Origin of the sequence: Kitasatospora sp. NPDC101447 (assembly GCF_044767225.1) — a bacterium.
Taxonomy (GTDB): Bacteria; Actinomycetota; Actinomycetes; order Streptomycetales; family Streptomycetaceae; genus Kitasatospora.
Genome location: NZ_JBIWNL010000017.1, coordinates 121,010 through 169,207, shown reverse-complemented (window position 1 = coordinate 169,207; position 48,198 = coordinate 121,010). Strand labels below are relative to the sequence as shown.

Annotated in this window: 36 protein-coding genes and 2 pseudogenes (1 of these 38 running past the window's edge); 10 read left to right on the top strand and 28 right to left on the bottom strand. The window is 73.3% G+C overall.

The annotated features are described in order from the left end of the window. The 6 genes and pseudogenes from kdpB to ACIRST_RS24310 form a co-directional block, all read right to left on the bottom strand. Positions 1–1,598, bottom strand: a 1,598-nt coding sequence (gene kdpB, locus ACIRST_RS24335; protein ID WP_402804290.1) for a potassium-transporting ATPase subunit KdpB, incomplete at its 3' end; no start/stop codon positions are given. Next, a complete protein-coding gene (kdpA, locus tag ACIRST_RS24330) occupies positions 1,598–3,262 on the bottom strand; it encodes a potassium-transporting ATPase subunit KdpA (RefSeq protein ID WP_402804288.1) in 1,665 nt (554 codons plus the stop codon). The genes kdpA and kdpB, both read right to left, overlap by 1 nt. Before the next feature lies 1 nt (position 3,263). Next, entirely contained in the window at positions 3,264–3,353 is a 90-nt protein-coding gene (kdpF, locus tag ACIRST_RS24325) for a K(+)-transporting ATPase subunit F (protein ID WP_402804286.1), read from the bottom strand. Positions 3,354–3,673: 320 nt separating this feature from the next. After that, the gene (locus ACIRST_RS24320; RefSeq protein ID WP_402804284.1) at positions 3,674–3,805 is read right to left on the bottom strand and encodes a hypothetical protein; all 132 of its coding nucleotides are present in this window, start codon (positions 3,803–3,805) and stop codon (positions 3,674–3,676) included. 2 nt (positions 3,806–3,807) lie between these two features. Next, positions 3,808–4,159 (bottom strand): annotated as a pseudogene (locus ACIRST_RS24315) (amino acid permease); the annotation flags it as partial. Positions 4,160–4,497: 338 nt separating this feature from the next. Continuing rightward, positions 4,498–5,319: an SDR family NAD(P)-dependent oxidoreductase gene (locus tag ACIRST_RS24310; RefSeq protein ID WP_402804282.1), complete on the bottom strand. Its 822-nt coding sequence runs from the start codon at positions 5,317–5,319 to the stop codon at positions 4,498–4,500. A gap of 571 nt (positions 5,320–5,890) precedes the next feature. Between ACIRST_RS24310 and ACIRST_RS24305 the strand changes: the two genes are divergently transcribed. Both ACIRST_RS24305 and ACIRST_RS24300 read left to right on the top strand, forming a co-directional pair. After that, on the top strand, positions 5,891–6,397 hold the full coding sequence (locus tag ACIRST_RS24305) for a hypothetical protein (protein WP_402804281.1): 507 nt from the start codon (positions 5,891–5,893) through the stop codon (positions 6,395–6,397). A gap of 328 nt (positions 6,398–6,725) precedes the next feature. Continuing rightward, positions 6,726–7,499 (top strand): GNAT family N-acetyltransferase, encoded by a 774-nt coding sequence (locus ACIRST_RS24300; protein WP_402804279.1) that lies wholly within the window; start codon positions 6,726–6,728, stop codon positions 7,497–7,499. An 86-nt stretch (positions 7,500–7,585) separates the two neighbouring features. On the opposite strand, the gene ACIRST_RS24295 is transcribed toward ACIRST_RS24300, so the two are convergent. The 5 genes from ACIRST_RS24295 to ACIRST_RS24275 all read right to left on the bottom strand — a co-directional run bounded on the left by ACIRST_RS24295 (position 7,586) and on the right by ACIRST_RS24275 (position 14,853). After that, positions 7,586–8,017, bottom strand: a complete 432-nt coding sequence (locus ACIRST_RS24295; protein WP_402804277.1) for a hypothetical protein — start codon at positions 8,015–8,017, stop codon at positions 7,586–7,588. A 154-nt stretch (positions 8,018–8,171) separates the two neighbouring features. Continuing rightward, positions 8,172–10,592, bottom strand: coding sequence for a DUF4118 domain-containing protein (locus tag ACIRST_RS24290; RefSeq protein WP_402804275.1), 2,421 nt, complete (start codon positions 10,590–10,592; stop codon positions 8,172–8,174). Between the two features lie 14 nt (positions 10,593–10,606). Beyond that, a complete protein-coding gene (locus ACIRST_RS24285; protein WP_402804273.1) occupies positions 10,607–12,490 on the bottom strand; it encodes an amino acid transporter in 1,884 nt (627 codons plus the stop codon). A gap of 1,054 nt (positions 12,491–13,544) precedes the next feature. Beyond that, a complete protein-coding gene (locus ACIRST_RS24280) occupies positions 13,545–14,315 on the bottom strand; it encodes a class I SAM-dependent methyltransferase (RefSeq protein ID WP_402804271.1) in 771 nt (256 codons plus the stop codon). A gap of 7 nt (positions 14,316–14,322) precedes the next feature. Further along, complete coding sequence (locus ACIRST_RS24275; RefSeq protein WP_402804269.1) at positions 14,323–14,853, bottom strand: hypothetical protein; 531 nt, start codon at positions 14,851–14,853, stop codon at positions 14,323–14,325. A gap of 80 nt (positions 14,854–14,933) precedes the next feature. Between ACIRST_RS24275 and ACIRST_RS24270 the strand changes: the two genes are divergently transcribed. Next, positions 14,934–15,707 (top strand): class I SAM-dependent methyltransferase, encoded by a 774-nt coding sequence (locus tag ACIRST_RS24270; RefSeq protein ID WP_402804267.1) that lies wholly within the window; start codon positions 14,934–14,936, stop codon positions 15,705–15,707. A gap of 297 nt (positions 15,708–16,004) precedes the next feature. On the opposite strand, the gene ACIRST_RS24265 is transcribed toward ACIRST_RS24270, so the two are convergent. The 3 genes and pseudogenes from ACIRST_RS24265 to ACIRST_RS24255 form a co-directional block, all read right to left on the bottom strand. Next, positions 16,005–17,222 carry a glycosyltransferase gene (locus ACIRST_RS24265; RefSeq protein ID WP_402804265.1) on the bottom strand — a complete coding sequence of 406 codons (1,218 nt, stop codon included), beginning with the start codon at positions 17,220–17,222 and terminating at the stop codon, positions 16,005–16,007. Further along, on the bottom strand, positions 17,219–18,112 hold the full coding sequence (locus tag ACIRST_RS24260; protein WP_402804264.1) for a MerR family transcriptional regulator: 894 nt from the start codon (positions 18,110–18,112) through the stop codon (positions 17,219–17,221). The genes ACIRST_RS24265 and ACIRST_RS24260 overlap by 4 nt, the downstream gene beginning before the upstream one ends. Positions 18,113–18,235: 123 nt before the next feature. After that, positions 18,236–18,457: pseudogene (locus ACIRST_RS24255) on the bottom strand (DUF6745 domain-containing protein); the annotation flags it as partial. A gap of 413 nt (positions 18,458–18,870) precedes the next feature. On the opposite strand from ACIRST_RS24255, the gene ACIRST_RS24250 reads away from it, so the two are divergent. Beyond that, positions 18,871–19,251 carry a VOC family protein gene (locus ACIRST_RS24250; RefSeq protein ID WP_350522699.1) on the top strand — a complete coding sequence of 127 codons (381 nt, stop codon included), beginning with the start codon at positions 18,871–18,873 and terminating at the stop codon, positions 19,249–19,251. Positions 19,252–19,481: 230 nt separating this feature from the next. On the opposite strand, the gene ACIRST_RS24245 is transcribed toward ACIRST_RS24250, so the two are convergent. The 4 genes from ACIRST_RS24245 to ACIRST_RS24230 form a co-directional block, all read right to left on the bottom strand. Next, positions 19,482–22,202, bottom strand: coding sequence for a glycosyl hydrolase (locus ACIRST_RS24245; RefSeq protein ID WP_402804262.1), 2,721 nt, complete (start codon positions 22,200–22,202; stop codon positions 19,482–19,484). A 188-nt stretch (positions 22,203–22,390) separates the two neighbouring features. Further along, positions 22,391–23,101 carry a rhomboid-like protein gene (locus ACIRST_RS24240; protein ID WP_402804261.1) on the bottom strand — a complete coding sequence of 237 codons (711 nt, stop codon included), beginning with the start codon at positions 23,099–23,101 and terminating at the stop codon, positions 22,391–22,393. A gap of 285 nt (positions 23,102–23,386) precedes the next feature. Next, the gene (locus tag ACIRST_RS24235; protein ID WP_402804260.1) at positions 23,387–23,815 is read right to left on the bottom strand and encodes a hypothetical protein; all 429 of its coding nucleotides are present in this window, start codon (positions 23,813–23,815) and stop codon (positions 23,387–23,389) included. 88 nt (positions 23,816–23,903) lie between these two features. After that, positions 23,904–24,917, bottom strand: a complete 1,014-nt coding sequence (locus ACIRST_RS24230; protein ID WP_350522703.1) for a LuxR C-terminal-related transcriptional regulator — start codon at positions 24,915–24,917, stop codon at positions 23,904–23,906. Between the two features lie 159 nt (positions 24,918–25,076). Here ACIRST_RS24230 and ACIRST_RS24225 point away from each other — a divergent pair, with 159 nt between their 5' ends. The 4 genes from ACIRST_RS24225 to ACIRST_RS24210 all read left to right on the top strand — a co-directional run bounded on the left by ACIRST_RS24225 (position 25,077) and on the right by ACIRST_RS24210 (position 27,080). Further along, the gene (locus ACIRST_RS24225) at positions 25,077–25,277 is read left to right on the top strand and encodes a hypothetical protein (protein WP_350522704.1); all 201 of its coding nucleotides are present in this window, start codon (positions 25,077–25,079) and stop codon (positions 25,275–25,277) included. Between the two features lie 5 nt (positions 25,278–25,282). Beyond that, positions 25,283–25,495, top strand: a complete 213-nt coding sequence (locus ACIRST_RS24220; RefSeq protein ID WP_350522705.1) for a helix-turn-helix transcriptional regulator — start codon at positions 25,283–25,285, stop codon at positions 25,493–25,495. Between the two features lie 149 nt (positions 25,496–25,644). Further along, complete coding sequence (locus ACIRST_RS24215) at positions 25,645–26,289, top strand: response regulator transcription factor (protein WP_350522706.1); 645 nt, start codon at positions 25,645–25,647, stop codon at positions 26,287–26,289. Continuing rightward, positions 26,289–27,080 (top strand): thioesterase II family protein, encoded by a 792-nt coding sequence (locus tag ACIRST_RS24210; RefSeq protein ID WP_402804258.1) that lies wholly within the window; start codon positions 26,289–26,291, stop codon positions 27,078–27,080. Before ACIRST_RS24215 ends, ACIRST_RS24210 begins: the two co-directional genes overlap by 1 nt. 100 nt (positions 27,081–27,180) lie before the next feature. On the opposite strand, the gene ACIRST_RS24205 is transcribed toward ACIRST_RS24210, so the two are convergent. The 10 genes from ACIRST_RS24205 to asnB all read right to left on the bottom strand — a co-directional run bounded on the left by ACIRST_RS24205 (position 27,181) and on the right by asnB (position 44,206). Further along, positions 27,181–29,421, bottom strand: a complete 2,241-nt coding sequence (locus tag ACIRST_RS24205; protein WP_402804256.1) for a pyridoxal-phosphate dependent enzyme — start codon at positions 29,419–29,421, stop codon at positions 27,181–27,183. 34 nt (positions 29,422–29,455) lie between these two features. Further along, a complete protein-coding gene (locus ACIRST_RS24200; RefSeq protein ID WP_402804255.1) occupies positions 29,456–30,364 on the bottom strand; it encodes a kinase in 909 nt (302 codons plus the stop codon). After that, the gene (locus ACIRST_RS24195; protein WP_402804254.1) at positions 30,361–31,920 is read right to left on the bottom strand and encodes an argininosuccinate lyase; all 1,560 of its coding nucleotides are present in this window, start codon (positions 31,918–31,920) and stop codon (positions 30,361–30,363) included. Before ACIRST_RS24195 ends, ACIRST_RS24200 begins: the two co-directional genes overlap by 4 nt. Beyond that, positions 31,911–33,584 (bottom strand): condensation domain-containing protein, encoded by a 1,674-nt coding sequence (locus ACIRST_RS24190; RefSeq protein WP_402804252.1) that lies wholly within the window; start codon positions 33,582–33,584, stop codon positions 31,911–31,913. Before ACIRST_RS24190 ends, ACIRST_RS24195 begins: the two co-directional genes overlap by 10 nt. Further along, positions 33,581–34,579 (bottom strand): TauD/TfdA family dioxygenase, encoded by a 999-nt coding sequence (locus ACIRST_RS24185; protein WP_402804251.1) that lies wholly within the window; start codon positions 34,577–34,579, stop codon positions 33,581–33,583. The genes ACIRST_RS24190 and ACIRST_RS24185 overlap by 4 nt, the downstream gene beginning before the upstream one ends. Continuing rightward, positions 34,576–36,780, bottom strand: a complete 2,205-nt coding sequence (locus tag ACIRST_RS24180) for an amino acid adenylation domain-containing protein (protein ID WP_350522713.1) — start codon at positions 36,778–36,780, stop codon at positions 34,576–34,578. The genes ACIRST_RS24185 and ACIRST_RS24180 overlap by 4 nt, the downstream gene beginning before the upstream one ends. 232 nt (positions 36,781–37,012) lie before the next feature. Further along, entirely contained in the window at positions 37,013–39,730 is a 2,718-nt protein-coding gene (locus tag ACIRST_RS24175) for an amino acid adenylation domain-containing protein (protein ID WP_402804249.1), read from the bottom strand. Beyond that, positions 39,727–41,481 (bottom strand): AMP-binding protein, encoded by a 1,755-nt coding sequence (locus tag ACIRST_RS24170; protein WP_402804248.1) that lies wholly within the window; start codon positions 41,479–41,481, stop codon positions 39,727–39,729. Before ACIRST_RS24170 ends, ACIRST_RS24175 begins: the two co-directional genes overlap by 4 nt. Continuing rightward, entirely contained in the window at positions 41,478–42,317 is an 840-nt protein-coding gene (locus ACIRST_RS24165; RefSeq protein WP_402804246.1) for an aspartate/glutamate racemase family protein, read from the bottom strand. Before ACIRST_RS24165 ends, ACIRST_RS24170 begins: the two co-directional genes overlap by 4 nt. Next, on the bottom strand, positions 42,314–44,206 hold the full coding sequence (gene asnB, locus ACIRST_RS24160; protein WP_402804244.1) for an asparagine synthase (glutamine-hydrolyzing): 1,893 nt from the start codon (positions 44,204–44,206) through the stop codon (positions 42,314–42,316). Before asnB ends, ACIRST_RS24165 begins: the two co-directional genes overlap by 4 nt. A gap of 257 nt (positions 44,207–44,463) precedes the next feature. On the opposite strand from asnB, the gene ACIRST_RS24155 reads away from it, so the two are divergent. Continuing rightward, entirely contained in the window at positions 44,464–46,245 is a 1,782-nt protein-coding gene (locus ACIRST_RS24155) for a carbamoyltransferase (protein ID WP_402804242.1), read from the top strand. Continuing rightward, positions 46,235–48,198 carry the 5' portion of a condensation domain-containing protein gene (locus tag ACIRST_RS24150; protein WP_402804241.1) on the top strand. It continues 739 nt past the right edge of the window, so 1,964 of the gene's 2,703 nt are visible here — the first part of the coding sequence; the start codon lies at positions 46,235–46,237; its stop codon lies beyond the right edge, outside the window. The genes ACIRST_RS24155 and ACIRST_RS24150 overlap by 11 nt, the downstream gene beginning before the upstream one ends.

Below are 48,198 nucleotides of genomic sequence, written 5' to 3'. Positions count from 1 at the left end.
TCCTTCTTGATCAGGGCCATCTTGTCCTCGGGCGTGGCCTCGGCGAGGAAGTCGTCCACGCCGGCCTCCTCCGCGATCGCCTTGGCGGTCAGCGGGTTGTCACCCGTGATCATGATGGTCTTGATGCCCATCCGGCGGAGCTCGTCGAAGCGCTCCCGCATGCCCTCCTTGACCACGTCCTTGAGGTGGATGACACCCAAGGCCCTGGGAGCCGCGGTTCCGATCCGCGAGGCGACAACCAGCGGGGTACCACCGGCCGCCGAGATACCGTCGACCAGTTCAGCAATGTCCTTGCCGACCGAACCACCGTTCTCCGTGACCCAGTTGGTCACCGAACCCGCCGCGCCCTTGCGCACGGCGTGCACGCCGTCCGCCTCTTCGAGATCGACACCCGACATGCGGGTCTGGGCGGTGAACGGGACCCAGGTGGCGTGCGTCAACTCGCCCTGGGCGCGGGCCCGCAGACCGTACTCGGTCTTGGCGAGGACCACGATCGAGCGGCCCTCCGGGGTCTCGTCCGCCAGCGAGGACAGCTGCGCGGCGCCGGCCAGTTCGTCGGTGGACACGCCCGGGGCGGGCAGGAACTCGGCGGCCTGGCGGTTGCCCAGGGTGATGGTGCCGGTCTTGTCGAGCAACAGGGTGTTGACGTCGCCGGCGGCCTCGACGGCGCGGCCGGACATCGCCAGCACGTTGCGCTGCACCAGCCGGTCCATGCCGGCGATGCCGATCGCGGAGAGCAGCGCGCCGATGGTGGTCGGGATGAGCGCCACGATCAGGGCGACCAGCACGATCATCGACTGCGGGGCGCCCGCGTAGGTGGCCATCGGCTGCAGGGTCACCACGGCGACCAGGAAGACGATGGTCAGCGAGGCCAGCAGGATGTTGAGCGCGATCTCGTTCGGCGTCTTCTGCCGGGCGGCGCCCTCGACCAGGGCGATCATCCGGTCGATGAAGGACTTGCCGGGCTCCGAGGCGATCTTCACCACGATGCGGTCGGACAGCACCTTGGTGCCGCCGGTCACCGCGGAGCGGTCGCCGCCGGATTCGCGGATGACCGGCGCGGACTCGCCGGTGATCGCCGACTCGTCCACGGACGCGACGCCCTCGACGACGTCGCCGTCACCGGGGATGACCTGCCCGGCCTCCACGACGACGTGGTCGCCGAGCCGGAGTGCGGTGCCGGGCACCTCCTCCTCGGCGTCACTGGCCGGCCAGTTGGTGAGCCGGCGGGCGACGCTCTCGGTCTTGGTCTTGCGCAGGGTGTCGGCCTGGGCCTTCCCTCGGCCCTCGGCGACGGCCTCGGCCAGGTTGGCGAAGACCGTGGTGAGCCACAGCCACACGGTGATTGCCCAGGCGAACACGGACGGGTCCGCGATCGCGGAGATCGTGGTGACCACCGATCCCACCTCGACCACGAACATCACCGGGTTCTTGACCATCACCCGGGGGTCGAGCTTCTTCACCGCGTCCGGCAGGGACGCGACGATCAGCTTCGGGTCGAGCAGACCACTGGAGACTCTGTGGGACGCCGCACCATCGGTCTTGCCTCTCGGGGAGGGCGAAGGCGAGGGAGAAGGAGTAAGCGTTGACGAGGACATCAGGAGGAGAGACCTTCCGCGAGCGGCCCGAGGGCCAGGGCCGGGAAGTAGGTGAGGCCGACGACGATCAGGACGACGCCCGACAGCAGCCCGACGAACAGCGGCTTGTGGGTGGGCAGGGTGCCCGGAGTGGCCGGCACCGGCTGCTGCTGGGCGAGCGAGCCCGCCAGCGCCAGCACGAACACCATCGGCAGGAAGCGGCCGAACACCATGCACAGGCCGAAGGCCGTGTCGTACCAGTCCGTGTTCACCGTGATGCCGCCGAAGGCCGAGCCGTTGTTGTTGGCGGCGGAGGTGAAGGCGTACAGCACCTCCGAGAAGCCGTGGGCGCCCGAGTTGAGCATCCCGGCCCGCTCGCCCGGCAGCGCCATCGCCACACCCGTACCGACCAGCACGATCGCCGGGGTGGTGAGGATGTAGAGGGAGGCGAACTTCATCTCCCGGCCGCCGAGCTTCTTGCCCAGGTACTCGGGGGTGCGGCCGACCATCAGACCCGCCACGAATACAGCCACTATCGCCAGGATCAGCATCCCGTACAGGCCGGAGCCCGTACCACCGGGCGCGATCTCGCCCAGCATCATGTTGAACATCGTCAGCCCGCCACCGAACGGCGTGAACGAGTCGTGGAAGGAGTTCACCGCACCGGTCGACGTCAGCGTCGTCGAGGCGGCGAAGAGACCGGACGCCGCAATGCCGAAGCGCTGCTCCTTGCCCTCCATCGCCGCACCCGCGGCCTGCAGCGCACTGCCCTGGTGCTGCGACTCCGCGAAGGTGATGAGCGCCGTCGACGCGACCCAGAAGATCGCCATGACCGCCGCGATCGCGTAGCCCTGGCGGTTGTCGCCGACCATCCGGCCGAAGGCCCGCGGCAGCGCGAACGGGATCAGCAGGATCAGGAAGATCTCCAGCCAGTTCGTGAACCCGGTCGGGTTCTCGAACGGGTGCGCCGAGTTGGCGTTGAAGAAGCCACCACCGTTGGTGCCCAGCTCCTTGATGACCTCCTGGGAGGCCACCGGGCCGCCCGGGATCTTCTGGACGTCACCCGCGAGGTTGGTCACCTCGTGGAAGCCATGGAAGTTCTGGATCACACCGTTCGCCACCAGGACGAAGGCGAACACGAAGGCGATCGGCAGCAGCAGCCGCAGGTTGATCCGGACCAGGTCCACCCAGAAGTTGCCGACCCGGTCGGTCCTGTTGCGGGTGAAGCCCCGGATCAACGCCGCCACGATGGCGATGCCCACGGCCGCGGAGACGAAGTTCTGCACCGCCAGGCCGGCCATCTGCACCAGGTGGCCCATCGCGGACTCGCCGGCGTACGACTGCCAGTTGGTGTTCGTGACGAACGAGATCGCGGTGTTCCAGGCCTGGTGGCCCTCCATCTGCTGGACACCGAGGTTCAGCAGCAGGTAGCCCTGGAGACGGATCAGGCCGTACAGGAAGAGCACGGAGACGGCCGAGAAGGCCAGCACCGAGCGCAGGTACACCGGCCACCGCTGATCGGCGTCACCGTCGACGCCGATCACCTTGTAGATGCCGCGCTCGACTCTGAGGTGCTTCGAGGTGGTGAGGATGCGGGCGATGTAGTCGCCCAGGGGCCGGTAGCAGAGGACCAGCGCGCCGACGAGGGCGAGCGCCTGCAACCAGCCCGCGAGAGTGGAGCTCATGTCAGAACTTCTCCGGGTAGATCAGCGCGAGGACGAGGTAGCCGACGAGCGCGACGGCCACGATGAGACCTGTGATGTTCTCGGCGCTCACAGCTTCTCCACCCCCCGCGCGATCAGGGCGATGACGGCGAACACGGCGACCGTGACACCGACGTAGATGAGATCGGACATGGGCTCCACCTGAGTGGCTGAGGGGACGTACCCGTGAACAGGCCCTGAGGGCCTCACGGCACCGGTGGAAGACCGGCGGGAGCAGCCAACCAGCCGTCAGGGGCGCGCAGCGCGTCCCTGATGCCGTCCATACGGGTGATCCAGAAACATTGACGCGGCCCTTATATCGGCGTCATTCACTTGAGACCGCGGATTGTCCTGAACGTTTCGAAGAGGCCTGTCGGCACACCCCTCACCTGCCTACATCCGCATCCGCAGTCGGCAGACCACGGCGTCGGTGTGCCGGCGCCGGGCGCGGTCGATCACGGCGCCGCGCCGGTTCTGCAGCGCCCGCTGCCACCAGCGGGCGGGCTCCACCTCGGGGATCAGCACCTCACCGGCGAGGCCGCCGCGGTCAGCGCCGTCCGGCGGCCCAGGTGCGCCCTGGCGACGGCATAGGAGCCGCCGTCCGGGAACGCCGCGATCACCTGCCGGTAGGCAGGCCACCAGCACCGCCAGCAGCACCGCGACCGCGGCGGTGACCGGCAGCGTGAAACCCAATCCGTACCCGCCGGCGGCGGCCAGCACCAGGACGATCGACTCCGGCCCGTACGCGACCGAGGCCATCGCACCCAGCGAGAGCGCCGCCAACCCGCCGAACACACTCAACCGGTGCCGCTCGTCGCCCGCGCCGGTATCCGGAGGCTCGGGATCGGCCGTGACAGTCGGAATCGTGCTCTCTGGCATTCGTGGCTCCTCGATCGTGATGGTCACGATGGTGAAGCGCCCCGGAACACCGGCCGCCGCTTCCTACACACCCTTGATACCGGCGGCACCGCCCTTGATGCGATCTTGACGAGCCGGGCAACAAATCGGCCCCCGAGGCACCGCCCGTCCGCACAGCCGGACGGCGGGCCTCAGGGGCCGAGGGAGTGCACCCGGTGCCGGTGGCACGCGGCACCGGGTGGGTTCGTGAGGCTACTGGCCGGCCTTCCGGCCGTGGTTCGCCTTCTTCGTCCGCCGGGCCTTCTTCTTCCGCGCGCGCTTGGACATCGTGGATCCTCCGGTCTCTCGGGGCGTACGGTTCAGGAGGCCTGGCCGACCAGCTGGTCGGCGAGCTTGGCCAGTCGCTTCAGCGAGCGCTCCTCCTGGACGGCCTGCGCGGTGGGCGCGATGACGCCGCCGTCGAAGTAGGCGCCGTTGGCGACGACCGTTTCCGGCAGGCAGAGCCACACGACGGCCGCCGCGCCCTCCGCCGCAGGCGCGCCGACCCGCCCGTACAGCGGCAGCAGCGCGGTGTCGCACAGGCCGGGGTTCAGGCTGACGGCGGTGATGCCGGAGCCGGCCGGGGCCATGTCGGCGGTCGCCATGGTCAGCGCGAGCTGCGACTGCGCGTACGCGGCGACCCGCGAGTACTTCTTCACCCGGTGGGGGTCCGACCAGTTCATCGAGGCGGTGCGGTGCAGGGAGGAGGACACGTTGACGATCCGGGCATCGCCAGCCGCCGACAGCGGGGCGTGCAGCAGCTTCGCCAGCAGGTGCGCGGCGAGGAAGTTGACCTGCAGCGAGACCTCGTTGCCGTCGTCGGTCAGCGTGCAGCGCTCGGGCGCCATCACGGCGGCGTTGTTTACCAGCAGATCCAGCGCCGGGTAGTGCTTGACGACCGTGCCGGCCAGCACCGCGACCTCGGACAGCTTGGTGAAGTCGGCTGCCAGCTCAACGAGTTGGTCCCGTCGGACACCCGCATCGACCAGCCGGGCGACGGCCGCCTCGGCCTCTGCGGTGGTGCGGGCGTGCACCAGCACGGTCGCGCCGTGCCCAGCGAGCAGCCGGGCGGTCTCCCAGCCGATCCCGGAGGAGGCGCCGGTGACGAGGGCGGTGCGGGCGGACAGAACAGCGTCGGACATGACCCATCCAAGGGTGGAAGGGCACCAGCGGGGTGCGAAGGCGACGCGGCACGAAGCCGCACGCCGACGGGGCCGCGGGTGCGAAGAGGTGTGATGCGATGGAACGCTCGTCCGCCCCCTGCCCTCGGAGCCGGTCAGGGCAAGGGACGGACGGCGGTGTCCGGCACGGGCGCGACGAACGGCACCCGGCCCGTGCACGTCGGCCGGTGGCGAGCGGGAAGGAGCTCGGTCCTACCGGACGGCGATGGCGACCGCGACAGCGACGATCCGCGGCCGGCTATGCGGCGGGCGGTCGTGGTGGCGTGTCGAGCGGTGCATGTCCCTCATCAAAGCCTGCCCCGATGCCGGGGGCAAGCTCGTTCACCCTCCCTGACGAAGCCCTGACGAAGCCCTGACGCGCGGTCGACGCATCGTTGGTGCCCATGCCCCAGGGTCGCGTCCCGCGTCATGGTGGAGCCCCTGTGCACTGACGTTCCAACGGGGCGGGGGGTCTGCGACAGTGCAGGCTTCCGATCCGGTGCAACTGTGATCCAATGAGTCCGTGGGGGATACGCGAAGGACCTATGGGCCGTTGGAACTCGTTGACGGGTACTGGGTGGTGGGAGACTCCCACCGGCCGGACGGCCGCTGGGTGGAGTTCCGAACAGAGGGAATGGTCCGGCACGCCAGCGGCACAGAGGACCCGTTGGTTCCCTGGTCCCGGGTCATGCTGGGGATCGGTATCCAGATAGGACATGGGACGTGGGGATCGGGCTATCAGGGTGAGCTCGGGTTGACGGGCCTGCTCGGCGGCCTCCCTGGCCCCTTCAAGGGGCGCGGGGGTGGCCACCTCAGCATGACCCTCCGCCACCCGTACGAGGAACGGAAGCTGACCTTCGACCGGCACGGGGAGTGGTACAAGCCAACGCACGTCCTGCTCCTGGCCGAGCTGATGACGCAGACGGTCGCTGCCGGCGACGCTCACCGGCTCGGCGACGCCGACTGGCTTGACTGGGCGGTCGGGCGCCTGGAGCTCGTGACGTCCTGGCCGATCGGCCGTCAGCCGGCGGCAGTGGTGCAAGCGGCCCTGAAGGACTGACCAGCTCTCGTCAGGAGGGGCAGGCGAGCCTCGGCCGGGGCGCGGACTCGCGGTGACGCACCCTGGTCTCACCTGGCAATGGCGGTGAACGGTCATGCCGTGGGCGGGAGTTCGTTGTGGGTGCGCTCGGCGGGCAGATCTGGTCCATGCTGCCCTCGGGTTGGTAGCGGCGAGGGAAGGCGATCCATTCGCCGCGCACCTCGAACAGCACGGCGGTGACCAGCCGCACGAGCGAGATCGCCAAGGTTCCGTCAGCAAGAGCCCTGTCGCTGCCAGGCTTTCGTCAACGAGCCGACACCCGTCGGCTGCGGTCTGTCGTACTGGACCCATGTCCGTCACCGTTCCACCCATCACCGACTGGTTCACCCCCGAGCGGCCCGGCGCGAGTGTCCTGCCCGCCCACCTCGAACGGAGTGCCTACGGCGGCTGGTGGGCGGACGACCCCGACACCGTCCGGGCACTACTGGTGCACTGCGGGCCGGAACGGATGTTGCACGGAGACCCCGACCGTCTGGACCCGGACGTCCTCGCCCGCTTCGGACGCGGACAGTTCCACGCCCCGGACCGCTTCCTTCCCCTGTTGGGACGCACGTTCAGCCACATCACGCCGTGGATCCGCGTGCTGCACGTCCACACGGAACGGCCTCGACCGGTATCCCGCAACACCGCGGCCTGGGTACGCCCGCTGCACGCCGCCGACGAAACCCACCTCGACCGGTTCGCCCGCCGCGCCTCCTCCGCAAACCGCCCGGGGCTCCCCCACTGGGTCGCCGAGACCTGGGGCGGTCATCGCGCGCTCGTCGTGAGCGGCTTCGCCTGGGGTGCGTTCCTCGGGCCGTACCTGGCCTCGCTGGCCTGTGGCTACCTCGCCGGACGGAACCACCTGGACATCGCCGTGGCGACCGACCCGACGTTCCAACGGCTCGACCTCGCACTCGCCTGCGTCCGTGCCGCCACCTCCGCCGCCCGCGCCCAGGGCCTCATCCCGACCTGGTCGGCACCGCAGAGCAACCACGCCAGCCGGGCCCTCGCCGCAGCGGCGGGCTTCCGGCCGGTGCGACAGGAGGTGGTGTACTGGGCCGGTCCAGCCGTCACTCACTGACGAACGCATGTCTGGCAGGGCGTCAGTGAGCTGTCGGGGAAGCGGCATCGGCGGCCGCCTCCGGAACGATGCCGGAGGCGACGCCATCAGCCGAGACGGTGCCCGGACCCTCCGCCGACCGGAAGACGATCGACCCGGATCGCCCGGCGCGGCAGGGCGGCAGGCAGCGACAGCACCAGCGCCGCGGCGGTGAAGAGGATGAAGTGCCCGCCCTCAAGCCCCGGCCCGGACCAGCCGAGCTCCGCGTGGCGGTGCTCCGCGAAGGCGTTGCAGCACACCCAGGCGGCCATGCCCACCAACGGCGCGGCCAGCGGCCTGGAGAAAGCGCCGGCCAGCCCGGCCAGCCCGGTGTACGCGATGTACGGGAACCAGCCGGCATGGAGTTCACCCAGCCAGCCGAGGCCGAGCGCGAGCGCGCCACCGGCGACCAACGCCACGGTGCCGGACACCGCAACCGGCAGACGGTCGAGGACCGGGTGGTAGCGACGGCCCCCGGGGCGGGCGGAGTACATGCGCACAGTCAGGCCTGCCCCTTCACCACGAAATCGATCGACGCCAGCCAACCTCCCGCCGGTGTTCCCACCACGCAGCCTTGACGGCATCCTGACGCTGCGGCCCGGAATCTGGACGCGATCTTGACGCCCCGCTCGCCCCCGGCCCGGCAGCGCGGCATCAGGTCACCGCACGCGCCAGGCTGATGACATAGGAGGTGCCACCACCGGGCGTCTCCTCGACGGCCAGTTCGCCGTTCATCGCCTCCACGAAGCCCTGTACCACCGTCGACGCCGTGCCCACGTCGGAGGCGGCCTGTCCACCGTGGATGGTCACCCGAACGTCCACCCGCCCGGCCACCACACCCGCGTCGACCACCACCGGGTCTCCTGCTGCCCCCAGCGCCAGGAGGTCAGCGAACGCCCGCTCCAGGAGCCCGGGATCGGCGAGCACGGGCGGCAGACCCGGCTCCAGGTCGACACGGACGCCTGGCACGCCGTCGGCAGCGGCTCGCACCACCTCGGCCACCGCCGTCGGCCGCAGCACCACCGGCATCACCCCGGCCCGCAGCCGGCTCAGGTCCAGCAGACTGGCGACCAGCCGTTCCATCCGCTCCGCCTCAACGCCGATCCGCTGTCCGGCCGGGCCCGGCACGTGCCCCGCCGCCCGGCGCACCGCAGCCAGAGGCGCCCGCAGGTCCTGCCCGACCGCTTCGAGCAGCGCGGTGTGCAGTGCGTCGGTGTGCGCGAGTACCTCCGCCGCCGACGCCTGCGCCGCCAGCCGCGCCCGTTCACGGGCCAGCTTCAGTTGGGTGACGTACGGCCCGAGCAGCCGGGTGTCCTCCTCGGTGAGCGGTGCGCCGCGCAGGACCAGTACCGCGCCGTCGCCCAGGTCGACGGAGAACGACGCCTCGTCGGGCCCCGACGGTACCTCCGCACCGGCCGAGGCCGCCGGTTCCCAGACCGCCTCACCCGCGCGGACCAGCACGGCGGCGCCGTCCAAGCCGAACACCTGCCGCAGCTCCGCGACCAGATCGGGCAGCACCCGCGGCCCGGATTCCACCGTCTCCCCGGCCAGCCGGGTGAGAACGGCTGCCTCCGCGCGTGCCCGGTCCGCCTGTTGCGAGCGCCGCGTCAGACCGTCGATCAGATGGGAGATCACCCCGGCCACCGCGAGGTACACCAGCAGCGCCGCGACGTCCGCGCCCCGTTCGACCGTCAGGCTGTGCCACGGCGTGGTGAAGAAGTAGTCCGCCGCCAGTGCCCCGGCCGCCGTGCTGCCGGCCGCCGGCAGCAGCCCGCCGAGCCGGGCCGTCCCCGCCACCACCAGCAGCTGGCAGAGCAGCACACCGGACAGGCCGAGCGAGTCGCGCAACGGCGACAGCGCCCAGGTCAGCGCGACCGCCCCGGCCGGCCCGAGCAACCACGCCAGCCGACGCCGCCGGACCGGGACCAGCGCCGGGCGGCGCCTGCGGGGCTCGGACGGCACCGTCAGCAGCCCGGGCTCGGGCGGTGGCAGTACGCGTACGTCGATCGGGCCGGCCAGCCGGATCACCCGGTTGATCACCGAGCCGGAGACCAGCTCGCGCAGCCTGCTGCGGCCGGTGGGGCCGAGCAGGAGCTGGGTGGCGCTCTCCGACCGGGCGAAGTCCACCAGCGTCCGGGCCACGTCGCCGCCGCTCACCTCCACGTAAGTGCCGCGCAGTTCCCGGAGCAGTTCCCGCTGCGGCGCCAGGTCCGGCGGCTCACGCTCGGCCGTGCCGTCGTCCAGGCGCACGTGCACGCCGATCAGGTCCCCGTGCACCCGGGTCGCGGTGCGCGCTCCCCGGCGGATCAGGTGCTCGCCCTGCGGGGCCCCGTTCAACGCGACCATGATCCGTTCCTTGGTCTCCCAGGGCGCCCGAATGCCGTGCCGGGCCCGGTAGTCGGCGAGCTCCTCCTCCACCCGGTCCGCGAGCCAGAGCAGCGCCAGCTCGCGCAACGCGCCGAGGTTGCCGGCCCGGAAGTAGTGGTCCAGGGCGACGTCGATCCGGTCCGGCGCGTAGACCTCCCCCTGCGCCATCCGCGTGCGCAGCGCCTGCGGGCTGAGGTCGACCAGCTCGATCCGGTCGGCGGCCCGGACCACGTCGTCCGGGATCGTCTCGCGCTGGGCGACGCCGGTGATCTGCTCGACGACGTCGTTGAGGCTCTCCAGGTGCTGGATGTTGAGCGTCGTCGCCACGTCGATCCCGGCGTCCAGCAGCTCCCGCACGTCCTGCCAGCGCTTCTCGTTCCGCCCTCCGGGCACGTTGGTGTGGGCGAGCTCGTCCACCAGCGCGAGCGCCGGGCGACGCGCCAGCAAGGCGTCCAGGTCGAGCTCCGTCAACTCCACACCCCGGTACGGCACCGGCCGCCGGGGCAGCACCGGTAGGTCCCTCAACTGCCCCGCCGTCCCGTGCCGCCCGTACGTCTCGACCAGGCCGACCACCACGTCCACCCCCGCGCCGCGCAGCCGCCGGCCCTCTCGGAGCATGGCGTACGTCTTCCCCACCCCCGGCGCCGCTCCCAGGAACACCCGCAGTTTCCCGGCCACCGCCGTCCCGCCGCCTCTCTCCGCTTCCACGTCCATGCTCCGCCCTACCCGACGTGGACGCGCGGGCGCCGGGAGCGGTCCGGCTCGGCCTCGCGCAGCACCTCGCGGGTGACCGGGGCGACCTCGCCCTGCCCGAACAGGAAGAAGCGCAGGAAGTGACCGACCGGACCGCCCTCGGTCCACTCGAAGTAGATGTGCGGGAGCTGCCCGGTACGGTCCCGGACGGTCAGCAACAGGGCCGCCAGCGCATTGGGGACACTGGAGCTCTCCAGCGTCAGCACCCGGTAGCGGTCGTGCAGGACCTCGCCGTGCACGTCCAGCACCGACTCGAACTCGGACGGGTCCCGGACGGTCACCTCGACGAAGACCAGGTCGATGTCCGCCGGGATGTCGTGGTGCGCCCGGACCTCCCGCTTCTTCTCCTGGTACTCCGCCAGGCCGCGGGTGTTCGGCTCGTTGGCGATCAGCCGCATCGTCCGGTGGGTGTAGTCGCGGACGAACCGCTCGGCGGCCTCGTCCAGCACCACGTCGGTGACCCGCAGTTCGAACGCCCGCCGCAGCCTGGACAGGAAGGAGACCAGAATGATCCCGCCGATGAAGCAGGCGCCGATCTTGACGCCGTCCGGGCGTTCGGCGATGTTCACGCCCGTGGTGTAGAGGAACACCGCCGCGATGACCGCGAAGCCGGCGCGCCAACGGCGCTGCCCGGCCTTGTGGGCGGCGATGGTGACGGCGATCGCGGCGGAGCTGATCAGCACCAGCACCCCGGTCGCGTACGCGCCGCCCTGGGCGTCCACGCTCGCGTCGAAGAGCCAGGTCACGAGGAAGGCGATCAGCGTCAGCACGATCACCATCGGACGCACCGCCCGCGCCCAGTCCGGGGCCATGCCGTACCGCGGGAGGTAGCGGGGCAGCAGGTTCAGCATCCCGGCCATCGCCGACGCCCCGGCGAACCAGAGGATCGCGATGGTCGAGATGTCGTAGACGGTGCCGAAGGTGTTCCCGAGGTTCTCGTGCGCGAGGTAGGCGAGTGCCCGGCCGTTGGCCGGCCCGCCTGGCTCGAACGCCGCTTTGGGGATGAGCAGCGTGGTGATGAAGCTCGTCGTGATCAGGAAACAGCTCATGATCAGCGCGGCGGTGGTCAGCAGCTTGCGGGCGCCCCGGATCCGGCCGGTGGGCTTCTCCTCGGTGTCCTCCGGGTCGCCCTCGATGTGCGGCATCACGGCGACGCCGGTCTCGAAGCCGGACAGGCCCAGCGCCAGCTTCGGGAAGACCACCAGCGCGACGCCGATCATCGCGATCACGTTTCCGTGCTCGGCGGTCAGCGCGTCCGTCCAGTCGGTGACCAGGTTCGGCGACTCCAGCACGTGCCAGAGCCCGTTCACCACGACGACCACGTTGAGCGCGAGGTACACCGCGACCAGGAACACCGCCAGGCCGATCGCCTCGCTGAACCCCTTCAGGAAGACGCCGCCGAGCAGGGCGACCAGCAGCAGGGTGATCAGGACCTGCTTGCCGGACAGGGCGCTGGTCAGGTGCGGGTTCTCCACCAGGTGCGCGGTCGCGTCGGCCGCCGACAGGGTGATGGTGATCATGAAGTCCGTCGCCGCGAACCCGAGCAGAGCCAGGACGAACAACTTGCCCTGCCAGAACGACAGCAGCCGCTCCAGCATCGCGATCGAGCCCTCGCCGTGCGGGCTCTCCTTCGCGACCCGCCGGTAGACCGGCAGCGCACCCAGCAGCGTGACGATCACCAGCACGATGGTCGCCACCGGGGACAGCAGCCCGGCGGCGAGCGCCGCGATGCCGGGCTGGTAGCCGAGCGTGGAGAAGTAGTCCAGGCCGGTCAGGCACATCACCCGCCACCACCGCTGGCCCTTGTGCTCGACCGGCGCCTCCGCGTGCGGCCCGGGGTACTGCTTGGCCATGTCGGACAGGCCCTCCAGCAGCCATGCCCGGAACCTCGTCCGCCGCGTCGACGCAGCCGCACCCGACGAACTCACCCTGCGCCCCTGTCCTCGTCCCCGAGCCGGCGCCACCGAGGCGGTAGCAGGGCGAAAGGCTATGCGAGCAGTCGCTCCGGTCCCGGTAACCGGCCACGCGGGTTCGCCCCGTTGGCCCAGCGGCCGGCACATGGCCACCCAGCGCGCGTCCCGTCACCGGGGTCAGCACACCGTCAAGGAACCGAGCACGATGCTCACGGTCGCGGCGCAGGCTTCGACACGGCGCGTCATCCGCACCTCTGACGCGGGGCTGCCCCGGCGGCGCGCTGCAGGGCGGCGCTCAGCCGGAACGGGCGGAGCAGGGTGGATATCGAACGACTTCGTTGACAGTCGATCTTTGTATGATCGCTTCGATGGGGCATCAGCACTGGACCGATTCCGCCAAGGACGGGTGGTCCCCGATGAGCGCCGCGCGGCGCAGGTGCGACCTCGCCGTGGCCGTGCCGCGGAGTCGACGCCTCGCACGATGTAGTCGCCGATGGGGGAAGTCGGACGTGAGTACGCCTGCAGCCAACGGGCAGTTCGGTCACATGCGCGATGGCAGGGGTGAGACTGGCCGGCACGACGGCGGGGCCAGGCCCCCTCGCGGGGTGCGAGGGGCGGTCACTGCCGTCAGGCGCATCATTGTGGCCGCGACATATACCTGATGAGGCATCAGGTGAGGTCAGCAAAAGGTCAGCATAGGTACGAGCAAACCCTGTCGAACGAGCACAGACGTGAGACTCGACCACTCTCGACGCCCCCATGCGAGTAACCCCCGACTGGAGGCCCATGAGGCCCGCCGTGCCGAACGGAGTCGACCGCTCGGCACCTGTCGAAGAGCTCTCGACGCACGACTACACAGGGCATCCGTCCAGTTCAGAGCGATGTCGGGCCGCTCTGGATCAAACGGTGCTCTCAGCAGGGACGGCCAGCCGGACCTTCCGGGCTTTCCTCAACCCTTCCATATCTGTACGATGCGGACACCGGATCGGTCGATCTACTTGCGCGCCTCTATCAGGAAGCGCGCCGAGTGAGCCACGAACGGGCCCTCGGCCCTGATCTGGGCGTCCAGTTCGCGCAGCCGGTCGAGATGGCCGGCCACGGTGAAACCGGGCACCATCCAGATCACCTTGCGCAGGAAGTACACCACCGCACCGATGTCGCGGAACTCCATCCGCAGCCGCTCGGAGCGCAGATCGACCACGTCCAGCCCGGCGGCGCGGGCCTCCTCGCTCTCGGCCTCGGGGCGGCGGCCCTCCCGCGCCTCCGGCTGCGGCCCGAGGAAGTACTCGACCAGCTCGAAGACGGACGCCGGGCCCACGTGCTGGGCGAAGTAGCTGCCGCCGGGCCGCAGCACCCGGGCGATCTCCGTCCACCAGGCCCGTACCGGGTGGCGGCTGGTGACCAGGTCGAAGGCCTCGTCGGCGAAGGGCAGCGGAGGCTCGTCCTGGTCCGCGACCACCACCGCGCCCAGCGGGTGCAGGAGTCGCGTGGCGCGAGCGACGTTCGGCGGCCAGGACTCGGTCGCGGCGAGGACGGGCGGGAGCCAACCCTTCGGCTCGGCGAGCCGCAGGGCACCGGCCAGCACCTCGCCGCCACCGGTCTGGATGTCCAGCGCAGCCGTCACCGCGCCCAGCCGCTCGGACAGCAGCCGCTGGTAGCCCCACGAGGGGCGTTCCTCGGTGGCCCGGCCGTCCAGCCAGGAGAAGTCCCAGCCGTCCACGGACACGGCCTCGGCCTCGGCGATCAGCTCTTCGAAGGTGCGCATGCACGCATCATCCCGGCGTGTGCCCCGGCGGGCCACCGGATTCCGCGCCGGGCGCGTGCCGAAGTACCAGCTCAACCCGCATCTGCAGGCTCCCGGCGGCGATCAGCCCGGTCACCGGCTCCGAGCCTCCGCCGTCCGCCTCGAAGGCCACCAGCACACCCGGGGGCTCGCCGCACTGCCGCTCGACCGCCTGCCGCTCCTCGGGCGTGGGAACGCGGAACACCGGGTCGTGGAAGTCCGCCGGGCAGCGGACGTACAGCGGATCGGCGAAGACCAGTTCCAGGCCGTGGTGGTAGGACAGGTCGTACCCGGCGGCCAGGCGCAGCTCACCCGGGCGCCAGGAGAAGACGTCCCAGTCCCACCAGGAACCCTCGGGCAGTTCGACCGGCTGCTCCTCCGGGGCCGGTGCGGGACACGCTCCCGGTTCGGGTTCCGGGTAGGGTTCCGGGCGGGGTTCCGGTTCGGGTGCTGGTTCGGCTCGTAGCCCGGCTCGCGGCCCGGCTCGCTGCGCGGTCGTCCGCTGCTGCCCCGGATCCATCCGGTCCCCCTTCTCGCCCTGGCCGTGGCGCCGTCGAAAACCGGTGTCCCGCACCGGCTTTCCTCCGCAACGATGGTGGCATGACCAGCTCTCCCATCGGGCGTTTCTACGACGGCTTCGCGGCCGACTACGACCTCCTGTACGCCGACTGGGACGCCTCCGTGGCCCGCCAGGGCGCCGCGCTGGACGCTCTGATCCGGGACCGCCTCGGCGTCCGCGCCACCGAGGTGCTGGACTGCGCCTGCGGCATCGGCACCCAGGCGATCGGGCTCGCCGGGCTCGGGTACCGGGTCACCGGCACGGACCTCAGCCCGGTGGCCGCCGGCCGCGCCGCCGCCGAGGCCGCCCGGCGTGGGCTCGACCTTCCCACCGCGGCCGCCGACATGCGGCAACTCCCCTTCCCGGAGGGCCGCTTCGACGTCGTCGTCTGCGCCGACAACGCGCTGCCCCACCTGCTCACCCCCGAGGACGTCCTGGCGGCGCTCGGCGAGATGCGCCGTGTTCTGCGTCCGGGCGGCCTGCTCCTGCTCACCACCCGACCGTACGACGAACTGCGCCGCAGCCGCCCGTCCTCCACTCCCACGCAGACCGCCGAGCGGGAGGGGCGGAGGTCCGTCGTCTTCCAGCTCTGGCAGTGGCACGAGGACGGCGAGCGGTACGACCTGGAGCTGTTCCAGCTGCTGCGCGACGACACCGCGCAGTGGCGGGTCGACGTCCGCCGCGCCACCTACTGGGCCCTCACCCGGACGCAGTCGAGCGGCTTCGCCACGGAGGCCGGCTTCACCGGGGCCATCTGGAAGGAGCCCGCCGACACCGGGTTCTTCCAGCCCGTCCTCATCGCCCGGAGGCCCTGAGCATTGCCCGGAGGCCTGAGCGTCACCCGGCATCCCCGCCGGGCAACGCCGCTGCCGGCTCACACCGCGGGTCGCGCCCCGCCGGGACGACGAGCCACCAGGTGGTGCCACTCGTGCCCGCACCCCGTGGCGCAGAACCGTTCCCGGCGTTGCGCATCGGCCTGAGCCCGGCCAGCCGGACGGCTTCCAACGCGTCATCTGTGGTGGCACGGGACGCCGCCACCGCTCGGGGCTGAGGCTCACCGTTCCGTTGGCTCCCCCTCTCCCCTTCCCTCGGCGCCGCCGCGGCTCGGGTCGCTACGACCTCCACGTCGCCACCACCTCCCCGACCCGCGCGGAACCGTCCTCCCGCGCCATCGCACGAGCCGCCGCCTCGGCCCGGGTCCGCAGGGTCCGCTCCTCGACGGCCCGGCGTATGGCCTCCGCCAGCCCGTCGGCGGTCAGATCGGCGAATCGGACCGGCGCGGAGGCGGCGCCGACCCGGACGAGCCGCTCGGCCCAGAACGGCTGGTCCGCCATCACCGGGACAGGAACGCTCGGGACCCCGGCGCGGAGGGCCGCGGCTGCGGTACCGGCTCCGGCGTGGTGCACGACGGCGGCCATGCGGGGGAAGAGGTGGGCGTGCGGCATCTCGCCGACGCTCAGCACGTCGTCCCCTTCCCCGGCTGTTCCGGCCCAGCCCGCCTGCAGGACTCCCCGGACTCCCGCCCGCCGCAGCGCGTCCACCGCGAGCGCGCCCAGCCGCTCGCCCTGCCCCGCCGCCATGCTGCCGAACCCGATGAACACCGGCGGCGGACCCGCCCGGAGGAAGTCCTCGACCTCGGGCGGGAGCCGGTAGTCCGCTGCGACGTGCGGCCACCAGTTGCCGACCACCTGCAACCCCTTCCGCCAGTCGGCCGGGCGGGGCACGAGCGTGGGACAGAACCCGTGCAGCACCGGCCAGTTCACCCGTTCCACGGCCCGTCGCCGGGCGCCCTGGGAGACCGCCGGGAGGCCCAACCGCTCCCGCAGCCGGCGTGCGGCCCCGGCGTGCAGGCGGTCGACGACCCGCTGGCCGAGCGCGCCCGCGGCCCGGTTGCCCCACCCGCCCAGCGAGCGGCCTCCGCCGACGACCGGCGGGAACTCCCGCGTCGGCAGCGCGGGTTGGAGGTAGACGCCGAGGCTCGGTACGTCCATCGCCTCGGCGAGGTGCCAGCCCAGCGGTGCGGTGGTGGTGCTGAGCAGCAGCAGGTCGGCACCGGGCGCAGCCGCGTCGGCGAGCCCGTCACCGAGCCGGTCGATGAACGCGGCCGCTCGCGCGAGCAGTTCGGAGCGGTGGCCCCGGGGACCGGCGGGCGCGCCGCGCGGGTCGACCGGGAGCGGGCGGAAGTCCAGGCCGCTGTCGACCACCGACTTGCGGAAGGTCTCCGGCGCGGCGAGCGCGACGTGGTGCCCCTCGCCGCGCAGGTGCGCCCCGAGTCCGGTGTACGGCGCGACGTCACCGTGCGAGCCGGCCGCCATCACGAGGATCCTCATCGCGTCACCTCCGGGTCGGTCGCGGTCGCGGGGGCGTTCACCGAGTTCGTCGTCGCAGGGGCGTTCACCGAGTTCGTCGTCCCGGGCTCGTTCGGCGAGCTCGCCGTCCCGGGGGCGTTCGCGCTGTGCCGTTCGGCGTTGCGGCCGATGGCCGTGCGGAGGTAGCCCGCCAGTCCCGGGCGTTGCTCGGCCGCCGGTACGACGAGTGCGAAGGCGCGGGCGTCCGCCTCGTAGTCGTCGGCGATCCGGCAGTGCATCTCGGGCGGGCAGGGCGTGAACCACCGGGTGATGTACCGCCGGTGTTCCTCGGCGAGGTCCAGCACCACCCCGTGGTCGGCCGGCAGACCGTCGTCGAAGGCGGCCAGCAGCCGGCCGCGCCACTCGGCGGCCTCCGTCATCAGTTGCCGCCAGTCCTCCTTCGAGTGGGTGGCGGCGCGGGCCAGGGCTTCCCGGTGGCTCTCCCGTTCGCCCCACTTGAGGTGGGCGTCGGCGGCGTAGCTGAGGTCGAAGACGACGTCGCCGAAGACCTCGAAGCGTTCCTCCGGGCCGAGTTCGACCCCGGTGCGCCGGACCTCGATGGCCCGCTCGGCGACGTCGACCAGTTTCTGCAGCCGGGTGATCTGCTCGGTGAGGGCCTGTCGCCGGGCCAGCAGGTGGTCCAGGGCGTTGGCCTGCGGGTCCGCCAGGATGTCGCCGATCTCGTCGAGCGGGAAGCCGAGTTCCCGGTAGAAGAGGATCTGCTGCAGCCTGGCGAGGTCGGCGCCGTTGTAGAGCCGGTAGCCGGCCGGGCTGCGTTCGCTGGGCGACAGCAGCCCGGAGCGGTCGTAGTAGTGCAGGGTCCGAATGGTGACCCCGGCGAATCCGGAGACCTGTCCCACCGACCAGCTCATGCGTCCTCCCGTACCGTCCGTGCATCCGTGCGTTCGCTGCGGCCCCACCATGCGGCCTGACGTGGGGTGAGGGTCAACACGCGCAGCTCGGCGGCCTGCTCCGGGGCCGGGAAGCGGGCCCGGTCAGGTCTCGCGCTGCGGGTGGTAGGCGGTCTCGGGTATGCCGAAGGTCCAGGCGACCCCGGCGCGGGCGGTGCGGGTGCTCGGGGGGACGCGGGGCCAGTAGGTGCGGTGGGTGCCGTCCGGCTCGGGGGTGGAGTTGACCACCTCGACCATCACGACCGGTTCGTCGCCGGGCAGGACGATCTGCCAGAGCACGCCGGTCTCGTCACGGTGGATGGGCTGTACGAGCTGTTCGGCACGGGCGTCCTGGAGCGCGTGCCGCACGAGTGGCCCCGGCGCAGGTCATAAATCGGTTGCGAACCGACCACGCTGCGTGAAAGCGTACGAACAACCGCATACGACCAGCATGTTCAGGAAGGAGGCCCGACATGATCAGCGGCATACGACCGGAAGCCGTGCCGGGCCCCGTGCCCGGAGGCAGCCCGGCTCGGTCTCGGCCTGCGCACCGCTCCTTGACAACTGAATCGTGTGCCTTCAGCGCCTCGACATGATCGACGCCCGTCGGCCGCCCGCACGCTCACCCCGCGCCGATGACTCCCGGCGACCCCGCGCCTACCCCCTGCAGCGCCTCCTCGCCCACCGGGCGGCCCGGCTCCGGATTCCCTAGCCTGATAGCAGGGAGGAGGCGATACACCATGCTTGGAGACGCACCGCTGCAAGCAGTCATCCCCGCCACCGATCTCGCCCGCGCCAAGGCCTTCTACACCGACACCCTCGGCCTCAAGCTCACCGATGAGAGTGAGGAGGAGTTCGCCTGCGACTCCGGCGGTACCCAGTTCACCGTCTACCACACGCCGAGCGGTGGGCAGGCGGCCCACACGCTCGCCAGCTTCAAGGTCGCCGACCTCGACGGCGAGATGGCCGGCCTCCGCGACCGCGGCATCACCTTCGAGGAGTACGACTTCCCCGGCCTGAAGACCGTCAACGGCGTCGCCGAGGGCGAGGGCATGCGCGCCGCCTGGTTCAAGGACAGCGAGGGCAACATCCTCTGCGTGGCCCAGCGCGTCGGGCCGTAGACCGTCCCACCACCCACCCGGCCGGTGGACGGTTCCGCGAGGGTCCGCCCACCGGCCCGTCGCGCCTCCTGCGCCTCCCGCGCCTCCCGCACCCGCGACAACCGCCGCCTCCCCACGCGCGGTGACGCCGCTGCCCGGCCCACTCGTGCGGAGCGGACCGGGCAGCGACCGAGGCGGCGGCGGGGACCGGGGCGGAGGCCGGCCGCTCGACCGGTCACCGGGTCAGCCGATCAGTCGTCCGTCTCGTCGTAGCGGCCGTGGCCGAGGCGGCGCGGGTCGAAGGACCAGATGCCACGGCCGAAGGTGGCGGCGTAGAGCTTGCCGTCCGGACCGATCTTCAGCTGCTGCACCGAGGTGGTGGGGAGGTTGCGGCCGAGGACGCGCCAGTCGGTGGTGCCGGGGGCGCGGTAGAACGCGGCGAGGTCGGTGCCGAGGGCCAGGCCGCCGTTCGGCAGGATCTTCACCGAGGTGGCCGGGACGTCGGGCAGGTTGGTGGACACGTCGGTCCAGGTGGCGCCGCCGTCGCGGGTCTCGAAGAGGTGGCCGATGCCCGCGCCGGGGCCCTCCGTCCAGGTGCGCGAGAAGCCGTTGAAAGCGACGAGGACGTGCCGGGCGTCGTTCTCGTCCACGGCGAAGGAGGAGATGTAGCGGTTGGGCAGGGTGCCGCCGACGGGCAGGTCGAGCTGGTGCCAGCCGGTGCCGTCGGTCTTGCCCACCGCGATGCCGCGGCTGAAGCCGACGTTGTTGCACGGGCCGCACCAGCCCGCGTACACCGTGCCGTCGACGGTCGCGACGGCGCTGGCGACGTGCCCGGCACCGAGGTCGTAGGCCGAGGTCCACTCGCTGCCGCTGCGGATCGCGTAGCCCTTGTGCTGCACCCAGACGTGCTGGCCGCCGGCGATCCAGGTGTTGCCGTCCTTCGGGTCGCTGGTGATCGGCGCGATGAAGCGCGCGGCGCCGGCGTCCTTGTCGGGCGGGGCGACCTCGTAGGAGGTGGCCTTGCTCGGGTCCTTCGTCCAGCTGCCGTCGTTCACCGCGCAGTTCTGGGTGACCCACATGTCGAGGTAGACGTACTCCTCGGCCATGTTGCAGCCGTTGTTCGGGTCGACGAGGGTGTCGGCGCCGTCGCCGCCGAAGTTGGATCCCATCACCTTGTCGTGGGCGCGCAGGATCGACTGGCCGTTGTCCTGCAGGCCGCCGGTGACGATCACGCCCTTGCCCGACCGGTCCGCCGGGTCCTTGCCGACGCCGACCGAGTAGTACTGCAGGGTGTCGATGGTGCCGTCGTTGAGCGGCGTCCAGTCCTTGGCGTGGCCGTAGGCGTCCAACTGCCCCGCGGCCGGACGCCGGTAGATGCCACCGTCGTTGCCGACGAACACGGTGGCCTTGCCCTGGTAGCCGCCGAAGGCGACGGCGTGCTGGTCGGAGTGGGTGGTCGGCGAGCAGTCGCCGGTCTGCTTCGCCGGGTCGATGCTCCAGCAGGGGAAGCCGTTGTTCCAGTACGGCCCGACGGTGGCCCACTTGGCGCCGCCGTCGGTGGTCTCGAAGACCTCCTCAAGACCGGCGTAGACGTGGTCCGGGTTCGCCGGGTCGACCTGGAGGGACTGGTTGTACCAGGCCTGGATGCCGGGCTGGTAGCCCTCGTCCTGCAGCGCGGAGCCGGAGTTCTTCAGCTTGTCCTTGTCCGCGATCTGGATCCACGGTCCGGACGGCGAACCGGACTTGGAGACGTAGATGCCCTTGAGGCCGGTGTCCGGGTCGCTCGCCATGACGGCCGGGGACTGGTCGATCGCGTAGTAGCGCGAGCCGTCCGCCGAGCGCGCGAAGGTCACGTTGCCGACGTTCGCGGCGTCGGTCGGCAGGTCCCCGAGCGAGGCCACACGCTGCCAACTGCCGTCCGCGGCCTTGCTGTAGAAGCCGTTGTAGGTGTCGCCGCCGCGCCAGCCCACCGCCAGGACCACCTTGGACGGGTCCTTGGGGTCGATCGCGATGTCGTTGGCGATGTTCTTGTACGGCGCAGCCGGGTCCCCGGCCTCGGCGCCTCCCGGCAGGTACTCCGGGTTGGGCGCGAACTCCAGCGTCCACGGGCCCGACAGCGTGGTGGCCGAGTGACTCCACACGCCCCGGCTGGTGGCCGCCCACACCTTGCCGCCGCCGAAGCGCAGCGCGTGGATGATGGTCGACTCCAGCTCGGCGCCGCCCACCCGCATGCCGGGCTGGAACTCGCCGTGCTTGGGATCGCCCAGCACGTACACACCGGTGCCGACGTACGAGGTCGCACCGGTGTTGGACTCGCCCGTGGCGTACCAGAGCCGGCCGCCCTCGTCGAGGTTCAGGGTCCCGGTGGACAGGGTGGGCAGCTTGTCGGCGATCGGCTCCCAGTGACCGCCGCCGGTGCGGGAGCGGAACACCCCGCCGTTGGCTCCGCCCGCGTAGACGTAGCCGTCCTTGTCGGCCGCGAGGCCGGTGATCCGGCCCGTGACCAGACCGGTTCCGCCGCTGGAGTTGGAGTTGACGTCGCGGTAGCGCGGGTCGTCGGAGTTGTACGGCTTGTCGGTGACGTGGTCCCAGGTGCCGCCGGTGTGCGGCATGGACTGCAGTTGGGCCCAGGCCGCACCGTAGGCGCCGGGCGCGACCACCCCCGGGGCGGTGCGGGCCTCGGTGTACTGTGCGGTGCCCTCGGCGGAGTTCTCCGCCTCGTCACCGCCGTCCCCGGCCTCCGTCTCGGCCCGCGGGCTGAGGCCCGGGGCCGCCGGGGCTGCGGTCGTCGCGCCGGCGGCGTTCCGCACCTTGCGGACGTGCTGCTTGCCGATGTCCGCCTGGTGCCGGACCTGCCACGGCTGCGAGTCCGTGGGGGCGGGCGGCGCGGCGAGCGCCTGGGTGGTGGTCAGTCCGATCGCGGTGAGCGTGACGGCGCTCAGCAGCAGCCGTCGTCGTTGCCTGGTGGGCACGGTTGCGGTCCTCCCCTGCGGCCGGTCGCGCGGTCGCGCGACTCGGCGGAAACAGGGGGACAGCCTGGTCGGCCGATCCGTCCGGGGGAAGGGGCGTACGGTAAGAGGACGGTAAGGCTCCTACGGTTTCGGACAGTTGACATTCACCGAATACTGACTGACCGTCATACCGGCGCGGAGTCTTCCGATCAGTGCCCGCGCACCCGTCGCCAGGCCGCGCGCACGAAGGCGACCGGGTCGAAGGCGCCGGGGCGGTCCCGGGTCAGCGGGTAGCAGGCGAATCCGATCAGCGCCGCGCTGAGGTGGCCGATGCTGGTGTAGTCCCGGTTCTGCTCGACGCCCAGGCCGTAGACGACCAGCACGCCGACCGCGTACAGGTACCGCCAGGGCCGCACGATCAGGTAGGTGAGCACCGCGACCACGCCGGCGAGGGCGTAGCTGACGCCGTAGTCGAGGGTGTAGACGGCCCTCGGCGGGGCGAGCCCGCGGTGGATCGCCCAGCCGAGCACGCCCTCGCTGAGGTAGGTCGCGCCGACGTGCGCGATCCCCGCCACCGAGATCCAGCGCAGCGTGCCGAGCCAGCGCTCGGCCGGCACGTGGAAGAGGTTGTAGAGCAGGAAGTAGGACAGCCACCCGCCGCCCGCGATCCACAGCGCGCTGGTCACCAGGACCCGGACCGGCGAGACCTGCAGGTGGTGCAGGTTGGTCGAGCGCCGCTGCAGGATGCGGTCGGCGGTCATCGGGTCGACGTGCCGGATCACCTGCGTGGTGACGAGCAGGATCGCCAGCCAGATGTAGGTGCCCGGCGCGCGCCGGACGTAGGCCCACACCGCGTGGGCGGCGCGTGCCCACCAGGGCCGCCGGTGCGCCTCGGAGCTCCTGGCGGTACTGCCGGCCATCGACGCCTCCTCGGCACTCCTCCCCGCACCGTCCACTCCCCTCACCCTCCCCCCGCCCGGCCGCCACCCGCCGCCGCGGCGGCCCGTCCGGGTGATCCGCCGCCGCCTCGATCCCTCCCTGACCGGGCGCCCCACGAGCCGGGAGCCCTCGCGGACCGGGAACCCGCACCGGCCAGGGCCCGCACCGCCCGGGGCCCGCACCGCCCGGGCCCGGACGGACCCGGTCCTGCCCGGCCCGTCGTCCGGCGGCAGGACAGTCGGCGGCACGGCAGCCGGCGCCGGCGGCTACTCCCCCGGAGCGGTGACCACGAGGAAGACGTGCCTCGCGTCGTCGCTGTGCACGGCACTGGAGCGGTAGCCGGGCGGGACGTACAGGGCCTCGCCGGTCAGCGTGGGGACTTCGGCGGCGGGGGTGCCCGGCGACCGGAGCGTCCAGCGGCTCGATCCGGCGGACTGGATCACCAGGACGTGGCCGGAGGGTGGTCGCGCGCCGGTGGCGTGCTCGACCTTCCAGCCCAGGAGGCTCGTGAGGCCGGCCGCGACGTACCCGGCCAGTGCCGTGTCCGGAGGTCCGCCGGCGCCTCGGGGCACGACGGGGTCGTTCTCGGGCCAGAGCAGGCCGAAGGTGCGGGCGAAGTGGGCGTCCAGGAAGAGCGCCAGCTCCTGGAGGTAGGGATCCGTCCCGGGGCGCTCGCTCAGACGTTCCCAGTTCACGTGTCGTCTCCTTCGACGGTGCCGTCCACCACAGTGATGTCGGAGTGTCAAGAATGGTGCATCGGCGTGTCGCGCGGCATCACGATTTTCAGGTATCCAGCAGGCCCGCCCGACTGGCGGCGACGCCCGCCTGGAAGCGGCTGTCCGCACCGAGCTGCTCCAGGATCTCGGCGATGTGACGGCGCGCGGTGCGCAGCGACATGCCCAGCCGACGGGCGATCGCCTCGTCCTTCAGGCCGTCGGCGAGCAGGCGCAGGATCGTGGAGTGCAGTTCCCGGGCGACGGCCTCCATCTCGCGTCCGGTCGACTCCTGGAACGGGGTGGCCTGGCCCCAGGTGAGTTCGAACATCTCGTAGAGGTAGGCGACGGTCGACGGGTCGCGGACGACCGCCGCTCCCAGCTCCGGGCCCGCCGCCGGGAGGAAGGCGGTCTCGCGGTCCATGATGATGAGCCGACCGGCCAGTTCGTGCGTGGTGCGGTACTCGGCGCCCAGGTCGGAAGCGGCGGCGACGTAGGCCTGGCTGGGGCCGTTGAAGCGGGCGGTGTGGTGGTAGAGGGTGCGGATGCGCACGCCGCGCTCCAGCATCGCCCGGTCGCGCACCAGCGCCTCGGACATCGCCTCGGGGAGCCGGGCACCGCCGCCGGGCTGGCAGGAGACCACCTCGGTGGTGCACTGCTCGCCCAGCCGGTTGAGCAGGAAGCGCACCTCCGCCAGGGTGGGGATCACCTCGATGCCCGCGCCGGACTCCCGGCTGTCCGGGAAGAGCGGGGCGAACTCGTCGAACCGGCTGCGCATCCGGGCGATGTCGTCCTGGCGCCGGCGTATCTCCGCCTCGACGGGCGCGGCGCGCCGGAAGAAGGCCGAGTCGGGGGACACCACCCGCAGGCCTTCCTGCCGGGCGCCGGCCGGCGCCAGCAGTCCCGCGTCGAGCAGCCGCCCGACCGCCGCCGACACGTCGGACGGGGACAGTCCGGTCGCCCGGGCCACGACCGCCGCATCGTGGGCGCCGGTGTACCGGTTCTCCGCGAACCATGCGTAGACGGAGAGGTCGGGTTCGCGCCCCGGGCCTGCTTCGCTCCGACGCTCCCGACGCTCTGTCACATCGCGATCGCAATTGTCCATATTTACCCCCACACCCCTTTGCTGCCAGGCAAGTTGATGAACGGTTCCAAGCATGTCGACGATCTTCGGTGCCCGCCAGAGTGGAGCCATGGCCCCGTCACCCCATGGGGCGAATGCAAACGACCCCGGGAGATCCCCATGAAGCGCACCATCCTCACCACCGTGGCGCTGCTCGGCGCGGCCGCCGCCTGGCTGACGCCGACCGCCTCGGCCGCCGTCCCGGGGCACGCCCACCGCGACGGTGCGACCGCTGCCACCCACCGTGCCGGGCCCGCCCCGTCCGCCACCGTCATCTGCCCGGCCAGTACCCGCTGCAACGACACCTCCTGGGGAGGCTGAGCCCTTTGTTCACAACGCGGGAGAGGGAGATCCTCGTTCACCTCGCACAGGGCCGCACCTCCCGGGTGATCGCCCACCTGCTGCACCTGAGCCACCACACCGTCGAGACCCACATCCGCAACATGCGGGCCAAGAGCGGGGCCAGCAGCCGCACCCAGTTGCTGGCCATCGCCCTCGGGGTCGACGCCGTCGGGCCCGCCGGGCCCAACAGGGGCTGATCGCCGATCCAGTCCGAATCCGCTCAGCACTCCCGACGGGGGTCGGACAGGTCCGGCCGGCCGGCGACCCGCCCTGCGGCGACGCCAGGACCGGCGGGTACCGGGCGTGCTGGGAGGACCACTCCGGAGAAGGGGGATGTCACAGACCGATGGAAATACCGATCCTGATTTGTGCGGGCCAGCCGCTGATGCGCAGCGGACTCTCCTCGGCCCTCGTGGCCGAGCCGGACATCCGGGTGGTCGGCGAGACCGCGGACGGGAGCACCGCCAGCGCGCTGGCCCGGGAGCTGAACCCCGCCGTCGTCGTCGCCGACTTCGAACTCGCGGACATGACGGGGATCGATCTCGTCCGCGAACTCCTGGGGCCGAGCCGGGAGGCCCCCCGTACGCTGCTGATGGCACCGGCCGAGGACGACGCCGTCCTGGAGTCCATCCTGGCGGGAGCGACCGGGATCGTCACCCGGAACACCCTGGTGGAGGACTTCCCCCAGGCGATCAGAGCCATGGCCACCGGCCACTCCTTCCTCTCGCCCGACATCGCGGCCCTGCTCCTGGGCTGGGTCCGCGACAAACAGCCCGCGCTGTTCCCCGCGCTCGGTCTCAACCTCCTCACCTTCCGCGAACGCGAGATCCTGGCGCTCCTGGCGAACGGGATGTCCAACGCCGAGATCTCCAAGCGGCTCTGCATCGTGCAGTCGACGGTCAAGTTCCACGTCTCCCAGCTGCTCAGGAAGCTCGGCCTCAGGGACCGTCTGCAGGCCGCCGTGTTCGCCCACCAGAACGGTGTCATCTGATGCTGCGACAGAACCAGGACCACGGTGCCCGTTGGCTGCCGTGGACCAAGGGGACGACGGGCCTGCCCCGCGTCTACTGCCTCCCCTTCGCCGGCGGGGCGGCGCACTTCTTCCGCCCGTGGACGGAGGCGGCCCGGCACCTCGCGGTCGAGGTCGTCCCGGTCGAACTGCCGGGCCACGGGACCAGGTTGCGCGATCCCCTGGTGAGCGGCATGGCCGCCATGGTGGACGCGCTGTGCGAGGAGGTCCTCCGGCAGGAGAGCGGGCCCTTCGCGATCCTCGGTCACAGCATGGGCGCGAAGATCGCGTACGCGGTGGCCGAGGAGCTGGAGCGGCGGCCCGGGGCGACGCCGCCGGCCCGGCTGTTCGTGTCCGGGGCCCTGCCGGCCTCGGCCCCCGAGCCGAAGCCGCTGCACGGCCTGCCGGACGCCGCGCTCACGGCGGAGCTGTCCGCGATGGGCGGCACGCCTCCCGAGATCCTCGCCAACGCCGAACTGATGGAGATCATGCTGCCGGTGATCCGGGCCGACCTGACCCTGCTGGAACAGTGGCACGCGTCGCCGCGGAGCCGGGTCTCCTGCCCCATCACGGCGTTCGCCGGCCGGGACGACCGGATCGTCCCGGCGGAGCTGACCACGGGCTGGGCCGACCACACCTCGGCGTCCTTCGCGCTCCAGGTCCATCCCGGGGACCACTTCTTCCTGCGGGAGGAGAGGGACGCCGTGCTCGCCCGGGTCGCCGCCGACCTCCACGACCGCCCCGGCGACCGTCCGGCCCCGAGCGAGGTGTGACGAACCGCCGCATTCCGTCGGCCCGTCACACCTCCACGTCCCCGTCTCCGCCTCGGCGGCACGCCTCTCGCGCGGCCCGTCACACCTCCCGGGCCGCCCGTCACCCCTCCTCGACGCCGACCTCGATCAGCCCGGTCGCCTCGGCCAGCGCCCGTCCGACGTCCTGCGGCGACGACCCGACGGCGATGACGTGGCCCAGCCGGTCGTAGGCGCTCCGCGGCGGCCGGACCTCGCGCCCCGGCGTCCCGCTCACCAGGACGCGCTCCACGCCCGGCACCCGCTCGGCCTGCCGGACCCCGTCCACGCCGGTCAGCCGGCCCGGCCGCGGCGCGGTCAGGAACCGCAGGCCGGCCCGGCGTGCGTGGTCGGGCGACAGGTTCAGCGGCAGGCCGGCGGCGGCGCGGATCTGCTGTTCCAGCAGGTCGATCCCGGTGGCCGGGCGGATCAGTTCCGGGATCATGCCGCCGGCCAGCCGTCCGTTGATCTCGATGACGGCCGGGCCGTCGGCGGTCAGCCTGAGCTCGACGTGCGCCGGGCCACGTTCGAAGCCGACGGCCTTCAGCGCCTGCCGGGCCGTGTCGGCGATCCGCTCGGCCAGCGCGTCGTCGATGTCGGCGGGGAAGAGGTGGCCGGTCTCGACGAAGTGCGGCAGCGGGCTGACGGTGCGCTGGGTGACGCCGACGCACCGGGCCTCGCCGTCCACGCCGAACATCTCGGCGCTGAACTCGGGCCCGTCCACGTACTGTTCGACCAGCACCGCGCCCGGGGTCCGCTGGCCGCGCACGTTGTGGGTGACGGCGAGCAGGTCGACGGCGTGCGCGACGGCGGTCGCGGCGTCCTCGCACCACAGCACGGACTGCGAGCCGGACTCCCCGACCGGCTTGACCACGCAGGGCAGCCCCACCGCGGCGACGGCGGCCGCGACCCGGTCCCGGTCCGGGTCCGTGACGATCGCGAAGCCGGGCTGGGTCACCCCGGCCTCGTGCAGCGCCGTGCGGGTCAGCGCCTTGTTGCGGCAGCGGGTCATCGCCTCCACCGGGTTGCCGGGCGTGCCCAGGGCCGCGGCCGCCCGCGCGGTGTGCTCCAGGTAGAACTCGCTGGTCGTCGTGACGCCCGCCACCCGGCGTCCGGCGCTCACCGCGGCGACGGCCCCGGTCAGCGCGGCCTCGTCGTCGGTGTCGCAGACCACGACCCGGCAGCCGGTGCCGGGCAGTTCCGGGTAGCGGGCCGCGTCCTTGGTGAACAGCACCGGTTCCAGGGCCAGCCGGACGGCCGTCCGCAGCGCGATCATCCCGGTGCCGGTGGTGTTGGACTCGATGAACAGCAGCAGCTTCCGGTCCCGGCGGGGTATCCGGGCGAACGACCAGCCGGAGACGGTGGCGCCGTACTCCACCTCCTCCGGGGCGGTGGAGACGGTGCCGAGCTCGGCGCCGTCGGCGTAGACGGTGTCCACGTACCGGTCCCCGCGGTCCGGCATGATCCCGACCAGCCGGGTGCCCGGCTCGGCGCGGGCCGCGAGGTGGGTGAGGATCCGGTAGACCGAGCCGGAGGTGTTCCCGCCGAAGATCTTCTGCTCCCGGGCGAGCCGGCGGGTGGCGTCGAAGGCCTCGTCGTCGGACAGCCAGTGCACCTCGTCGAGGAGCCGGTAGTCGATGTTCTCCGGGATGAGGCTGTTGCCGAGTCCGCTCTGCCTGCGGGTCGGGCGGTCCGGCTGGCCGAAGAGCACGCTGCCCACGCAGTCCACGCCCACCACCGAGACGTCCGGCAGGCGCTCCAGCAGCGCCCTGGACGTCCCGCAGAGCGAGCCTCCGCTGCCCACCGCCCCGACCACGACGTCCACCGGGCCCAGGTCGGCGACCAGTTCGTCGGCCAGGCCGCGGTACGCCGCCGGGTTCTGCGGGTTGCTGTACTGCTGCGGCCAGAACGCGCCGGGCAGACCGGCCATCAGCTCGGCCAGCCGCTCCAGCCGGGCGCTCTGCCAGCCCTGACCGGTCATCGCCGACACGACGTGGACCTCGCAGCCCAGCGTGCGCAGCTTGGCCAGGGTGACGGGGTCGATGCGCGGGTCCGTGACGATGTGCACGGGGTGGCCGAGGTAGGTGCCGACCAGGGCCACCCCGAGCGCCATCGTGCCCGAGGAGCTCTCCACGATCGGCCCGCCCTCGGCGAGCGCGCCGGTGCGCCGGGCTTCGAGGATCACCTGCCGGGCCACCCGGTCCTTCATCGCGAAGAGGTTCTGCATCTCCAGTTTGGCGAAGACCTCGACGCCCTCCGGGGCGTCCACCCGCAGCCGCACCGCCGGGGTGTGGCCGATGCCGTCGATGACCGATTCCTGCCGCATGTGTGCACGTCCTTGGGAGGTGTGGGATCCGCCGCTACCGGGCGGGCTGGGTGAGGGTCCGGAACAGCGACGTGTCGTCGCCCAGGGCCGCGCAGGCCGCGTGCGCTTCGGCCACCTTGCGGGCGCGGTCCGGGTCCGCGTCGTCGAACAGCAGGCCCAGCATGGTGCCGCTGTGCGCGCACACCACGCCGAGTGCCCCGGTCCGCCCCGCGATGGCCAGCATCGCGTCCAGGTGCCGCTTGGGCGCGAACCGCTGGTTGAGGACGGCACTGCGGGTGGTCACCCGGCCCACGGCGGCGAGGTCCCCGGCGCGCACGGCCGCGGTCAGGGTGTCCAGCAGTCCGGTGAACTCGGCGGTCTCGGCGGGCGAGTAGCGCTTGGGACGCTTGTTGAAGGCGACGGTGTCCAGGTGGCCGCCCTCGTCCACCGCCACCACGGTGGCCGGCGCCAGGCCGCCGAGGGCCTCGCGCAGCCGCACCTCGCGGTGCTCGAAGACGACGACGCCCGGGTGCATCACCCCGTCGGTCGGCTCGATCGGGCGCAGCCAGTGCTCCACCGCGGCCGGACCGGTGTCCAGTCCCAGCGCGCCGCCGACCGCGCGCGCGGTGGCGACCAGGTCGGCCGAGGAGCTGGCCAGTCCCTTGCCGACGAGCAGGTCGCTGTCCAGGATCAGGGTCCCGCCGCCACCGGGCTGGTGCGAGGTCAGCATGGCCTCGGCCAGCCGCAGGGACTTCGTCTTGTGCGCGGGGAAGACCCGGAGCGGACCGGCCGGGTCGTGGCGGAACCAGGCCCGGGAGCGCAGCGTGATCGGCAGGGTGACGAGGAAGTCGGTGCCGTCCGGCAGCCGGCCCTGGAGCAGTTCGCCGAAGGTGCCGGAGGCGTCGGCCCGGCCGCTGCGCAGGTCCGCGCCCGGGCGGCGGGTGATGAGGCTGGGGCCGGTCACGGGGCGCCCGCCTGGGTGCCCTCGCCGGTGCCGGCCGCACTGTTCCCACCGATGCCCTCGGCGCTGCCCGCACCGACGCCCTCGACCGCCAGCAGGGCATCGACGCGCGCCGCGGCGACGTCCGCCGCCTCGCCGCGCAGCCGCCACTGCTCGGACACCTCCCGGAAGCCGCGTTCCTGCGCGGCGAGCACGGCACGCACGGCGTCGGGGTGCGTCGAGCCCGCGGAGTGCTTGACCCGGACGGCCTTGTCGGCGTCGAGGGAGCCGGACAGCAGTTCGGCGGGTTCGGGCACCCGGTGGCCGTGCTCCTCGGCGATCGCCGCGAGCAGCGGGCCGTCGGGGGTGGCCGCGGGCAGGCCCTTGGCGATGGCGGCCCTGACGTAGGCTCCGGCGATCACCTGCGCCGTCCGCCACGGCACGCCGGCCTCCAGGGTCAGCAGGTTCGCCAGGGTGAAGGCACCGAGGAAGTCCCCCTCGCAGGCCTCGCGCATGCGGTCGGTCCGGAAGGTGGCGGTGGCGAGGGCGGTGTGGGCCAGCCGCAGGGCCGAGCGCAGCGCGGCGAACTGGGCCGGGAGGTGCCGCCCGGCCTCCTTGGACACCTCGACGCTGTTGGCGTACGGGGTGCCGTGCTGGGCGAAGGCGAGCTGGGTCGCGCAGCCGACGACGTGCGAGCAGCGGCCCCGGATCCGTTCCAGGACCGGGAAGTTGCGCTTCTGCGGCATCGCGGCCGAGATCCCGGCCAGCGCGTCGGGGAAGTCCACGAACCCGAACCCGGCGCCGCTCCACGTCATCAGGTCGGTGGTGAACCGGCTGAGGAGCACCGCGAAGTTCGACAGCTCGGACGTGACCGCGAGGGCCCAGGACCGGGAGGCCACCGACACGAGGGCGTGCGGCTGCGGCTCCCGGAAGCCCAGCAGGCCGGCCATCCGGTCACGGTCCCAGGGCAGTTCCTGGCCGGCCATGCTGCCCGCGCCGAGGGGCGAGCGGTCGATCTCGTCGTAGGTGGTCAGCAGCCGCCGGGCCGCGGCGAGGGTCTCCTCGGAGAGGGCCGAGAGGTAGAAGGCGGGTGTGATGGTCTGCGCGGCCTGCGCGTGGGTGTAGCCGGGCATCGGGCTGTCCGGCAGTTCGGCGGCGCGCGCCGCCGCCGTGCGCCCCAGGGCGACGAGGTCCCCGGCGAGGGCACGGACGTTCTCGCGGCAGGACAGCAGCTGGCCGCAGGCCTGGAAGTCGTTGCGGCTGCGGTCCACGTGCCAGGCCGCGAACGGGGCGGTGCCGCCGCGGGCCACGTGGCGTTCCATGGCGAAGAAGATGTCCGACATGTTGTCCCGCGGGTCCGCCCGGATCAGCTCGGGGGTCAGCTCGTCGAGCCTTTCGGCGATCGCGGCCGCCCCCTGTGGGTCGACCAGGCCCATCCTGCGGTACTCCAGCAGCAGCACCTTCTCGATGGACACGTAGTGCGGCAGCAGGGCCTGGGCCTCGTAGCCGAACTGCGGGGCCAGCACCTCCTCGTCCCAGATCTCGCTGGGCACGCCGTCGATCCGGCCGGTCACTGCCATGTCTCTCCTTCGGGGTCGGTCCGGTCCTCCCGGCGCGTCGCGCTGTGCCGCTCAGGCCCGGCGCTGTGCCGCTCCGGCCCGGCGGTCTGCCGCTCCAGCTCGGCGCTGTGCCGCTCCGGCCCGGCGGTCTGCCGCTCCAGCTCGGCGGCCAGCCGTGCGACGGTCGGGTGCGAGAAGAAGGCGTCGGCGGTGGTCTCGACGCGGTGGTCGGACGACAGCCGGGCGAGCAGGCGCAGCGCCTGCAGCGAGTGGCCGCCGACGGCGAAGAAGTCGTCGTCGACGCCCACCTCGTCGACGCCGAGGACGTCGGCCCAGGCGCGGGCGACCAGTTCCTCGGCGGCGGTGCGCGGCGGAACGTGGCCGGGCCGCGGGGCCGGGGTGTCGCCCGCCCCGGGCCCCGGGCCGGCCGGGAGCCGGGACAGCGGTGTCGCCGGGTCGTCGAGGGCCGCCGTGAGCACCGCCGCGTAGTCGGCGAGCAGCCCTGCGGCGGTCTCCCGTCCGAACAGGGCGGTGTCGTACTCAAGGCGGGCCGCGGTGCCGGACACCTCCAGCAGCAGGTCGTCCTCGGCCGCGGTGGACGGGGGCCCGAAGCCCTCGGCCGCGGTGACGTTGAACGCCAGCTGGTAGATCGGGGGCAGGCCGGGGCCGCGCTGCGGTGCGAGCTGCTCGACCACGGTCTGGAACGGCAGCTCCTGGTGGTCGCGGGCCGCCCGCCAGACCGCCCGGACGCGTTCGACGAGCCCGGCGTACGAGGGGTCGCCCGAGGCGTCCACCCGGAGCACCACCATGTTCACGAAGGTGCCGACGAGGGGCAGCAGTTCGGGGCGGTCCCGGCCGGACAGCGGCACCCCGAGGACGACGTCGTCCCGGCCGGAGCGCCGGTGGAGCAGGGCCGCGTACCCGGCGAGCAGCAGCTCGAACGACGTGACCCCGTACCGGCGGGCGGCCTCCGCGAGTGCGGACGCGGTGCCGGCCGGGAGCTCGGCCCGGAGTTCCGCGCCGGCGAAGGACCGCCGGACCGGCCGCGGCCGGTCCAGCGGGAGGCCGTGCGCGGCCGGAAGACCGGCGAGCTGTGCCCGCCAGTAGCCGGCCAGTTCGGCGATCTCGCCTCCGCCGAGCCGTTCGCGCTGCTGCCGCGCGTAGTCGCCGTAGGAGAGCGGGAGTCGGGGGACGCGCGGCGGCCGGTCCTGTTCGGACGCCGCGCAGAACTCGGTGATCTCGGCGTGGAGGTTGAACAGTGACGGGGCGTCGCAGACCGCGTGGTGGGCGACGAACAGCAACCGCCAGCGCCCGGCGCCGAGTCCGACCAGGCCCGCGCGCCACAGCGGTGCGCGGGAGAGGTCGAAGGCGGTGTGCTTCAGCCGGTCGGCGAGGGCGGCGCGGTCGTCGCGCTGCTCCTCCTCGGTGCGGCCGGACAGGTCGACGACCTCCAGGTCGAGGTCGACGCGGTCGCGGACGACCACGGTCAGCGCGCCGTCCACGACCCGGAACCCGGTGCGCAGCGCCTCGTGCCGGTCCACCACGGCGGCCAGTGCCGCCCGGATCTGCGCCTCGGAGACGTCCCCGTGCAGCGGCCACTGGTCCGCGACGTGGTACAGCGCGGTGTCGGCGGCGAACCGGCTGGCCAGCCAGGCGCGTTCCTGTGCGAAGGAGGCGGCGGTCATCCGGCCCCACCGCCGGGCCGGAGGACGTCGGCGGCGCGGACGGGGCCCTCCAGGACGTGGTCGGCGAGGCGGACGGGATCGCCGAGCACGACGGCGACCTCCCGGCGGCCCTCGTAGGGCTCCCGGCTGTGGGCCATCCGGATGTTGTCGACGACCAGGACGTCGCCGTCCTGCCAGGACTCGCCGAAGGCGGCAGCGTCGTAGACCGCGTTGACGGTCTCGACGGTGTCGGCGTCGATCGGGGTGGTGTCGCCGTGGGCGGTGGTGAACGGCAGGCCGGCCGGCCCGTACTGGTCGAGCAGGTACTCGCGGATCGCCGGGTCCATGGTCAGTTCGTTGAGGAAGGCGATCTGGTTGAACCAGCCGGGCACGCCGGTCCGGGGGTGGGCGACGACCGCGGCCCGGCGCTGCACGGTGCGCAGCCGGCCGTCCTCGTACCACGCGTGCCGGATGCCCTCGGCCGCGCAGTAGGCGTCGACCAGGGCCCGGTCGTCGGTGCCGAAGGCGTCCGTCCAGGGCACGCCGACGTCCTGGTAGGTCCGCAGCAGCAGCCAGCCGTGCCGGCGGAACGGCTCGACCAGGTCCGGGGGCAGGCTGCGCAGCACCTGCTGGGAGTCGGCGAGCATGGTCCGGCCGCCGCGCTCCGGGGCGGTCAGGCACCCGAACACCAGCAGTCCGGGGACCTCCGCGGCGTAGCTCTGCTCGTGGTGCATGCACATCGGGGTGTCCGCGGGCCAGTGCGAGGCCGAGTAGACCGCGTCGCCGTGGCGGTCGCGGGGCGCGAACCCCTCCCGTTCGGCCATCGGCTCGACGCCGAGCGCGGCGGTGACGGCCGCGAGGTCGGCGGCGGAGGCGACGCCCAGGCCGCGGAGCAGGACGGCCCCGGACGCCTCGACCTCGGCGAGGACCTCCTCGCGGTGCTCGGCGGCCCACTGCGGGCCGGGGGCGGCTGCCAGCACGTGCAGGCCCGGCGCGGTGCGGGTGGCAGGGGTCATCGCCGCGCCTCCGCGCTCCGGCCGGCCGCCTTGCGGTCGAGGAGTCCGGCCACCTCGGCGACGGTCGGGGTGGCCTTCAGCTCGCCGACCGTCACCGCGCGGTCCAGGGCGATCGCCAGCCGGATCGCGGCGAGCGAGGTGCCGCCGAGCTCGACGAAGCGGGAGCCGCGGCCGACCTGGTCGAGCGGGACGTCGAGCAGTTCGGCCCACAGCCGGGCGACCCGCCGCTCGGTGTCGGTCTCCGGGAGCGCCACGTCGCCGTCGGCAGACGGCCGGCCCTGGGCCCGGGCCTCGGCGGTCAGCGCCTTCTTGTCGATCTTGCCGTTCGCGGACAGCGGCAGCCGGGCGAGGCGGTGCAGCCGGCCGGGCACCATGTAGTGCGGCAGCACCGCGGCCAGGGCCCGGTCCACGGCCCCGGGCTCCGGCGCGGCGGCGCCGCTGTAGAAGCCGACCAGTTGCGGGTCCTCGGCCGAACCCGCGATCACCACGGCACCGTCCCGGACGCCGGGGACCTGCAGCAGGCGGTTCTCGATCTCGCCGATCTCGATCCGGAACCCGCTCACCTTCACCTGGGAGTCCCGGCGGCCGAGGTACTCGAACTCGCCGGAGGGCAGCCGGCGGCCGAAGTCTCCGGAGCGGTAGAGCCGTTCGCCCGACCGGTACGGGTCCGGCCGGTACGCGGCGTTCGTGCGGGCGGCGTCGTTGACGTACCCGCGGCCGACGCACACCCCCGCGAAGACGATCTCCCCCGGCGCCCCGTCGGGAACCATCCGCAGCCGCTCGTCCACCACGTACACCCGGACGTTGCGGGTCGGCGGGCCGAGCGGGACGGCCCGGCCGGCCGGCGGGCGGCGCAGCACGCCGTGGTTGGTGTCGTCCGAAACCTCGGTCGTGCCGTAGCAGTTGACGAGCGGGATGCCGGGGAAGGCGGCGAACCAGCGGTGCACCAGTTCGGCCTTGAGCGCCTCGCCGGTCACCGCGAGGCAGCGCAGGGACGGCAGGCCGAGGCGGTCGTCCTGGAGGGTCTCCAGCACCAGGTCCAGGTAGGAGGGCACCAGTTGGGCCACCTGGACGCCCGCGCGGGTGACGGTCTCCACGAACCGGCGGACGTCGGTGACGGTTTCCTGTCCGATGATCTCCGTCCGGCCGCCGACCAGCAGTGCGCAGACCAGCTGCCACAGCGAGATGTCGAAGCACTGCGGGGCGGTCTGGGCGATGACGTCGCCCTCGCGGACGCCCAGGTCCTCGATCTTGGCGTAGAGGTGGTTGAGGAAGCCGGCGTGCTCGCACATCGCGCCCTTGGGCTCACCGGTCGAGCCCGAGGTGAAGTAGATGTACGCCAACTGGTCGGCACGGACGGCCAGTCCGAGGTCCTCGTCGGACTCGGGCGTCGCAACCTCCGCCGACACCTCCGCCGGCACCTCGGTCAGCATCTCGGTCAGCACCGAGACGGTCACCTCGCCGCCGCGTCCGCGCACCGCCTCGTCGAGCTGGGCCAGCCCCGGGTCCGCCAGGACCCGGCGGCAGCCGCTGCGCTCCAGCACGACGGAGATCCGCTCGGCCGGGAAGGCCGGGTCCAGCGGGAGGTAGCAGCCGCCCGCCTTGAAGACCGCGATCACCGCGGCCGTCCACTCCAGCGAACGCTCGGCCACCACGGCCACCACGTCCTCGTCGGCCAGCCCCTGCCGGCGCAGCGACCGGGCGATCCGGTTGGCGCGACGGTTCAGCTCCGCGTACGTCCAGCTCCGCCCGGCCTGCACCGCGGCGACCGCGTCGGGGTGCCGGCGCACCCGCTCCTCGAACAGCTCGTGGAACCGGCGGTCCGGCAGCGCCCGGACCGGACCGGCGGAGGCCGCGAGCGTGGCTGCGAGCTCCTCCCCGGCGACCAGACCGTGTTCGTCGTGCGCCTCGTCCGGGGAGCCGGTCATCCGCTCCAGGACCGTCCGGACGTAGCCCTCGGCCCGGTCCGGGCCGACGTGCCCCTGGGCGGCGGCCTCCTGCCGGACCCGCTCGGCCTCGGCTCGCCCCTCCGGGGTGGCGACCCGGGCGACCAGCTCGCGCCAGCTCCGGCCGTCGTCGCCGAGCGCGTCGGAGCCGGTGAGCACCGCCGCCACCTTGAACGACGCGGCCAGCCGCACCGTGTCCGGGCCGACCCCGGTCTCGGCCGCCAGGGCCGCGATCGCCGCTTCGGCGTTCTTCATCGGATGCCTCCAAGGGGACCCCGGCCCGTGGGCCGGGGAGGAATCGGATTGCCCGCGGAGCGGGTCAGGGGTGGTCGGACTGCCGTCAAGGCAGTACGGATCGACGGAAGGCCATGTCCGGCCGCAGCACCGGCGGCCACGACCCGCCCGGGCGCAGCGGCTCGGCTGCGGGCCAGCGGGTCAGCAAGGCTGCGGAGCCGAGGGGCCGAGGGTCCTCCGGGGCGGGAGGGTGTCAGGCCCCGTCGCCTTCCGGGTCGCTCCGTCGTGCCGGCAGGGGCCAGGGCAGCCGCGCACGATCGCGTTTGTTGGTGGCGGTGCGCGGCAGGTCGGCCAGCACCGCGATCAGGTCGGGCACCGCGGGGGCGGGCAGCCGCGCCGCGACGAGCCGCCGCAGCGCCTCGCCGGACACGCCGGGGTCGGCCACCACGTAGCCCACCAGGCAGGGGTCACCGGACGCGGTGGTGCGGACGGCCGCGGCGGCCTCCCGCACGCCGGCCTGCTGCTCCAGCACCGCCTCGACCTCGTCCAGTTCGACCCGGTTCCCGCGGATCTTCACCTGGTTGCCGGTCCGGCCGGTGAACGCCAGGGTGCCGTCGGCCCGCCAGTACCCGCGGTCGCCGGTGCGGTACAGCGTCCGGCCCGGCCGCCAGGGGTCGGGCAGGTACGCCGCGGCCGTCTCGGCGGGCCGGCGGTGGTAGGAGCCGGCCAGGAACGGGCTGCGCAGGTGGATCTCGCCGGGCACCCCGACCGGGCACGGCCGGCCGAGGCCGTCGAGGACGAGCACCTCCCGGCCCGGGATCGCCCCGCCGATCGGCACGCCCGCCGGGTACGCGCCGCCCGGGGGCAGTTCGTGGTGGGTGGCGAGGATGCACTCGGTGGGCCCGTACAGGTTGTGCAGGCCCGGCCGCACCGCCCGGTGCGCCCAGGCCTCCGCCAGGTCCACCGGGAACACCTCACCGGCGATCAGGACGTGCCGCAGGTCCGGCAGTTCACCGCCCTGCGCGTCCAGCGCCTCGGTGAGCAGCCGGAAGAACGACGGCACGGTCTGGATCTGCCCGATCCGCTCCTGCCGCAGCCAGCGCACCACCGCGACCGGGTCGCGCCGGGCCGCGGCGGGCGGCAGGCAGAGCTCGGCGCCGGCGGTGAGCGCCGCGAACACCTCGGTGTACGCGGCGTCGTAGGTGAGCGGCGCCCACTGGGCGACCCGGCTGCCCGGCCCGATCCCGAACCGCTCCCGCTGCCACTCGGCGAACTGCGCGAACGCGGCCCGCGACAGCGCGATCCCCTTGGGCGTCCCGGTGCTCCCCGAGGTGTGCACGATGCACAGCGGGTGGTCGGCGACCGGCGGGGCCGGGAAGCCGACGTGCCCGCCCGGCGGGTCGTCCCCCGGGGCGGGCTCCAGCGGGAGCACCGGCAGGCCCGCGAACCGGCCGTCCGGCCCGAGCAGCGCGGGGTGCGCCGCGGCGGCGGCCGGGTCGGCCAGCACGCAGACCGCCCCGGTGCCGGCCAGGATGTCGCGCAGGCGGGCGTCCGGGTCGGCGGGGTTCAGGCAGGTGAAGGTCGCACCGGTGCGCGTCGCGCCGAGGACGGCCGCGATCTGTGCCGCGCCGCCGCCCGGCAGCAGCGCCACCACCTGCCCGGGGCCTGCGCCGTGGGCAGCGAGGGCACGGGCGATCCGGTGGCTCCACCGGTCGAGCCCCCGGTAGTCGAGCGTGCCCTCGTCGGAGCGCACCGCGACCGCCTCGGGGGCCTCCCGCACCCGGGCCGTGAACTCCTCGTCCAGGAAGGCCAGGTGGTCGCGGTACGGCCGGGCGGTTGCGGGGGCGGGGGCGGGTGCCGGGTACGGGGCGGGGCGGCCGGAGAGGTCGAGTTCGGCCAGCGGCCGGTCGGGGGTGTCGAGCCCGAACCGCACCGCCCGGACGAGGTGGTCCGCGAAGCCCGCGGCCGTCACCCGACCCGGCAGCGCGCCGGTGAGGACGACGGTGAACTCGTCCGGCCCGGTCAGGGCCAGGGTCAGCCGGCCCTCCGGGTCGGGCGGGGCGTCGACGGTCACCTCGGCGGCGATGCCCGGCAGGTCCAGGGCCGCCGCCGGGAGGCCGTGCGGCGTGAACACGGCGCGGATCGGGAAGGCCGGTCCGTCCGCGCCGGCCTGCGGTGCCGTCCGCACGGCGGCGCCCAGCCGGGCGAACGTCAGGTCGCCCGGGAGGTCCAGCCGGATCACCCGGACCGCCGGGCCGTCCGGAGCGGTCCCCGCGAGTCCGTCCGGCACCGCGGCCACCTCCGGCACCGGCACCAAGGCCTCGTCCGGCACCGGCACCGTCACCACGGCCTCGTCCGTCCCGGCGTACCTGCCGAGCACCGTGGCGAAGGCGGCGAGCACCCGCTCGGCCGTGGCCCCGCCGGGCTGCCCGGGCACCGTACGGGACGCCCGCTCACCCGACAGCCAGGCACCCGCCGACCGGGCACCCGCCGACCGGACACCCACCGACCGGGCATCCGAAGGCCCGGCACCCGGCACGGGCCGGGCCGCGGGCGGCGGCGGTGCGTCCGGCGTCCGCGCGCGGTAGGCCGCGCCGAGCTCCCGGGTCAGCCCCGCGACGGACCACGCGTCGGCCCGCTCCCGGTCCAGTGCGAGCAGGAGTTCGTACGCCCCGGCGCCCAGCCCGGCGAGGCAGGCCCGCAGCCGGGGGCGCCCGGCGGCGCCGACCGGCCGGGCGGCCTCGTCGGCCGCCAGGTCGGCGAGGACGCGCCGCTGCTGCTCCCCGGCGGACCGCGAGAGGTCGATGACGCGCAGCCGGACCCGGCCCGGCCGCTCCCCCGCCGCTGCGAGTTCCGGACGCGCGGCCACGAGGTCCTCGACGGCGGCCGACAGCGCGGTGACGTCCAGCTCCCCCGTCAGGCGGGCGCGGAGCACGGCGTTCGCGGGCGGCGCCGCCGCGGGGGCGCTCACGCCCCGCTCCGCGCGGTGCGGTCCGTCACGGCCGCGGCGAGCCCGGCGACGGTCGGGTCCTGGAGGAAGGCGCGCAGCGGGAGGTCCACCCGGTACTCGTAGCGGACCCGGTCCATCAGCCGCGCGATCGCCAGGGAGTCGCCGCCGAGCAGGGTGAAGTCGTCGTCGCGGTTGACGCCCGCCAGGCCGAGGATCTCGCTCCAGATCGCGGCGATCCGGGTCTCCTCGGGCCCCTGCGGCGGTTCCGTCGCCTCGGCCGTCCGCTGCAGCGGGACCCGCGGCAGGGAGCGGCGCTCCACCTTGCCGTTGAGCGTGCGGGGGATCGCCGCCATGCGGACGAACACCGAGGGCACCTGGCCGGGTGCGAGCCGCTGTGCGGCGTGCGCGCGCAGTTCGGCGTCGGGGACGTCCGGGGCCACCACGTAGGCGACCAGGGCGGTCGACACGTCCTCGGTGACCGCCGCCGCGCAGGCGTCCTGCACCCCGGGGTGGCTGCGCAGGGCGTTCTCGACCCCGCCGAGGTCGATGCGCACGCCGTGGACCTTGACCTGCTGGTCGCGCCGGCCGTACAGCTCCAGCGCCCCGTCGGGGCGGAACCGGCCGAGGTCGCCGGTGCGGTAGGTGGTGGCGGTGCCGGGCCACTCGTCGGCGCCGAGGTACCCGAGGAGCGGGTACGGGACCTCCAGCTCCACCTCGCCGAGCGCGTCCGGCGGGTCGCCGGGCCCGGTCAGCACCCGGGCCGCCACGCCCGGCAGCGGCCGGCCGACCGGCACCAGCCGGGCCCGGGCGTCGTCCTCGGTCGTCCGGTGGAAGAGCTTCGTCATGGTCGTCTCGGACGGCCCGTACAGGTTGACCAGTTCCTTGCCGCCGCCGAACAGGCCGCGCCACCACGCGACGTCCGAGGGGTGGAGCTGCTCGCCGGCGAGCAGCACGGCCCGCAGGGCCGGGAGGGAGTCGGGGGTCAGGGCGGCGGAGCGCAGCGTGCGGAAGAGGGTCGGCACGCAGTGCAGGACCTCGACCTCGTTCTCGGTGAGCCAGCGGGCGAGGCCGTCGCCGACCGGCGTCTCGGCGGCCGGGTTGACGCAGACGGTGCCGCCCGCGCACAGCGGGGTGAGGGCGTCGCGCAGGAACGCGTCGAAGCCCGGGGAGGTCAGCTGGGAGATCCTGGTGCCCTCGCCGATCCCGAACTCGGCGATCTCCCAGTCGACGAAGTGATGGACGGCCCGGAGGCTGCCGCGGATGCCCTTCGGGCTCCCGGTCGTCCCGGAGGTGAAGTAGACGTATCCGCGGTCCTCCGGGGCGGCCTGCCGCCAGGCTTCGGCGGACCACTCGCGGGGCTCCAGCGTCTCGGGGCGGACGAACCCGGCGCCGCCGGGCAGTTCGCGCCCTGCGAGCGCTGTGCGCCCCGCGAGCGCCGCGCGACCGGCGGCGTCGGCGACGACCGCGCCCGGCCGGAGGGCGGCGAGCACGCCGTCGAGCACGGCGGCGGGCAGGCGGGGGTCGACGGGGGCGAAGGTGCGGCCGGCGGCCGTGCAGCCGAGGAGGGCGGCGATCACCTCGACCGGGTCGGCGCAGGAGACCAGGACGGGGTCGGCGGGCCGGCCGATCTGCTCGAACGCGGCCTGGTAGCCGGCCACCCGGCCCGCGAGCTCCCGGTAACCCACTTCTCTGGTACCGGACTTGACGGCGCATTGGGAGCTGTTGCGGGCCAGGCTGTCCGCCCATCGCCGCAGAACCGTCGGCGTTGTCATAGTGCTCCATCCCTGATTCGCTGTGCGATGACGGTCATCGGGTCGATGCTGGGCAGCTGCCGGGTCAGCCCGCGGTCCTCGATCGCCCGGGTCACCAGGTGCAGTTCGGTGCAGCCGGCGACGAACGCGGCGGCCCCGTACGCGGGCAGCAGCGCGCGGACGAAGTCGATCGTCGGGAGCCGGTCGGCGTTGCGCTTGAGCCGGTAGATGTGCTCGTGCAGCTGTTCCTGGTCCTCCTCGTCGGGCAGGACCAGGCGGTGCGCGAACTCGGGCCAGCGCTCGTGGTCGGTGAAGACCCCGGCGAGGACACTGCCCCGGGTGCACAGCACCAGGTGCCGGCCGGGGCGTTCGGCGAGCTGCTCGAAGACCAGGTCGACCAGGGAGACGCAGCGGGAGCGCAGCCGCTCCGGCAGCAGCCGGATCGCGGGGTGCGCGGTGATGCAGGCCACCACGACGCGGTCGGCGCCGGCGGTGAGCAGGCGGTCGACGGAGGCCTCCAGCGCTGTGCGGACGAGGTCGACCGTCCCGGACCGGATGGCCGTGGTCCGGTCGGCCACGGCCGGGTCGGACCACAGCAGGATCCGCGCGGCGAGCTGCTCGTGCTCGGGCGGTTCGAGTCCGTACACCGTGTTGAGCAGTTCGGTGGAGGCCAGCGGGCCCATTCCGCCGATCACCCCGATCAGCGGCCGGCGGGTGCCGGGCTCCCCGGTGGCTGCGAAGGCGCCAGCCGGCAGCGGCCGCCCCGCGCCCGGCTGGGGCTCGGCGCCCGTCGGGTGCACCGGTCCCGCCGGGTTCACCGCTCCCGCCTCGTGCGCGGCGGCGCGTTCTCGGGTCATCCCAGGCACGGCAGGCCGAACTCCTCCAGGAAGATCGCGAAGGTCGCGATGACGAGCAGGTAGTCCGTGTCCAGGTGCGGGTGCACGGTGCGGGCCCCCGACGTCTGCCGGCGGATCAGCTCGGCGACGACGGCCGGGTCGAAGTAGCCCTGCCGGCGCACGGTGGCGGGCGAGAGCAGGTCGTTGAACCACTCGTCGCCGGTCTGCAGCAGCTCGGTGCTGGTCTGGCTGCGGAAGCCGAACTTGCGGCGGTTCAGGACCTCGTGCGGCACGAGTCCCTCGGCCGCGCGGCGCAGCACGGCCTTCTCCCGGCCGCCGGCCGTCATCAGGGACGGCGGGATCGCCGTCGCGTGCCGCACGACGTCCCTGGCCAGGAACGGGAAGCGCATCTCGACGGAGCCGGCCATGGCCATCCGGTCCCCGTGGTCGCCGAGCAGGTGGTCGGCGAGGCGCAGGTGGAAGTCGAGGTAGGAGCGCTGGTGCAGCGGGTGGCGCCCGATCAGGCGCTCCGGGTCGACGAGGCGCTGGGCGGTCACCGAGAAGCCGTCGAACTCCTCGGCCAGCGGGCCGCTGTAGAGCTGGCGGCGCAGGTCGTGGGCGGGGAGCTGGTCGGTCTCGTACCGCAGGTCCAGGCCCCACATCCGGTGGGCGGCCTCGCGTTCGAGCTGCTCCTCCAGGAGGTCGCCCGGCCCGCGGCCCGGGCCCCCGGTGTCGAACAGGTAGCCCGGGTAGCCGCCGAACAGTTCGTCGGCGCCCTCGCCGCTGAGCACCGCGACCGTGCCGGTGGCGCGCACCTTGCGGGCCAGCAACATCGAGCAGACGTTGTAGGACTCCTTCACCGGGGTCTCGGCGTGCCGGACCATGCCGGTGAGCAGGCCGGCGGTGTCCGCGGCGTCCACCGGCACCTCGTGGTGCCGGGTGCCGATCTTGCCGGCCACCAGCCGCTGGTAGCGGGCCTCGTCGATGCTGCTGCCGGGGAAGGTCACCGCGTAGCTGGGCCACGGGTGGTCGGGGCGTTCGGCGGCCATGAGTCCGCCGATCAGGCTGGAGTCGAGGCCGCCGCTGAGGTACATCCCGACGGGGACGTCCGCGACCGAGCGGGAGCGGACGGCGGCTTCGAGCAGGTCCCTGGTCCGGTCGGCGTAGCCGTCGAGCACCCGCGGGTCGGCGAGCGCGGCGGCGTCCCGGTGGCGCGCCCCGTCGTCCCAGAGCGGGTAGTCGAGGTCCCAGTAGCGCTCGGTGCGGTACCCCGAGCGGTCCGCGACGAGCCGTTCGCCGGGGCGCAGCGAGCGGATGCCCTCGAACATCGTCCGGGGGCTCACCAGTCCGGGCAGCGAGAGCACCTGGTCGAGCCCGCGCAGGTCGACCCGGCGTTCCACCAGCGGGTGCTTGAGAATGCTCTTGATCTCCGAGGCGAAGACGATCCGGCCGGCCACCACGGTGTAGAACAGCGGAAGGACTCCGCAATGGTCGCGGGCGAGCACCAGGCGGTCTTCGCGCCGGTCGTGGAGGGCGAAGGCGAACTGCCCGTCCAGGTGTTCCACGAGTGCGGTGCCGTATTCCTCGTAGAGGTGGACGAGCACTTCCGTGTCCGATTCGGAACGGAATCGGTGGCCTTTTCGCCGGAGTTCTTCCCGCAGGCTCCGGTGGTTGAATATCTCGCCGTTGCACACCGAGACGACCGAGGAATCCGGGGTGGCGTGGGGCTGCCCTCCGCCGGCCAGGTCGACCAGCGAGAGCCGGCGGAACCCGGCGGTGAACGCTCCGGTCTCACAGGTGGCGTGCGCGTCTGGGCCCCGGTGCACCAGCGCGTCGGTCATGGCCGTCAGGACGTCGGGGTCCAGGCCGGCCGGGTCGTCGAGTCCGTAAACCCCGGCTATTCCGCACATCGAGCTCAGGCTCCTATCACCCGGTCGCTCACGCGAATCCTGACGGAATCCGCTGCTCCTTCGATATGTCCGCCGGTCACATTAGGAGCGGCGTCGCGCACGGGTCAACGCTTCACCGCTCGTCCTTTCGACCGGAATTCCGGCCGTACCGAAGTACAGGTCAGGTCCCGACCTACGGGCGGCGACGTGCGGGGATCTCCCGGCCTAGCGTGAGGGCCGAACAATTCCGCGCGGCATCGACGGTGAGGTTGGAGACTATGCGCGTCCTCGGCTACAGCGGGCTGAACGGCGGTCTGGAATTCAAGCGGGAGGCCTTCCCCGGGCTCGATCCCCGGCTGCACAGGTTCGCCCAGGGCTACGATTCGGCGGCGGCCCTGGTGATCGACGGCGAGGTCGTGGCCGCCGCCGCGGAGGAGCGGTTCACCGGCGAGAAGACCACCGGGTCGTTCCCCGTCAACGCGATCGAGTTCTGCCTGGGGCAGGCCGGTCTGGGGCCCGACGACATCGACGTCCTGGCGCACGGCTTCGCCTACGGGGAGCCGGCCGACAGCTTCGGGAGCCCGCATTCCGCGGCCCGGTTCCGCGAGGTGTACTCGACGGAGTCGCAGCTCGCGCTGGCCGGGAAGTTCCTGCCCGGCCGCCCCTGGGACGACCGCTTCCGGCCCGTCCCGCACCACCTGGCCCACGCCGCCAGCACCTTCTACCCCAGCGGGTTCGAGGAGTCGCTGATCGTGGTGAGCGACGGGATGGGCGAGTCGGAGAGCCTGACCGTCGCGGTCGGCCGGGGCGAGTCCATCGAGGTGCTGAGCACCATCCCGGCCATGCACTCGGTCGGGATCCTCTACAGCCTGGTCACCCACCACCTCGGCTTCGTGCCCTTCATGGACGAGTACAAGGTGATGGGCCTGGCGCCCTACGGCGACCCGCAGCGCTACTACGACCGCTTCGCCGCGATGGTGCGGCTGCGGGAGGACGGCACGTACACCGTCCCCGTGCTGGCCCGGGACCGCACGGCCTTCGAGCACGAGACCCACGAGGGCGTCCTGCGCGAGCTGGCGGCCGTGCTCGGCCCGGCCCGGCTGCCGGGGCAGCCCTCGACCCAGGACCACGCCGACATCGCCGCGGGCCTGCAGGCGATCACCGAGCAGGCGATGCTGCACGTCCTGCGCGCGGCCCGCGAGCGCACCGGCCTGTCCCGGCTCTGCCTGGCCGGCGGTGTCGCGCTGAACTGCACGCTCAACGGCCTGGTCTCGCGCAGCCGCCTGTTCGACGACGTCTTCGTCCAGCCGGCCTCCAGCGACGACGGCACCGCGATCGGTGCGGCGCTCGCGGCGGACGCCGCCGGGGCCTCGCGGGCCGGGCGGATGTCCATGCCGTACTGGGGGCCCGGGTTCTCGGACGAGGAGCTGGCGGCGGCGGTCGGCGAGCCGGAGGGCTGCACCGTCGAGGAGTACGCCACCGACGCCGAACTCGCCGAACGGGTCGCGCAGCTGCTGGCCGACGGCAACATCACCGCGTGGGTCCAGGGCCGGATGGAGTTCGGCCCCCGCGCGCTCGGCAACCGCAGCATCATCGCCGATCCGCGCACCGAGGCGATGCGCGACCGCCTGAACGAGGTGGTCAAGGAGCGCGAGAGCTTCCGGCCGTTCGCGCCGGTGGTCCGCGTCCAGGACGCCGGCGAGTACTTCGAGATCGACCCGGGCACCGAATCCCGGTACGCCCACATGCTGTTCGTGACGCAGACCCGCGCCGAGCAGCGCGAGAACCTCGGCGCGGTGACCCACGTCGACGGCAGTGCCCGCGTCCAGGTGCTCCACCCCGCGAGCAACCCGCGGTTCTTCGAGCTGATCGGCGCCTTCGGCCGGCGCACCGGCACGCCGGTGGTGCTGAACACCTCCTTCAACCTGCGCGGCCAGCCGATCATCGCGACCCCGCAGGAGGCGCTGCGCACCTTCCTGCGCTCGAAGCTGGACGCCCTCGTCCTCGGCCGCACCGTCATCGTCAAGGACGCCGAGGAGTCGATCGCCGATGTCGGCTAGCCCCTTCCGGCCCGGCCGGCCAGCCGAGCACGCGACGCTGCCGCCCGACCGGCCGCGCCCGCCGGTGCCGCAGTTCCGGCGTGCGACGGTCGGCCTCGACGGCGCCGACTTCGCCGAGTGCCTCTCCGAGGTCTCCGCCCGGTACGGGGTCGAGCCGCAGACGGTGGCGGTCGCCGCGGTCGCCGCCGCACTGGCCGCCCGCCACCGCCGCGGCCGCACCGCGCTCGCCGTCGGCACCGCCTTCGGACCGGCCCGACTCCTGGACGTCGAGGTCGAGTCGGGCGGCCGGGCCGCCGCGACGGTGACCCTCGGCCGGCTGGACGCCGAGCTCGAAACCGCGCTGGACACCGAGCACGGATCCGGGTCGGGGTCCGCCGGGCGCTCCGGTGTCGCGGTGCTGTTCGGTCGCCCGGCCGAGGAGTGGCGGGGCATCGCACCGCAGCTCGCCGACCGGGACGTGGTGCTCGTCCTCGACCCGGACCGCAAGGAGGCCGGCTGCGAGTTCGACCGCGACCTCTACGACCCCGCCGCCGTGACGGCCTTCTGCGGCGACGTCCGGCAGGTGCTGGCCGCGCTCCTGGAGTCGCCGGACCTGCCCCTGCTCGACGTCGAGGAGGACGCGGCCCCGGAGCCGGCGCAGGCCTCCCCGGCGGCGCCCGGCAGCCCCGAACCGACCACCACCGAGGGCCTCCTGACGGCCGTCTGGGCCGAGGTGCTGGACGTCTCCCCCGCCGAGATCGACGCCGAGTCCGACTTCTTCGCCCTCGGCGGGCACTCCCTGCTGGCCGCCCGGGTGGCCATGCGGGCGGGCACCCTCTTCGGCGTCGAGCTCACCGTGGAGGACCTCTTCCACCACCCCACGCTCGCCGCGCTCGCCGACCGGATCGACCGGGCCGCGCCCTCGACGGTGCGGCCGATCCCGACCGCACCGGCCGGCGGCGCCCACCCGCTCAGCTCCGCGCAGACCGGGATCTGGCTCGCCGAACAGCTCAACCCCGGCGCGGCGCAGTACAACTTCCCGCTGTACTGGCGGCTGCGCGGCACGGTGGACCCGGACGCGCTGCGCCGGGCCCTGGACGAGCTGGTGCGGCGGCACGAGGCGCTGCGGCTGCGGATCACCGAGTCGGACGCCGGCCCCGTCCAGAGCCTCGCCCCGGACCCGGCGGCCCCCTTCGAGACCGTCGACCTGCCCGGCCACGACGAGGCGGCCCTCGCCGCGCTGGTCGACCGCACCGTCAACACGCCCTTCGACCTGGCCGAGAACGCGCTGCGCGCGGTGCTCGTACGCCTCGCCGAGGACGACTGGGCCTTCGTCCTCGTCGTCCACCACATCGTCTGCGACCAGTGGTCGCTGGCCCACCTCGTCGACGAGCTCGGCACGCTGTACGCCGGCCGGGCGGGCGCACCGGACGACGGGCCGCGCACCGGCTACCTGGACTACGCGGCCTGGCACCGCGGCGTGCTGGCCGAGCGGCTGCCCGCGCTGCAGGACCACTGGCGGGAGGGCGTGGTCACCGCCCCCGAGGTGGACCTGACGGCGCTGCACCGCCCCGACGCGGGCCCCGGGCTGCGCAGCGGCTGCCACCGCTTCGAGATACCCGCCGGGCTGCTCGGCGAGGTCGAGGCGCTCGGCCGGCGCAGCGGCACCACCCCGTTCATGGTGCTCTACGCCGCCTTCCTCGGTCTGCTGCACCGCTACTCGGGCGGGCACGACCTCACCGTCGGCACCTCCGTCGCCGGCCGCAACCACCCGCAACTCGAAACGACGGTCGGCTCGTTCGTCAACCTCGTGCAGCTGCGTACCGGGCTGGCCGCCGGGCTCCCGTTCCGCGAGCTCCTGGACCGCGCCCGGACCACCGTCATCGACGCCTACGCGCACCAGGACTACCCGCTGGAGACCGCCCTGCGGGAGCGGCGGGCCCACGGCGCCCCGGGCTCGCCGCTGACCTCGGT

Excerpts from the sequence above, each read along its gene's own strand:
- ACIRST_RS24210 (WP_402804258.1), top strand. The coding sequence starts at position 26,289 with ATGCTGCGACAGAACCAGGACCACGGTGCCCGTTGGCTGCCGTGGACC.
- asnB (WP_402804244.1), bottom strand. The coding sequence starts at position 44,206 with ATGTGCGGAATAGCCGGGGTTTACGGACTCGACGACCCGGCCGGCCTG.
- kdpA (WP_402804288.1), bottom strand. The coding sequence starts at position 3,262 with ATGAGCTCCACTCTCGCGGGCTGGTTGCAGGCGCTCGCCCTCGTCGGC.
- ACIRST_RS24170 (WP_402804248.1), bottom strand. The coding sequence starts at position 41,481 with ATGACAACGCCGACGGTTCTGCGGCGATGGGCGGACAGCCTGGCCCGC.
- ACIRST_RS24195 (WP_402804254.1), bottom strand. The coding sequence starts at position 31,920 with ATGGCAGTGACCGGCCGGATCGACGGCGTGCCCAGCGAGATCTGGGAC.
- ACIRST_RS24250 (WP_350522699.1), top strand. The coding sequence starts at position 18,871 with ATGCTTGGAGACGCACCGCTGCAAGCAGTCATCCCCGCCACCGATCTC.
- ACIRST_RS24205 (WP_402804256.1), bottom strand. The coding sequence starts at position 29,421 with ATGCGGCAGGAATCGGTCATCGACGGCATCGGCCACACCCCGGCGGTG.
- ACIRST_RS24155 (WP_402804242.1), top strand. The coding sequence starts at position 44,464 with ATGCGCGTCCTCGGCTACAGCGGGCTGAACGGCGGTCTGGAATTCAAG.
- ACIRST_RS24270 (WP_402804267.1), top strand. The coding sequence starts at position 14,934 with ATGACCAGCTCTCCCATCGGGCGTTTCTACGACGGCTTCGCGGCCGAC.
- ACIRST_RS24280 (WP_402804271.1), bottom strand. The coding sequence starts at position 14,315 with ATGCGCACCTTCGAAGAGCTGATCGCCGAGGCCGAGGCCGTGTCCGTG.
- ACIRST_RS24190 (WP_402804252.1), bottom strand. The coding sequence starts at position 33,584 with ATGACCGCCGCCTCCTTCGCACAGGAACGCGCCTGGCTGGCCAGCCGG.
- ACIRST_RS24165 (WP_402804246.1), bottom strand. The coding sequence starts at position 42,317 with ATGACCCGAGAACGCGCCGCCGCGCACGAGGCGGGAGCGGTGAACCCG.
- ACIRST_RS24260 (WP_402804264.1), bottom strand. The coding sequence starts at position 18,112 with ATGAGCTGGTCGGTGGGACAGGTCTCCGGATTCGCCGGGGTCACCATT.
- ACIRST_RS24265 (WP_402804265.1), bottom strand. The coding sequence starts at position 17,222 with ATGAGGATCCTCGTGATGGCGGCCGGCTCGCACGGTGACGTCGCGCCG.
- ACIRST_RS24285 (WP_402804273.1), bottom strand. The coding sequence starts at position 12,490 with ATGGCCAAGCAGTACCCCGGGCCGCACGCGGAGGCGCCGGTCGAGCAC.
- ACIRST_RS24275 (WP_402804269.1), bottom strand. The coding sequence starts at position 14,853 with ATGGATCCGGGGCAGCAGCGGACGACCGCGCAGCGAGCCGGGCCGCGA.
- ACIRST_RS24300 (WP_402804279.1), top strand. The coding sequence starts at position 6,726 with ATGTCCGTCACCGTTCCACCCATCACCGACTGGTTCACCCCCGAGCGG.
- ACIRST_RS24215 (WP_350522706.1), top strand. The coding sequence starts at position 25,645 with ATGGAAATACCGATCCTGATTTGTGCGGGCCAGCCGCTGATGCGCAGC.
- ACIRST_RS24180 (WP_350522713.1), bottom strand. The coding sequence starts at position 36,780 with ATGAAGAACGCCGAAGCGGCGATCGCGGCCCTGGCGGCCGAGACCGGG.
- ACIRST_RS24310 (WP_402804282.1), bottom strand. The coding sequence starts at position 5,319 with ATGTCCGACGCTGTTCTGTCCGCCCGCACCGCCCTCGTCACCGGCGCC.
- ACIRST_RS24240 (WP_402804261.1), bottom strand. The coding sequence starts at position 23,101 with ATGGCCGGCAGTACCGCCAGGAGCTCCGAGGCGCACCGGCGGCCCTGG.
- ACIRST_RS24225 (WP_350522704.1), top strand. The coding sequence starts at position 25,077 with ATGAAGCGCACCATCCTCACCACCGTGGCGCTGCTCGGCGCGGCCGCC.
- ACIRST_RS24185 (WP_402804251.1), bottom strand. The coding sequence starts at position 34,579 with ATGACCCCTGCCACCCGCACCGCGCCGGGCCTGCACGTGCTGGCAGCC.